The 40470-nt window shown below is 64.2% G+C and carries 31 protein-coding genes and 1 tRNA gene (1 of these 32 cut by a window edge); 10 read left to right on the top strand and 22 right to left on the bottom strand.

What is annotated here, in order from left to right:
• Nucleotides 1-470: 470 nt before the first annotated feature.
• Nucleotides 471-1151 carry a DNA/RNA non-specific endonuclease gene (locus AC1Q64_RS19725; RefSeq protein WP_233247328.1) on the top strand — a complete coding sequence of 227 codons (681 nt, stop codon included), beginning with the start codon at nt 471-473 and terminating at the stop codon, nt 1149-1151.
• Nucleotides 1152-2261: 1110 nt separating this feature from the next.
• Here AC1Q64_RS19725 and AC1Q64_RS19720 read toward each other — a convergent pair.
• The 5 genes from AC1Q64_RS19720 to tolB form a co-directional block, all read right to left on the bottom strand.
• Nucleotides 2262-2337, bottom strand: a tRNA-Lys gene (locus AC1Q64_RS19720).
• 42 nt (nt 2338-2379) lie between these two features.
• On the bottom strand, nt 2380-3207 hold the full coding sequence (locus tag AC1Q64_RS19715; protein WP_291436707.1) for a tRNA threonylcarbamoyladenosine dehydratase: 828 nt from the start codon (nt 3205-3207) through the stop codon (nt 2380-2382).
• Nucleotides 3207-3998: a tol-pal system protein YbgF gene (gene ybgF / locus AC1Q64_RS19710; protein WP_492252503.1), complete on the bottom strand. Its 792-nt coding sequence runs from the start codon at nt 3996-3998 to the stop codon at nt 3207-3209. The genes AC1Q64_RS19715 and ybgF overlap by 1 nt, the downstream gene beginning before the upstream one ends.
• The gene (pal, locus tag AC1Q64_RS19705; RefSeq protein WP_492252502.1) at nt 3998-4540 is read right to left on the bottom strand and encodes a peptidoglycan-associated lipoprotein Pal; all 543 of its coding nucleotides are present in this window, start codon (nt 4538-4540) and stop codon (nt 3998-4000) included. Before pal ends, ybgF begins: the two co-directional genes overlap by 1 nt.
• 44 nt (nt 4541-4584) lie before the next feature.
• Complete coding sequence (tolB, locus tag AC1Q64_RS19700; protein WP_291436701.1) at nt 4585-5904, bottom strand: Tol-Pal system beta propeller repeat protein TolB; 1320 nt, start codon at nt 5902-5904, stop codon at nt 4585-4587.
• A gap of 140 nt (nt 5905-6044) precedes the next feature.
• Between tolB and msbA the strand changes: the two genes are divergently transcribed.
• Nucleotides 6045-7847: a lipid A export permease/ATP-binding protein MsbA gene (msbA, locus tag AC1Q64_RS19695; RefSeq protein ID WP_492252501.1), complete on the top strand. Its 1803-nt coding sequence runs from the start codon at nt 6045-6047 to the stop codon at nt 7845-7847.
• 137 nt (nt 7848-7984) lie between these two features.
• Here the strand turns inward: msbA and AC1Q64_RS19690 are convergent, their stop codons facing one another.
• From AC1Q64_RS19690 to mltG, 6 genes are all read right to left on the bottom strand, one after another.
• Nucleotides 7985-8659: an ankyrin repeat domain-containing protein gene (locus tag AC1Q64_RS19690; protein WP_492252500.1), complete on the bottom strand. Its 675-nt coding sequence runs from the start codon at nt 8657-8659 to the stop codon at nt 7985-7987.
• Complete coding sequence (locus AC1Q64_RS19685; RefSeq protein ID WP_291436695.1) at nt 8656-9462, bottom strand: TatD family hydrolase; 807 nt, start codon at nt 9460-9462, stop codon at nt 8656-8658. The genes AC1Q64_RS19690 and AC1Q64_RS19685 overlap by 4 nt, the downstream gene beginning before the upstream one ends.
• Before the next feature lie 151 nt (nt 9463-9613).
• On the bottom strand, nt 9614-9973 hold the full coding sequence (locus tag AC1Q64_RS19680) for a PilZ domain-containing protein (protein ID WP_015013859.1): 360 nt from the start codon (nt 9971-9973) through the stop codon (nt 9614-9616).
• A gap of 15 nt (nt 9974-9988) precedes the next feature.
• Entirely contained in the window at nt 9989-10996 is a 1008-nt protein-coding gene (locus AC1Q64_RS19675) for a DNA polymerase III delta subunit-related protein (RefSeq protein WP_291436690.1), read from the bottom strand.
• On the bottom strand, nt 10993-11670 hold the full coding sequence (gene tmk / locus AC1Q64_RS19670) for a dTMP kinase (RefSeq protein WP_492252499.1): 678 nt from the start codon (nt 11668-11670) through the stop codon (nt 10993-10995). The genes AC1Q64_RS19675 and tmk overlap by 4 nt, the downstream gene beginning before the upstream one ends.
• 24 nt (nt 11671-11694) lie before the next feature.
• Nucleotides 11695-12681 (bottom strand): endolytic transglycosylase MltG, encoded by a 987-nt coding sequence (mltG, locus tag AC1Q64_RS19665; protein ID WP_492252498.1) that lies wholly within the window; start codon nt 12679-12681, stop codon nt 11695-11697.
• Between the two features lie 45 nt (nt 12682-12726).
• Here mltG and ygfZ point away from each other — a divergent pair, with 45 nt between their 5' ends.
• Nucleotides 12727-13644 (top strand): CAF17-like 4Fe-4S cluster assembly/insertion protein YgfZ, encoded by a 918-nt coding sequence (gene ygfZ, locus AC1Q64_RS19660; protein WP_291436686.1) that lies wholly within the window; start codon nt 12727-12729, stop codon nt 13642-13644.
• Nucleotides 13645-13707: 63 nt separating this feature from the next.
• On the opposite strand, the gene AC1Q64_RS19655 is transcribed toward ygfZ, so the two are convergent.
• The 3 genes from AC1Q64_RS19655 to AC1Q64_RS19645 form a co-directional block, all read right to left on the bottom strand.
• Entirely contained in the window at nt 13708-14565 is an 858-nt protein-coding gene (locus tag AC1Q64_RS19655) for a YbgC/FadM family acyl-CoA thioesterase (protein ID WP_492252497.1), read from the bottom strand.
• 8 nt (nt 14566-14573) lie between these two features.
• Nucleotides 14574-15536, bottom strand: a complete 963-nt coding sequence (locus AC1Q64_RS19650; protein WP_492252496.1) for an alpha/beta hydrolase — start codon at nt 15534-15536, stop codon at nt 14574-14576.
• 62 nt (nt 15537-15598) lie between these two features.
• Nucleotides 15599-16471, bottom strand: a complete 873-nt coding sequence (locus AC1Q64_RS19645) for a 2-keto-4-pentenoate hydratase (protein WP_492252495.1) — start codon at nt 16469-16471, stop codon at nt 15599-15601.
• A gap of 97 nt (nt 16472-16568) precedes the next feature.
• Between AC1Q64_RS19645 and gbd the strand changes: the two genes are divergently transcribed.
• Complete coding sequence (gbd, locus tag AC1Q64_RS19640; RefSeq protein WP_492252494.1) at nt 16569-17705, top strand: 4-hydroxybutyrate dehydrogenase; 1137 nt, start codon at nt 16569-16571, stop codon at nt 17703-17705.
• Nucleotides 17706-17952: 247 nt separating this feature from the next.
• Nucleotides 17953-20775: an EAL domain-containing protein gene (locus AC1Q64_RS19635; protein WP_492252493.1), complete on the top strand. Its 2823-nt coding sequence runs from the start codon at nt 17953-17955 to the stop codon at nt 20773-20775.
• Between the two features lie 50 nt (nt 20776-20825).
• On the opposite strand, the gene AC1Q64_RS19630 is transcribed toward AC1Q64_RS19635, so the two are convergent.
• From AC1Q64_RS19630 to AC1Q64_RS19615, 4 genes are all read right to left on the bottom strand, one after another.
• Complete coding sequence (locus AC1Q64_RS19630; RefSeq protein WP_492252492.1) at nt 20826-21998, bottom strand: patatin-like phospholipase family protein; 1173 nt, start codon at nt 21996-21998, stop codon at nt 20826-20828.
• 134 nt (nt 21999-22132) lie between these two features.
• Nucleotides 22133-23191: an acyltransferase family protein gene (locus tag AC1Q64_RS19625; protein WP_492252491.1), complete on the bottom strand. Its 1059-nt coding sequence runs from the start codon at nt 23189-23191 to the stop codon at nt 22133-22135.
• A 254-nt stretch (nt 23192-23445) separates the two neighbouring features.
• Complete coding sequence (locus AC1Q64_RS19620; RefSeq protein WP_291436677.1) at nt 23446-24273, bottom strand: HDOD domain-containing protein; 828 nt, start codon at nt 24271-24273, stop codon at nt 23446-23448.
• A gap of 87 nt (nt 24274-24360) precedes the next feature.
• Nucleotides 24361-26730: a Tex family protein gene (locus AC1Q64_RS19615; protein WP_492252490.1), complete on the bottom strand. Its 2370-nt coding sequence runs from the start codon at nt 26728-26730 to the stop codon at nt 24361-24363.
• A gap of 284 nt (nt 26731-27014) precedes the next feature.
• Between AC1Q64_RS19615 and AC1Q64_RS19610 the strand changes: the two genes are divergently transcribed.
• The 3 genes from AC1Q64_RS19610 (at nt 27015) to AC1Q64_RS19600 (ending at nt 29084) form a co-directional block, all read left to right on the top strand.
• Nucleotides 27015-27308: a DUF4148 domain-containing protein gene (locus tag AC1Q64_RS19610; RefSeq protein WP_108498094.1), complete on the top strand. Its 294-nt coding sequence runs from the start codon at nt 27015-27017 to the stop codon at nt 27306-27308.
• 238 nt (nt 27309-27546) lie between these two features.
• Entirely contained in the window at nt 27547-27951 is a 405-nt protein-coding gene (locus AC1Q64_RS19605) for a hypothetical protein (RefSeq protein ID WP_291438098.1), read from the top strand.
• 47 nt (nt 27952-27998) lie between these two features.
• Nucleotides 27999-29084: a DUF72 domain-containing protein gene (locus AC1Q64_RS19600; protein ID WP_492252489.1), complete on the top strand. Its 1086-nt coding sequence runs from the start codon at nt 27999-28001 to the stop codon at nt 29082-29084.
• A gap of 15 nt (nt 29085-29099) precedes the next feature.
• Here AC1Q64_RS19600 and AC1Q64_RS19595 read toward each other — a convergent pair whose 3' ends face one another.
• Entirely contained in the window at nt 29100-30125 is a 1026-nt protein-coding gene (locus AC1Q64_RS19595; RefSeq protein ID WP_492252488.1) for a GGDEF domain-containing protein, read from the bottom strand.
• 332 nt (nt 30126-30457) lie between these two features.
• Here AC1Q64_RS19595 and AC1Q64_RS19590 point away from each other — a divergent pair, with 332 nt between their 5' ends.
• Both AC1Q64_RS19590 and AC1Q64_RS19585 read left to right on the top strand, forming a co-directional pair.
• On the top strand, nt 30458-31369 hold the full coding sequence (locus AC1Q64_RS19590; RefSeq protein ID WP_492252487.1) for a diguanylate cyclase domain-containing protein: 912 nt from the start codon (nt 30458-30460) through the stop codon (nt 31367-31369).
• Between the two features lie 151 nt (nt 31370-31520).
• Nucleotides 31521-32195, top strand: a complete 675-nt coding sequence (locus tag AC1Q64_RS19585) for a BON domain-containing protein (protein WP_492252486.1) — start codon at nt 31521-31523, stop codon at nt 32193-32195.
• A gap of 79 nt (nt 32196-32274) precedes the next feature.
• Here the strand turns inward: AC1Q64_RS19585 and AC1Q64_RS19580 are convergent, their stop codons facing one another.
• The 3 genes from AC1Q64_RS19580 to AC1Q64_RS19570 all read right to left on the bottom strand — a co-directional run.
• Nucleotides 32275-32982 (bottom strand): Crp/Fnr family transcriptional regulator, encoded by a 708-nt coding sequence (locus tag AC1Q64_RS19580; protein ID WP_492252485.1) that lies wholly within the window; start codon nt 32980-32982, stop codon nt 32275-32277.
• Nucleotides 32983-33193: 211 nt separating this feature from the next.
• Nucleotides 33194-33868 (bottom strand): Crp/Fnr family transcriptional regulator, encoded by a 675-nt coding sequence (locus AC1Q64_RS19575; RefSeq protein ID WP_492252506.1) that lies wholly within the window; start codon nt 33866-33868, stop codon nt 33194-33196.
• A 226-nt stretch (nt 33869-34094) separates the two neighbouring features.
• A protein-coding gene (locus AC1Q64_RS19570; protein WP_492252505.1) for a glycoside hydrolase family 94 protein crosses the window boundary here: on the bottom strand, nt 34095-40470 show its 3' portion. The gene runs 2240 nt beyond the window's last position; 6376 of the gene's 8616 nt are visible here — the last part of the coding sequence; its start codon lies off the right edge, out of view — the gene reads right to left on this strand; its stop codon occupies nt 34095-34097.

Here is a 40470-nt window from a genome sequence, read left to right as displayed (position 1 = left end):
AGAGTTACCTGTCGAATCAGTGTGATGCATGAAGAAGCCCTCACCCTTTGGCGAATTCAGCGCCATGGAACTTGGCATACCAACTGCTTGGGTTGAATTGAAGCAGTTGCAAGACTTCCCATGGTGGTGGCACATCGCATTTGCGGGTGCTGGTGCCGTGGGGAGTGTTCACTGAACCGCAGGGGCGGGCAGGCAGATCGGGCTCCCTTTGGGGAGCCCTTTCTGTTTGTGCCCCCCACTCTGCAAGCAGCTGTAAATCCCTGCAGGATCTGAGCATTCGGGCCAGAAGCGAACCGTGAACGGTGCTCCAATCTGGCATCTTTTTTTTCCACTTGCTCGCCTCTTCTGTGAATCGTTTTTTCTCTTGTCCAGGCCGTGTGCGCCTGGCGGCTGTGCTGGCCCTGTCTCTTGCCGGCATTGCTCTCCCGAATCTTTCCTGGGCACGTTCTCAGCAGTTCGACAGTGCGGCGCTGCTCACGCCCGAACCCACCTCCTTTGCGCAATGCCCGCAGTTCTTTGCGAATGGAACTCCTCCGGCCATCACGCCCCGGCCACAGCTGCGCGAGCTTTGCTATGAAGCGTTTGCGATACTGCACTCCGGTACTACCAAGACACCGGTGTTCGTAGCCCAACGCTTGAACCGCAAGCTCATCGAGGATGCCGATGAGAAGCGTGCCAAGCGGTTCTTTGCGGATGCGCGCTTGCCCAGTGGCGAACGGGCGGAGCTGGAGGACTACAAGAACTCTGGCTACAGCCGTGGGCACATGGCACCTGCGGGAGATATGCCAACGCCAACGGCCATGGCCCAGAGCTTCAGTTTGGCGAATATGGTCCCCCAGAATGCTCAGCACAACGGTGGCGCCTGGAACAAGATTGAGCAGGACACGCGGCACTATGTAAAGCGGGCCAAGGGGGATGTGTTTGTGATCACAGGTCCCGTTTTCACCGAGAGCAGTCCGCGCGTTGGAGACAACGGCGTGCGCGTGCCGACCTATCTCTACAAGCTGGTGTACGACGCGACGACACAGCGGGCATGGGCGCATTGGCAGGCGAACCGTGAGCGTGAGGTAGCTGGGCCACCGATCAGCTATCAGGAACTGGTCAAACGCACGGGGATTGAGTTCTTAAACAAAGGTGGTCAGCAGCGCTAAGCCCAGGCGCGACTATGTAGTTTAACGCAGCCAGAAGCTCTCATGCCACAGATGACAGGCTGCGTCCACACATGTACACATGTCTTGAATCCGTGAGAAAACGTCATATCCTCGAGGGTCGCAATTCTTCGATATCGGCCCACGAAGGGGCAAGCTGCGCTCCATGAAAACCCCCGCTGCTTTCACTCCTGCTGATTTCGAGAGGTCCGTCCACAGCGTGTGCCCGAGTTCCACACCGAACTTTGATCGACGTGAGTGTCCAGACAGGTTAGTTGGCCGCATTTCACAGCTAACTGATCTGAGGGACTGGAGTTCGGTGGCACAGGCACTGCCGGAAAGGTGCAGCGAAGTCCAATGCATCCTGCTCGTCTTGGAGTCACCCCACATCGATGAATACGGGTCCAGGCAGCCGTACACGCCCTGACCCGCAAATGGGGTGACGGGGCGCCACATCCGCAAACGAGCCGGATTGCTCGTGCCTCCGTGTTGGAATAAGAACGAGACCCAGCTTTACTTGATCAACGCCATCCCCCTATCAATGCTCGCTCGGTCAGGCCACTCGCCTTTACAGGAGCAAAGTGTTCCGTGAGGCATGGGACAGCGGAGCGAGGGCGTACTTTCAGGAACGGCTCAAGCTGATTTACCGCCAAGGGGATCTTGTCGTGAACGCGTGCACAGTCGGGAAACCTGGGTCCTCATTGAGAGCGCTCGTCGAAGCCGCGATTGAAGAGGTGCTTCCCAATTCACTGCGCTCAAGGCGCGAGCACCCTTTCCGATGGATGAGCGATGAAGCAGTGCGTCGAACTTGGAAATGACACTCTGACCAGAGCAGGCTCCGCAAAGTCGGTGCAGAGTTGACCAAAAACTGTCCGTTAGACGCGTCTGGGGCTGAGTTACGGTGTTCTCGCACCAGACCGATTGCACAGTCAGTGCCCAAGTATCAAAGGGCCCCTGATAAGCCACTTGAACACCACTTCAGGCTCCGGGTGCGTTGGTTGCAACTTCCGCTCATCAACTTTGAAACTGTCACCAGACTGTCACCAGCCCCAAAATGGAAAAAAGCCCGCTATGTTTTAAATAGCAGGCTTTCTAATATCTACAATGTGTTGGTGGTAGGACGTACAAGATTCGAACTTGTGACCAACGGATTAAAAGTCCGCTGCTCTACCAACTGAGCTAACGTCCCGACCGGTTGCAGCCATCGCATTGATTGCTGCAAAGCCTTGGATTATAGCGTCTTTTTTTCAGCAAACCTGGAACTCGTTGCAAGTTTGTCGAGCACCCAGCCCGCTGCACATTGGCCGAAGGTAGCAGTCACAGCAACCACCGATCCATACCCGTGACAGTTCAACGAACCATCGCCATCGATATTGCAAGACGCGTCTGGCGGTGCCACGGCCTCCCGACTGAAAACGCAGGGGACCCCGATCTTCTTTCCTTCTCGCGGAGCTCCGTGGTGTTTGCGCATCTGATAGCGCAGTTGCGCTAGCAGAGGATCGTGGGTGGTCAGCGCAAGATCATCCACATCCACCTTGTGCGCATGCCGCTTTCCCCCTGCGGCACCCACGGTGATGTGCAGCACGCCATGGGCCTGCGCCCATACGGACAGTGCAGTTTTGGCCTTGATCTGGTCACAGGCATCAATGAGAGCGTCTATCGGCGTCTGCAGCAAGCCCGGCCAGTTTCCTGGCTCCACAAACTCTTCGACACAATGAACAATGCAACCCGGGTGGATTTGCGCGATGCGATCACGCATGGCCAAAACCTTTGCCTGTCCCACCGTATCGGTCAGCGCATGGATCTGGCGGTTGATGTTGGATTCGGCCACATGGTCCAAGTCGATCAGGGTAATTTGCGCGACGCCGCTGCGCGCGAGGGCCTCTGCAGCCCACGATCCGACACCACCAATACCAACCACAGCCACGTGAGCGGAACGAATTCTGGCGGCACCCTGCACTCCATAGAGCCGCTGGAGCCCACCAAAGCGGCGCTCCAGCACCAGCTCCGCGTCATCGTCTGGCGCAGCTTGCGAGGCCAAAGCCACATCACCCACCATTACTTGAGCCGCGAAAGTCGTTCTTTGGCGGCTACAGCTGCCTCAGACTGGGGATAAGCGCGTATCAAGTCTTCCAATGTCTTGCGCGCAGTACGCGTGTCCTTGAGCTCAATCTGGCAATTGGCGATGGACAGCGCTGCCTCGGGCGCACGAGCATGCGTGGGCGCATCAGTCAGCATTTGCTTGAAATTGCCAATTGCCTCCTTGTACTCACGGGTGGCGTACTGGGCATTTCCCAACCAAAAACGCGCAGAGGGCACGTAGCCGCTGCGTGGATACTGCCGCACGAAACCAGCGAAGGCGACACTCGCCTCAGGGAATTTGCCTGAGCGAAAAACCGCCAGGGCTGCTTCAAAATCACGCTTTTCGGCAGGGTCTGCCTGGAAATCGCGGCCATCCACATTGACCTTGATGGGCTCGAACTGTCGCAACCGCTCATCAACGCCCTGCGCGATGTCTTTCTGCCGACGCTGTAGCTCACCCACATCGCGCAACAGCTGTTCGTTCTGGCCATTGAGCTTGGCCTGCTCTGCGCGCAAGGTCTCTATCTGCGTCTGCAAATCCAGCAAGCTGCGACGCAACTGCGCGTTTTCTTCACCCAGTTTGCGCACCTCTTCTGCGGAGCGCTGTTGAGAGGACTGCAACCCATCAACACGCTGGCGCATTTCCAGGATAGCCCGTCGCGCCTCGCCATCTTCAAAGATGGCCGCATGGACTGAGGACAGCGACACCGCGAGCAACGCCGCTGTCGCGATTGCCTTCAGCGAGAAGGCCGGTGCAGCGGATTGCATCAACGGTACGACAGTTCAGCGCGACGGTTTTGAGCGCGTGCGTCTTCGGTGCTGCCTTGTGCTGCAGGCTTCTCCTTGCCAAAGCTCACGGCCTCGACCTGGCTGTCAGGCACTCCCAGCAAGCCGAGCGAACGGCGCACGGCTTCTGCACGCTTCTGGCCCAGTGCCAGGTTGTACTCGCGGCCACCTCGGTCATCGGTGTGGCCTTCGATCATGACCTTGCGGTTAGGAGCTGCTTTGATGAACCGCGAGTGCGCTTCGATCAGCGACTGGAACTCGGGCTTGATCACGTAGCTGTCGTAGTCGAAGTACACGACGCGCGCGACCCCTACGGGGCCTGCACCGTCACGGCCGGACTGGCCGAGGTCCACACCCGCCACGCCGCTTTGCGAGGTATTGCCGGAATTGGCACCGCTGTTGGCCCCACCCATGGTGGAGGTGGCGTTTTTGTCTTCCACCGGCACATCGTCCAGCTTCACGCCAGAGCTGCAGCCCGCCACGAGCGCGGCAACGGTGAGGGCAAGGGTAAAACGTTTGATCATCCAAATTTCTCCTGAAGGCTTGATAACTGAAAGTACTGATAAGTTCATTGCTTTTGGAACGGACCCCAGTCCGGTTCGCGGATGTCACCCGCCTGACCTGCGAGGCGTGCTTTGATCTTGCCGTCCAAAGTGGTGGTCATGAGGGCTTCACGGCCCTGTTGCTGGGTTGCGTACACAATGAGGCGACTGTTAGGTGCAAAGCTGGGGTTTTCGTCTGCCGTCGTGTCAGTCACGGCATTGACGGTACCGGTGGACAAATCCATGACATGAAGCTTGAAGGCACCGCCCACGCGGGAAATATAGGCCAGCCAGCGACCGTCTGGACTCACACTGGGAGAGATGTTGTAGGTGCCGGTGAAGGTCACGCGTTCCGCATTCCCCCCAGACGTACCCACCTTGTAGATTTGCGGCGCACCCCCACGGTCACTCACAAAGAAAATGCTGCGGCCGTCGCCCGAGAACACAGGCTCCGTGTCAATACCTGCGCTCTGCATCAACCTGCGAGGCTCACCGCCGTTGGCATCAATGGTGTACAGCTGCGATCCCCCATCGCGGCTCAGGGTGACGGCCAGCGTGCGGCCGTCTGGCGCCCAGGCTGGCGCACTGTTGGAGCCGCGGAAGTTCGCGATCAAGCGCCTGCGACCCGTGGCCACGTCATGCACATAAACAACCGGTTTGCGCGACTCGAACGACACATAGGCCAGTTGCCCTCCATTGGGCGACCATGCGGGCGAGATGATGGGTTCGGGGCTCGACAGCGCAGACTGCGCGTTCTCGCCGTCGGCATCCGCCACCCACAGGCTGTAGCGGGGTCCAGTTTTGGTCACATAGGCAATGCGCGTCGAGAAGATACCGCGCTCACCCGTGAGCTTTTCGTAGATGAAGTCGGCAATGCGGTGCGACACCAGGCGCAGGTCGCCCTGTGTGACCACAAAACTCTGTCCGCCCAGGTCTTGGCCCTTGACCACATCCCACAAACGAAAACGCACATCAAAACGTCCATCGGCCAAACGCGTAACGCTGCCAGTGGCCAGCGAATCCGCACTTTTCTGGCGCCACAGCGCGACGTCTGGCCGCGCGGTTTCGTCCAGCGCTGCTCCGGAGGCGTCAATGGCGCGAAACTGCCCGCTTCGCTCCAGGTCGGCCTGGACGATGGCCGCAATTTTTTGGGGCGATTGGGCCTCCCCCCGAAACGGAACGATGGCAATGGGCAACTGAGTAAGCCCGACGCCGGTGACTTCCACACGGAACTGCGCAAGGGCTGGAATGGAAGGTGATGCGATGAGTGCGGCCAGCAACTGGCGGCGCAAGGGAAGCAGCGGGGCTGCAGAAGATGGGTGTTGGGAGATTCGATCTGTGGTCATTGGCATCCAGCAGTGGCCGAACAAGTGCCGAAAGGGCAAACCCGAATGTTACACACAGCGGCGAGCCCCCTGTGACAAACTGTGCGCGGCTCACCCAGGTGGACGGGCCGCACATGGCACAAACGTAGAATCCGGGCGACATGCAAGCCACCGACACGGGCGCCACGCCCGCCACCGACCCTACTCCCCCAACTACCTTGATGGCGCGCCTGAAGCGGCTGTCGGTGTATTTTGGCGATCAACGAATGGCCTGGAGTCTGGCCATTGTCGCGACGCTGGTGGGCGCCATCACGGAGCCGTTGATCCCTGCTCTGTTGCAGCCGCTGCTGGACAAAGGGTTCACCCAGGGCACCCTGCAACTGTGGATGGTGCCCCTGGCGATTCTGGGGGTTTTCTTCGTGCGCGGCGTGGCCCAGTTTGTGGGCCAGTATGCACTGGCGCGTATCGCCAATGAAGGCATGCTGATACTGCGCCAGGCGCTGTTTGATCGCGTCCTGGCCGCAGAGATGGGCTTGTTTACGCGGCAGTCGGCCAGCGCACTCTCCAACACCGTGGTGTATGAGGTGCAGACCGGAGCCACGTTGCTGGTGCAGGCTCTGCTGGGCCTGTCACGTGACGGCTTCACGCTGGTCGCACTGCTGGTCTATTTGCTGTACCTCAACTGGCAGCTGACGCTGATCGTTGCCGTCGTCGTTCCAGGGGTGGCCTGGATCATGAAGACCCTGTCGCGGCGGCTGTACCACCTGACCAAGAGCAGCCAGCAGGCCACGGATGAGCTGGCTTATGTGGTCGAAGAAAACGTGCTCGCGCACCGCATGGTGCGCTTGCATGGGGCACAAGGGGGGCAGGCTCAGCGCTTTGCAGACCTGAGTCGCAGCCTGCGCCGCCTGGCCATCAAATCCACCATCGCCTCAGCGGCCATGACACCGCTGACCCAGTTGCTGGCGGCAGCCGCGCTGTCGGTGGTGATCTGCATTGCGTTATGGCAGAGCCGAGGTGCGGTCGATGTGAAAGACGTGACCGTGGGCGGGTTTGTGTCGTTCATCACTGCCATGCTGATGCTCATCGCGCCCATCCGGCGCCTGGCCGATGTGGCCAGCCCCGTCACGCGGGGCGTAGCCGCCTTGGAGCGCGGCCTGGGCCTGCTGGGCGACACGGGCGCAGAAACCGGTGGAACCTACCGCAAGGACCGCGTGCAGGGCGCGCTCACACTGAGCAATGTCGCCGTATCGTTCGGCCCCGACCATGCCCCCGCGCTGGACGGTGTGACCTTGCAGGTGGCTCCCGGCGAGATCGTGGCGCTGGTGGGGCCGTCTGGCGCCGGCAAGACCACGCTGGTCAACCTGCTGCCCCGTTTTGTCATGCCGTCGGCAGGCACCATCGCGGTCGATGGTCACGCGTTGCCAGACTGGGACCTGGCCTCCCTCCGGTCGCAATTTGCCATGGTGAGCCAGGATGTGGTGATGTTCAATGACACCATTGCCACCAATGTGGCGCTGGGCCAGACCGTGGACGAAACCCGTGTGCTGCAGTGCCTGGCTGCCGCCAACCTGGCCGAACATGTGGCGGGTCTCCCGAAGGGTATCCACACCATGGTGGGGCACAACGCCACGCAATTGTCGGGCGGTCAGCGCCAGCGGCTGGCCATTGCACGCGCCCTGTACAAGGACGCCCCCATCCTCATCCTCGACGAAGCCACATCGGCCCTCGACACCGAGTCGGAAAGACTCGTGCAGGAAGCCCTGCAGCGCCTGATGCAGGGTCGCACCACCCTGGTCATTGCGCACCGGCTGTCTACCATCGAGCATGCTGACCGGGTGGTGGTGATGGAGCGCGGACGGATCGCGGAGCAAGGCACCCACAGCGAGTTGATCGCGCAGGGCGGGCTCTATGCGCGCTTACAGTCACGCGCGGCGTCTGGCGCGGGGACCATCGCCGAGTAATCCACGTAAGGCCAGGGGCAGCCTCGCAGCCTCTGGCCTCACCACAGCCGCCGGGCCCTCACCCTCACCCTCACCCTCACCCTCACCCTCACCCTCACCCTCACCTTTCGCCAGCGCGCCTCTGCCGTCTGTCGCACCTACCACTTGCCCCGGTTGGGCTGGCGTCGCCGAATGGCGGCGGCAATCTTTTCTGCGGATTCAGTCCGGCTCACACGCAATGCGAAATCTGCTGCGGTCAACCCCAGCTGGTTCTTGAGCGTGGGGTCGGCCCCTTCGTCCAGCAGCAATTGCACGGCCTCGGTAGAGCCGTAATGCGCCGCCATCATCAGCGGCGTGGTGCCGTTGGGCGATGTTGCGTCGATGTAGGCGTGGTTTTCGAGCAGCAAGGAAATGATCACAGCATGCTGCGGCGAACCTGCCGACGCGGCGTAGTGCAGCGGGGTCCAGCCCGTCTTGTTGACATCGGCATCGCGCGCGATGAGCGCCTTGACGGCCTCCACGTTGCCCTTGATGGCAGCCATCATCAACGGGCTTTCGTCCTTGGCATTGCGGGCCTCCACATTCAGCCGACGGGATGCCAGCAACGCAGCAACGGCCTTGTTCGCGCCGTTTTGCAGGGCAATCATGAGTCCCACCTGCCCCTTGGGATCGCGCGTGTTGGGGTCAAAACCGCGACGCAGGAGTGTGTTGATGGCATCGCCATCGTCGCGAAGGACCGCCACAAAAAAATCTTCGTAGGCACCTGCCCAGGCACGGGCAGACACCATGCCCACTGCCACAGCCACCAGGGCGGAACGTCGTTGCAGGCTCATCCCACCACCCCCGGGAACAAGGTGTCGAAATTACGGCTGGTGGCCTCTGCCACCACCTCCAGCGCCAGGCCTTTGGTATCAGCCACTTGCCGGGCCACATGGGGCACATACGAGGGGTTGTTGGTCTTGCCACGGTAGGGCACTGGGGCCAGGTAGGGGCTGTCGGTCTCGATGAGCATGCGGTCCAGCGGAACAAAGGCCACCACGTCACGCAGCTCCTGGGCGCTCTTGAATGTGACGATGCCCGAGAAAGAGATGAAGTAGCCCAGGTCCAGTGCCGCTCGCGCGACCTGCATCGATTCGGTAAAGCAGTGGAACACGCCACCTGCACGGTTGCCCGGGCCGTCTTCACCCTCCTCACGCAGGATGGACAAGGTATCGTCCGATGCATTTCGCGTGTGGATGATGAGCGGCTTGCCACACGCACGCGCCGCGCGGATGTGGGTACGGAAACGGTCACGCTGCCACTCCAGGTCGGCAATGCTGCGCCCGCCCTTGCGGTCTTCCATGCCGTAATAGTCGAGCCCGGTCTCGCCAATGGCTACCACGCGGGGCAACGCAGCACGGTCCAGCAGATCCTGCACGCAGGGCTCGGTCACGCCCTCGTTGTCGGGGTGCACGCCCACCGTGCTCCAGAAGTTGTCATGGGCCAGGGCCAAGGCGTGCACGCCCTCGAACTCTTCCATGGTGGTGCAGATGCACAGGGCCCGGGTGACCTGCGCCTCGGCCATGGCCTGGCGGATGGCGGGCAGCTGGCTGACCAGCTCCGGGAAGTTGAGGTGACAGTGCGAATCAGTGAACATGCGGTTTCAAAACAATGGGGCCTGCGCCAGCGGATGAGAGCCCAAGGCGCTGTCACAAGACTGCTGCCCGGTACACCCTCGTTAGCGCACGCTCTAAACAAAAATGCCGACCAGCCAGCGCAGGTCGGCACAGGGGCGGCAGTGGCGCGGGTCAGATCGTCTGGGTAGGACGGTCGGAGCCCAGCGCAGTTCCCAGCAATTCCTCGATCTTGGCCTTGAGCTGGCGAGACTTTTCATCCTTGGGGAACTGGATACCCACCCCTTGCGTGCGGTTGCCCGCAGCACGCGCCGGGGTCACCCAGGCCACACGACCTGCCACCGGATAGCGCTGCGTGTCGTCGGGCAAGGTCAGCAGCACGTACACATCGTCGCCCAGCTTGTAGTCACGCTGGGTGGGCACAAAAATGCCCCCTTCGGCAAAAAAGGGAATATAGGCGGCGTAAAGCGCTGCCTTTTCCTTGATGGCCAGCTGCATGACGCTGGGGCGGGGCGCTGTGGATGGACTGCTCATGGGTGGGTGTGCGGCTTAGTGCTTGGAGTGTAGGGTGTTTCGCGCCTGGGCGACAAGCGCCTCCAGCATGAGACCGCCATTGAACGGGTGATCTGCCGTGCGCGCGGCCTTGGACAGCGCCCGCGACCAGCGCGTGAGCGCGCCCAGGGGCGGCGCCTTGGGCAAGTCAGCCTGCGCAAAGTAGCGGGGCGCAGCGCCCACGCTGGCGGCCAGCAGGTCGTGGCAGAGCTTTTGCAGCGCGTCGATCACCTGGGCCGGAGCCCAGTCGCCCAAGGCCGTCACGTCGCCCCGCGCCACGGCCTGTGGCAGGGCGCCCCAAGCCTGCGGACTGCGGCCCGACTGGGCCAGCGCCAGTGCATCCTCCGGCCGCCCACCCGCTGCGCGCAGGAAAGACGTGGCCGCGTCCCGGGCAATCCCCTGCGCCTGGAGCCAGGTGAGCATGTCGGGCTCCGCGGGCCAGACCATGGTGTGGCCAAGGCACCGGCTGCGGATGGTGGGCAACAGCTGGTGCGCGGCCTCACTGGCCAGCACAAAACGCACGTCACCCGGTGGCTCCTCCAGTGTCTTGAGCAGCGCGTTGGCCGTGATGTGGTTCATCTGCTCGGCCGGGTACACCAGCACCGCCTTGCCTTTGCCACGCGCAGAGGTACGCTGGGAGAACTCCACCGCATCACGCATGGCCTCCACGCGGATCTCGCGGCTGGGCTTGCGCTTCTTGTCGTCGATGTCGGCCTGGGCTTTTTCCGACAAGGGCCAGCCCAGCGCCATCATTTGCACCTCGGGCATCAGCACGCACAGGTCGGCATGGGTGCGCACGTCGATGGCATGGCAGCTGCCGCAGTGGCCGCAGGCGCCCTGCTCTGTCGGCGCATCGCACAACCATGCGCGGACCAGCTCCAGGCCCAGGGCGTACTGGCCCAGGCCCGATGGCCCCTGCAACAGCCACGCATGGCCTCGCTGAGCCAGCAGGCTGGTGCGCTGTGCAGCAATCCAGGGCGCCAACGCAACGGCAGATCCGCTCATTGCGGGCCTCCCTGTGTGGCCACCATGATGGCCAGCCAGCCCTTGCGCACAAACACACTGGTGAGCTGCTGCCATACGCGATGTCTGTCTTGTGCCGCGTCCAGACGTGCAAAACGCTGGGGCGCCGCAGCGGCGCGGTCGGCGTAGCCCTGGGCTACGCGGCGGAAGAACTCGACCGGCTGGGCCTCGAAGCGGTCGGGCACCCGTGCGCCTGCCAAGCGCTCGGCCGCCACCTCGGGGGCCAGGTCAAACCATACCGTCAGGTCGGGTTCACGCATCAAATCGACGGCAGGCGCTAATCCCGTCTGCGCCAGGCGCTCCAAAGTTGATAGCACACCCAGATCAAAGCCCCGCCCCGCGCCCTGGTAGGCAAAGGTGGCGTCGGTGAACCGGTCGCACAGCACCACTTCGCCCCGCGCCAGCGCGGGTTCAACGACATTGCGCAGGTGGTCGCGACGGGCTGCAAATATCAGCAAGGACTCGGTGAGCGCGTCCATCGGGTCGTTGAGGACCATCTCGCGCAGCTTCTCGGCCAGCGGGGTGCCGCCGGGCTCGCGGCTCACGGTGACAGTACGGCCCTGGGTGCGGAAGGCCGAGGCCAGGCCTTCGATGTGCGAGGACTTGCCTGCACCGTCGATGCCTTCAAACGTGATGAACAGACCGGGTCGTGACATGGGCGCCTTGGTTCAAGAAACTGTTTACTGCTGCCCGCGCTGGTAGCGGTTGACGGCGCGGTTGTGCTCCTCCAGCGAGGCACTGAAGTGGCTGGTGCCGTCGCCCTTGGCCACAAAGTAGAGCGCGCGCGTGGCCTGCGGCTGCACTGCGGCCAGCAGCGAGGCCTTGCCGGGCATGGCGATCGGCGTGGGTGGCAGGCCCGCGCGGGTGTAAGTGTTCCAGGGGGTGTCGGTCTGCAGATCCCGTTTGCGCAGATTGCCGTCAAACTTCTCGCCCAGGCCATAAATCACCGTGGGGTCGGTCTGCAGCAGCATGCCCACGCGCAGGCGATTGGCAAACACGCCTGCAATCTGGCCCCGATCGCTGGCCTTGCCGGTTTCCTTTTCGACAATGCTGGCCAGAGTCAGCGCCTCGTCCGCCGACTTGAGCGGGGTATCAGCAGCACGCTGGGCCCAGGCCGACTCCAGATGGCGGTCCATGGCGTGCATCGCCCGGCGCAGCAAGGCAATGTCGCTGGAGCCTTTGGCGTAGGTGTAAGTGTCCGGGAAGAACCGCCCCTCGGGCGCCACGCCGGGGCGGCCCAGCTGGGCCATCAGCGCTTCGTCGGTCAGAGCGGCGGCATCGTGCTTGATCTGCTCTTCCTTGGCCAGCGCCTGGCGCACCTGGCGCCAGTTCCAGCCCTCGACCAGGGTGAGTGCGCGCAAGGCCTCTTCGCCCCGGGCCAGCTTTTGCAGCAAGCTGATGGGCGTGGTGCCGGGCGGGATTTCGTAGTTGCCCGCCTTGATGGCGCGGTCTTGCCCCGAGACGCGGAACCAGGCGTAGAGCAGACGCGCGTCCGTCTTCACCCCGGCCGCCACCACATCGCGGGCCACGCCGCGCGGCGTGGTGCCGGGCTCGATGGCCAGCTCCAGCGGCTCGGGGCCCACGTCGAGCGGCTGGTGCAGCCACCAATACGCAGCGCCGCCCAGTGCGATCCCCACCAACACGATCAAAGCCAGTAAACGTCGCACAACCCTGCTACCAATATGTATGAATCAGGGCATCATAATTCAGCGATGACCTATCACTTGAATGGCATTGCCCCCCTGTCCCACCTCGGCGTGATTCGCGTGGAAGGCGAAGACGCCGCCAAGTTTCTGCACGGCCAGCTCACCCAGGATTTCGCCCTGCTCGGCATGGACCAGGCCCGCCTCGCGGCCTTCTTGTCGGCCAAGGGCCGCATGCAGTCCAGTTTCATCGGTTTCAAGCGCAGCGCCACCGAGGTGCTTCTGGTCTGCAGCCGCGACCTGCTGCCCGCCACGCTCAAGCGCTTGTCGATGTTTGTGCTGCGCGCCAAAGCCAAGCTGACGGATGCCACAGCGGACTTTGCTCTGTATGGCGTGGCCGGAGACGCTGTCAACTCTGTAGCTGCTGGCGCCCAACCCGCCTGGACCAAGGCCGATTTTGGCGCCGCGACCGCTGTGCACCTGTACCCCGCCGACGGCACCCCGCGCGCACTGTGGGTGGCCCCCGCCACAGAGCCCGCGCCCGCAGGCCCCGCGCTGGATGCCACGCTGTGGCTCTGGAGCGAAGTCAAGAGCGGCGTAGCCACGCTGACCACGCCCGTGTTCGAGGCCTTTGTGCCCCAGATGCTCAACTACGAATCGGTGGGCGGCGTGAACTTCAAGAAAGGCTGCTACCCCGGCCAGGAAGTGGTCGCGCGCAGCCAATTCCGGGGCACGCTCAAGCGCCGCGCCTACGTGGCCCATGCGGCGGTCGAAGTGGCCGTGGGCGCCGAGGTATTCAGCACCACCGACCTGGAGCAGCCCTGCGGCACCGTGGTGCAGGTGGCCCCGGCGCCTGGCGGCGGCTTCGACACCATCGTGTCTTTGCAGATCACGGCCGCGCAGGAAGGCAGCCTGCAGGTAGGTGCTGGACAGGGCGTGGCCCTGGCACTCCAGCCCCTGCCCTACCCGCTGCTGGACGATATTTGAGCCAAACCGGGCACAGGCGCTAGTCCAGCATGCCCGAGTAGCTCTCCTTTTAATAGCAAACCATCAAAGCTTGCGGGCCATGGCGATGTGCGCAATGCCCGCCTCTTCGTACGGCTCGCCCACCACCGTGAACCCCGCGCGGCGGTAAAAGCCCTCGGCGCTGCGCTGGGCGTGCAATTGCACTTCGGCATCGCCCCGGGCACGCGCCGCGTCCACCAGCGCATCCAGCAATTGGCGGCCCCACTGCGCACCGCGCACCGACCGGTCCACCGCCATGCGGCCGATGCGGCCCACTCCGGGTGCATGCTGCAGCAGGCGGCCCGCAGCCACCGGCATGCCCAGCCGGTTGTACAGCACAGCGTGGCGCGCCGAGATGTCGTGCCTATCGGCCTCGACCTCGGCCGGAATGCCCTGCTCATGCACAAACACATCGGTGCGTACGCGGCCTGCATCGCGACCCAAGGTGTTCCAATCGCCGGTGCGCACCTCGGCCATCTCAGCGCCCGCTTCAAAACCTTCAAAGATCGCGCGCAGTGTGGGTGGCACCGGGCGCGAGGTCTGCGTGGCTGGGTCGGCAAACACATAGACCAGCTCGGCAGAAATCAGCAGCCGGTCGCCACAAAAGATGCCCGCCGTGAACAGGCACGACGAGTTGCCGATGCGCGCGCACTTCAGGCCCACGTCCAGCGTGTCGTCGAGCCGCGCTGAGGCGTGGTACTCCACCGTCGCCTTCTTCACATACATCTCGCCGCCCAGTGCCAGCATGCTCGCCTCGTACGGCAGCGCCAGCGCGCGCCAGTACTCGGACATGGCGGTATCCACGTACATCAGGTAGTGCGCGTTGAACACGATCTTTTGCATGTCCACCTCGGCCCAGCGCACGCGCAGGCGGTGGAAACAACGGAAATCACTGCGTTGCATGGGTTCGTTTACTCCAGGTGAAAAGCGAAGCGCAGCGCGCGGGCTGCGTCGGCATGGGCCTTGCGCGCTTCGGGGATGGCGCGGCCCATCTTGATGAATTCGTGGGTCACGCCCCGGTAGATGTCCAGGTCCACGGGCACGCCCGCCAGGCGCAGCTTGTCGGCATAGTCAACGCCTTCGTCCACCAGCGGGTCGCATTCGGCCAGGCCGATCCACGCGGGCGCCACGCCCTCCACGTCCGGCGCCAGCAGCGGCGCAAAACGCCAGTCCTCGCGCTCCTCGCGGGTGGTCACGTAATGGCCAAAGAACCAGCTGATGGCGGGTTCCTCCAGCACCAGGCCACGTGCAAAGGTGGCGTGCGAAGGAGTGTCCTGGTGCGCAGCGCAGCCGGGGTAGATCAGCAGTTGCAGCGCCAGCGGCAGGCCCGCATCGCGCGCCAGGATGGCGTTGACGGCGGCCAGTGTGCCGCCTGCGCTGTCGCCACCCACGGCCAGGCGCTGCGGGTCTGCGCCCAGGCTCCCAGCGTTTGCCGCGAGCCACTGCAACGCATCCCAGGCATCGTTGCTGGCGGTGGGAAAGCGGTGCTCCGGCGCTAACCGGTAGTCCAGCGACACCACCATGCAGCCAGCGAGGCGCGCCAGCTCGCGGCACAGAATGTCGTGCGTGGCGATGTTGCCAATGGTGAAGCCGCCGCCGTGCGTGTACAGCAGCACGGGCAAGCCCTTGTCGGTGCTGGGCGCGTACAGCCGTGCGGGCAGCATGGCGCCGTCGCGGGCCGGGATCTGCAGGTCCTCCACCCGCGCCAGTGCGGCCTTGGGCACCTCCAGCACATCCGCGCCCGCCTGGTAAGCGATGCGTGCCTCCTGCGGCGTGCGCGTGTGCAGCGGTGGGTGCCCCGCGCGGGCCATGCGTTCGAGCACGCTGCGCATCTGGGGGGTGAGGCGGGTGTGGTGGATGTGCAGGTCGGTCAACGGTCGGGGTCTCGGCAAAAAAGACAACGGCCCGCAAGGCGGCAGGCCGATCAGGGGGTGGGTTACTTGAAGCTCAGTCGCACGGGTGCTGCGCCGGGCAAGCCGTCGTAGGTGGCCGTCACCGACAAACCAGCCTTGGGCGGCAGCAATGCAGAGAACGAGCCCAGGCTGATCAGATCGCCCGGTTGCATGGCCAGGCCCTCCTGGGCCAAAGCGCCTGCCAGCCATACCACGGCATTGAGCGGGTGGTCCAGGATGTCGCTGCCCTTGCCGCCGCCCAGGCGCACGCCAGCCCCATCAGTCAGCGATACATCCATGTCGGCCAGCGCCTTCAGCATGGCAAAACGCTCGCCCCGGTACGCCGGCACCGCAATCGGGGCACCCGCCACCCCCAGGCGCGCGCCCACGTTGATGGCGGTCACGCCCGCGCCGTTGAGCTTGGGCGGCGCCTGCACCATCAGGTCGGGCAGCTCGATAAAGGGAATGATCTGGTCCACGGCGTCCAGCACTTCCATGGGGGTCTTGGCCTGGTTGATGGCGGCGCTTTTCACGCGCACCAGCATGTCGGCCTCGTACAAGGGGCGGGCACCGAAGGCTGCATCCACCGTGGCGCCACTGGGCAGCACCATGCCCTCGTAGAGCTTGCCCCACACAGGCTTGTCGGTGTTGAAGCGCTTTTGCACGGCAGGGTTGGTCAGGCCCGCCTTGTAGCCAATCACCTTGCCCATGCGCTGGGCCAGCAAGGCGTTAACCTTGCCGCGTGTGCAGGCGCCGTCGGCGTCCGTCAGGTTCTCGGGGTTGGCGGCTGGCGTCTTGGCCACATAGTTGGCCACCAGGTCGGCGGCCTGCGCGTCGGTGAGGCACTGGGCCTGGGCGCTTGTTGTCACAGATGCGACGGCTACCAGGGTCGCCATCAGGGTTTGCTTCGTTTTCACGCGTGTCTCCTCCTTATAAAGTGAGCTCAGCACTCGTTCCAAGGGCTGGCGAGCTATCGTAATCGCTGGCACTCCCATTCACACACCCTGTTGCACCATGGCTTTCATCTACTACGTCACCCAGATCCAGTTTGAATTCGGCGCTGTCAAGCTGCTGAAGCAGGAATGCGAGCGTGTGGGCATCACGCGCCCGCTGATCGTGACCGACCCCGGCGTGAAGGCCGCAGGCGTGCTGCAAAAAGCGCTGGACGCCCTGCCCGGCATGACGGTGGCCGTGTTTGATCAGACCCCCTCCAACCCCACCGAAGCTGCCGTGCGCGCCGCCGTGGACATGTACAAGGCCCAGGGCTGCGACGGCCTGATCGCCGTGGGCGGGGGCTCGGCCATCGACTGCGCCAAGGGCATCGCGATTGCTGCCACGCACGAAGGGCCGCTGACGCACTACGCCACCATTGAAGGCGGCTCGCCGCGCATCACCGACCGCGCCGCGCCGCTGATCGCCGTGCCCACCACCAGCGGCACGGGCAGCGAGGTGGCGCGCGGCGCCATCATCATCGTGGACGACCACCGCAAGCTCGGTTTTCACTCATGGCATCTGGTGCCCAAGGCCGCGATCTGCGACCCGGAACTCACCCTCGGCCTGCCCCCCATGCTCACCGCCGCCACGGGCATGGACGCGATTGCGCACTGCATGGAAACCTTCATGTCCGCCGCGTTCAACCCCCCCGCCGACGGCATTGCCCTGGACGGCCTCACGCGCGGCTGGGCGCACATCGAGCAGGCCACCAAAACCGGCAGCGACCGCGACGCGCGCCTGCACATGATGAGCGCCAGCATGCAGGGCGCCATGGCCTTCCAGAAGGGCCTGGGTGCCGTGCACTCGCTCAGCCACAGCCTGGGCGGCGTGAACCCGCGCCTGCACCATGGCACCCTCAACGCCATGTTCTTGCCCGCCGTGATCCGCTTCAACGCGCGGGCGGAATCGGTGCAGAAGGAAAAGCGCCTGGAGCGCATGGCCCACGCCATGGCCGTGGCCTCGGCAGGCGACATCCCCGAAGCCATCCGCGACATGAACGCCCGCCTGGGCCTGCCCACGGGCTTGGCCGCCATGGGCGTGACCGAAAGCATGTTCGACGACATCATCAAGGGTGCGATGGCCGACCACTGCCACAAGACCAACCCCCGCGTGGCCACGCCCGAGGAATACCGCGACATGCTGATGCAGTCACTGTGACCCACCGCCAGCGCCGCCACCGCTTGCTACCGCACGAGGCTGTGGCGGCGCAGCCATGTGCGCCCTCGGAAGTCCTGTCGCGGACCCTCGGATTGCGGCGGAGCTTACAAAACGTCACACATTCGCCACAACCCGCAAGTTGGGCTGTGCAAAAACCGACTCACAACTTCTCACAAGATAGACTTCCCGCTGTCAACAATTAATTAACCATTCATTACCCTGGGGTTGTGGGGGAGGACCACCGTCAATGCGCACCGGAAATCTCACCACCTGGCTTCTGCGGGGCACCTACCCCCGGCTGTATGTGCCCATTGTGGCGATCATCCTGCTGGTCACCGGGGTGCGCTACCACTATCTGCTGGCCGCAGAAACCGACGAAGCACTGCGCCAAGGCTCCACCGAACTGCGGCGCGCCAGCGACCCTTTGCTGCTGCGCCTGGCCGCCGTGCCCACGCCAGATGCCGACATCGTGATCCGCGTCCTGACCGAGGGGCTGGCGCAAGCGGCTCCTGGCGTTGCGTCCATCAAATGGCAAGCCGCAGACCAGCCCACCATTGAGGTCACCGCCCCACCCTACCCCGCCGTCGCTCCGAAGTGGTTCGCCGACTGGCTGGACCTTTCCGCTCCCGTGCAGCAGTCTGGCCTGGCGCTGGCGGACGGCACATCGGGGCGGCTGACGGTCACGGCACACCCGCAGCCGCTGGTGGACCAGGTGTGGGCCACGGTGCTGGTGCAGGCGCGCATCTCGGCGCTCAACATCTTCACCATCCTGTTTCTGCTGACGTTGTTGCTGCGCGCCAATGCCCGCATGTTGCAGCGGTTGGCCCAGGCCACCGATGCGTTTCGCCAGGGCTACCTGAGCACCCGCATGGAGGTCACGGGCACGCTCGAATCCCGTGCCATGGCCGAGACCTTCAATGACATGGCGGGCAAGGTGCAGTCCCTGGTGTTGTCACTTCACGAAACGCAGCGCCAGCAAAGCGAGCAACTGCACTTCACCCGCCAGCTGATCGATGCCCTGCCCCTGCCGGTGTTTGTGCGCCATGCCGACGGCACCTACCTGGACGCCAACCGCGCATGGCAACGCCTGTTCCAGTCCCAGTCTGGTGCTGATGGCGCCGCAGGCGCCAGCCTGCCCGCCGAACTCGCGCCTGAGCGGTCTGCCCGCATTGCCAGCGCACACAACAACGAAATCCGCATCCACCCACCCCACCAGCCCCCGCTGGACATGGCCTACTACGAAGCGCCGTTCACCAGCACCAACGGTGAACTGGCCGGGACCATCGGCACGCTGGTGGACGTGACCGAGCGCAAGCGAGCCCAGGAGGCTCTGCGCAACGAAAAAGAGCGTGCCGAGGTCACCCTGGCCTCCATCGGCGACGGGGTCATCACCACCGACCTGGTTGGGAGCATAGAGACCATCAACGAGGCAGCACAGCTCATGACCGGATTCACGGCGGAACAGGCGCTGGGCCGGCAGCTGGACGACGTGTTTCGGCTTTATGAAGAGCCTGCCAGCCGCACCGCCAGCGTAGCCGCCGAACGCGACACGCTGCCGGGCATGTTGCAGCAAGCCACCTACGAGGTGCTGATCCACCGCTCGGGCGAGCGCTACGCGATCGAGTACACGGCGGCCGCCATCCGCGAAGGCAACGGCCACGCCGTGGGCTGCGTACTGGTGTTTCGAGACGTGACCGAAACGCGCGACCTCCGCCACCAGATCTCCTGGCACGCCCGCCACGATGCACTGACTGGGCTCTATAACCGCACTGCCCTGGCGGAGAAGCTCACCCACGCCCTGTTTGTGGCCCGCAACAAGCAGCTGCTGCTGGCGGTATGCATGCTGGACCTGGACCACTTCCAGGCGGTGAACGACACTTTCGGCCAGCGCGTGGGTGACCGCCTGCTCAAGGAGGTGGCCCGGCGCCTGGGTGCCTTCATCACCGCCCACGAAGCAGTGGCCCGTATGGGTGGAGACGAGTTTGTGCTGCTGCTGGGCGAACAGCCCGATGTGCCCGCCATCGAGGCACGCCTGGCCGTGCTGATACAGCAACTGGCCGCACCCTACGCGATTGACGACCGCATGGTGAACATCACCGTCAGCATTGGCGTGGCGGTGTTTCCGCAAGACGACGCCAACCCCGACACCCTTCTGCGCCACGCCGACCAAGCGATGTGCCAGGCCAAAAGCTTCGGGCGCAGCCAGCTGCACGTGTTTGACGTGCAGCGCGACCACGCTGTGCAGACTCAGCACACCCGCCAGACCCGGGTGGCCCGCGCCCTGCACGCGGGCGAGCTGGTGCTGCACTACCAGCCCAAGGTCAACCTGCGCACGGGCGAGATCATCGGGATGGAAGCCCTGCTGCGCTGGCAACACCCGCAGGAAGGGCTGCTGGGCCCCCAGCATGTGCTGCCCCTGGTGGAAGACACCGAACTCGTGGTCGAGCTAGGCGAATGGGTGCTGCGCCAGGCCCTGGCGCAGATGCGGCAATGGACCGATGCGGGCATGACCTGGGAGGTCAGCGTCAACATCGCGGCGGCCCACTTTCACCGCCCGAACTTCGTGCAACGTCTCAAGGACATCCTGCACACCTGCCCCGAGGTGTCCCCCATGCGGCTGGAGCTGGAGATTCTGGAATCGGCCGCGCTCGAAGACATGCAGTACATGCGCCGCATGATGCAAAGCTGCCAGGCCCTGGGCGTGCGTTTTGCACTGGACGACTTTGGCACCGGCTTTTCGTCCCTGTCCTACCTCAAGCGCCTGCCCGCCGAGACGATCAAGATTGACCAGTCGTTCGTGCGCGGCATTCTGGAAGATGGTGACGACCTCACGCTCGTCCAAGCCATCGTGGCATTGGCAGCTGCTTTCCACCGCCATGTGGTGGCTGAAGGGGTCGAAACCGCCGAGCACAGCGCCAAGCTGCTGGAGCTAGGCTGCGAACGCGCGCAGGGTTACGGCATTGCCCGGCCCATGCCTGCGGCCGATGTGCTGTCTTGGGCCCGGGACCACGCAGCACGCCATGCCGCCCGGGCTGTGCAGGAGGCTGCACGTCGCCCTGCCTCGGCCTGATATTCCTGCCGCCAGCGCAGGAGCGCCCACGGCACACGCGCTTTGAGGGTCTACAGCGGATGCACCGCCCCCATGTCGGGGCGTTCGAGCCATTGGCGCCACTCATCCACCAGCTGCTGACTGGCCCGCGTGGCCGCCAGCCACGCCTGGGCCCGGGCACGGCTGTCGATGCCATAGTGGGTAAAGTCGTTGCGGTCGGGTAGCTTGGCATTGGGCAATCGGCGCACCCAGTCGGGGTCGGGCGAGAGCACCACCATGTTGTCCAGCGCGGGCGTGGACTTGTGCCGCCACTTCAGCCCTTTGTCCAGCCAGCCTGGCACCACGCGGTGCTGAAAGTGGGGGTACAGCACGATGCCCCCAGAACCAGCGCACAGCCCGGTGCCCATAATTTTTGAGCCATTTTCGATTGAAGCGCTAGTGCCACATGCTTGAGACGCTATCAATTTAGAAGCACCTCCACTCTGCTGGCCATAGGCAAGATGCAAGTGGTAGTCGGTGATGCCGCCGTCCCAGTACGCCCCCCGGGGTGCTCCCGGGATGTTGTGCACCGCCTGCAACACAAACGGGATTGAACAACTGGCCTGCAGCGCCTGCATGAAGTTGTGCACGTTCAGGCCCACCTGCCGGGTACGGTAGTCAGTCGTGGCAAATGGCAATGCCGCACCCGACGAGGAAAACACCACCCGCTCCAGCCACGCTCCCAACGCCTTGCGGTGCACGGTGTTGGCCACAAACGCACCCAGATACCCCAGCGGCGTGCCCAGGGCATGCTCGCGCCCCAGCACATGGCGGCCCCGGGATGTGACGATGTGCAGATGGTAGCGGGGGTGGCTGAGCACTTCCTGCACTCGCCCGCCGTAGAAGGCCTCCAGGTTCTGGCCAAACCGCTCGCTCACATGCGCTGCCGTGGGGCGCTTTTTGCCGGGCGGCAACTCGTAGTCCTGGTGGATGTAGTCGTGCTCCAGCCGCTCAAATGCGGCCACCGAACCGTCGAGGCAGGCCGTGGCCATGCGCCAGGCACCAATCGATGCGCCCACCAGATGCACGGGCTGGCTGGACTGCGGCAGCCACTCGCCAAAAATGAAACGGTCCATTGGCCCCAGGATCAACCCCTTGGGCCCGCCAGCAGCCGCCGGGATCACGCCCACGTCGGCGGGCTGCAGGCCCTGTTGTTCCAGGTGTTGGCGGGCTCGGGGGCCAGCATGGATGCGCAGTGCTTTCATGGGGTGGATTGTCGCAAAGCCCGTGCACAACAGCAGTCAGGCAGGCTTCTGCAATTGCTTCGCCAAAACGCCAACCAGTTGCACACGTTTAGCCAAGTCCAGACATGAGAATCTGCCAACAGTACGCAAGGCAATTACATGCCAAACACCGCTTTTGCTCTGTTCCGTATGGGCTTCTCCAAATATTTATCACTCAGCAAAGCCAGTGCAGCAGCAAGCGCCAAAACCAACAAGATCAACCCCAACCGGGAACCAAGGCTCCAGGATAAAGGATCACCCCAACCGATTCTTGGAAAAATCACCCATGCCATTCCAAAAAAAATAACTGGGTGAATGAGGTAAAGACCGTAAGTGGCATCGCCCAAAAATTCAGCGGCTTTTGCGAATCTATTTTTTAGCCTCAGACCAGTAGCGATCCAGACAAGAAAAAAGCACACACAGAATCCGACAACACCCCTCACGCCAAGCAACTCGTCTCCGGCATTTACAGGATTAATTGCAGCAATTGCCAAAAATCCGAAGGCGACCAACGCCAACCCAATCCGATTGGGCAGCGAAGGAAACATTTCTTTCCTCCGTAAATATCCAATCAAGCACCCACCAAAAAAATATACAACAAAGGCTTGCGGCTGGTGAAGTTCAATATTGTTTCCCAGATAGCCACCTGGTGAACCGATGGTGCTGGTGACCCACCACACCTGCACAACAAGCAAAATAAAAAACACCACAAAAAACCAATTTTTTCTTAGAACACAAAATCCCAAGGCGGGAAATATCAAATAATATATTGCCTCAATGCCCAGAGACCACCCACCAACGAGCATCGAGCTAGCAGCAGGATCAAAAAAACCAAAAACAAAAAATCCATTTAGAAAAAACTTTTTTAACAACGCAATTGTTGCACCCTCTTTGATTATTTTCCATGGTAAGACCAGCAGCATCAGCAAAACATAAAGTGGAGCCAATCTAAAATAGCGCAACAGGAGAAATTTCTTAAAGCTAAAACTTCCTTCTTCGAGATATCCACCGTAGGTGTACATCAAGCTAGCACCGGAGAGCACAAAAAAAAGATAAACACCATAGCTGCCAAACGAATAAAAATATCCAAGATCCAACCACATCGACAGATGGTAGCCACCAACTGCCAATGCGCAGAGGCCACGAAGAAGGTCCCAGCCCAAAATTCTATTCATAGTTTTTGTTATCAAATTACAAGGACTGGAAGAAACCACTCAAATCATCGAGAAAATTCCACGACACTCAAGCAGCGAAAAATGCAACCCATTCACTTGCGTCGTTCGATATTCAGGAGAATGCGAATCTGGTGTTTATATAAAGCCAAAATAAGGGATGCAACGTTAAGCACGGCCACCCAGATTCCCAAGACAGGTGTTCAACGAAGTAACCAGAAAGGAATGCGAGCGGCCTGGACCTGAGCACCAAGAAATCAGACTACAAAATCCGCCGCCTCCGGCCGGGCGGTCCAGTCGATGGGGTCTTGCTGCAACACCATGTCGATGTCGAGCCCCAGAGCCAGCCCCACTTCTCCAGGGAAGGACACTGCCAACTCCTTTTCGCTCAGCTCCGCCTCGCGGGCACGGGCGCGCCAGGCGGCGAGATGGATGACACCCGCCAGGGGTTCGTAGACCTTGTTGTCAAAGGGTGCGTGCTGGTGCTGCAAGGCATCCACCACCACCTCCGGCAGTTGCCAGCGGCGCGCGCAGCCGGCCGTCACCTGGCCATAGCTGTAGCCAAATATGCGCTGCTCAATCTTGTCGCGGCGCAGGTCAAACGGCGCCACCAGGGTGTTGACCGACTGGGCCTTCTCGGGGTCGGCCAAGTGGATCACCAGCTCCCCCAGTGCATGCAGCAAGCCTGCCGTGTAGGCCGCGATCTGGTTGTGGTGGACGATGCCCGCCAGCGAGCGGGCGAGCTTGGCGGTATTGAGGCTGTAGCGCCAGAACTGCTGCATGTTCACCCCAGGCACCGAGCGGGACGTGGTGCCCAGCGGTGCCGAGCTGACCAACGTGCGCAGTTGCGCCGTGCCCAGGAGCGCCAGCGCCTCGGGGATGCCCGCGATCTGCCCGGGAAGCTGAAAGGTGGGGGAATTGGCCAACTCCAACAGGCGTGCAGCCAAGGCCGGGTCGGTGCCAAACAGCTGATTCAGCCGCCGCAGGCTGGGCTCGGTGTGGGCCAGCTCGCTCATCAACAGCGCCACAGCGCGTGGAAGGCTGGGCAGCGCCACAGGTTGGGCCAGCAGTGCGTTCAACTCCATGGGGTACGGCGCCGGTGGTTGGTTCAGGTGCTGACGATTATGGGCCCCTGCGCGGCCAAAACACCACCAGCGCCGGGGCGGGTTGCGTCAGCGGCCCTTGACCTGTTGCAACTTCGCAAACGCCGAGGCCATGGCCGACTGCTGAGCGGGCTCAGGCCCCCGACGCTGGGGCTGCGCGTAGCCCCGGCCAGCCCCCTCAAAGCGGTTGTCGCGCGGCGCACCGCGGTCACCGCCCTGGCGCGGCGGCGCAGCGTCCAGCTTCATCGACAGGCCAATGCGCTTGCGCTCCACATCCACTTCCATGACCTTGACCTTGACGATGTCGCCGGTCTTGACCACTTCGCGGGCGTCGTTCACAAACTTGTGCGCCAGCTGGCTCACGTGCACCAGGCCGTCCTGGTGTACCCCGAGGTCGATGAAGGCGCCAAACTGGGCCACGTTGCTCACGGTGCCTTCAAGGATCATGCCCTCCTTGAGGTCCTTGATGTCTTCCACACCGTCGTTGAAACGCGCCACCTTGAAGTCCGGGCGCGGGTCGCGGCCGGGCTTTTCCAGCTCGGCCAGGATGTCCTTGACGGTGATCACGCCAAACTTCTCGTTGGCGAACAGCTCGGGCTTGAGGGTCTTGAGCATGTCGGAGCGGCCCATGATCTCGGCCACCGGCTTGCCGGTCTTTGCCATGATCTGCTCGACCACGGGATAGGTCTCGGGGTGCACGCCGGTCATGTCCAGGGGGTTGTCGCCGCCCCGGATACGCAGAAAGCCCGCACTCTGCTCAAACGTCTTGGCGCCCAGTCCCGCCACATCCATGAGCTGCTTGCGACTCTTGAACGCGCCATTGGCCTCGCGCCAGCGCACCACGGCCTTGGCCACACTGCCCGACAAGCCCGACACGCGGCTGAGCAAAGGCACGCTGGCAGTATTCAGATCCACACCCACCGAGTTCACGCAGTCTTCCACCACCGTGCCCAGGGTTCGCGCCAGCTCGCTCTGGTTCACGTCATGCTGGTACTGGCCCACGCCGATGCTCTTGGGGTCGATCTTCACCAGCTCGGCCAAAGGGTCCTGCAGACGGCGTGCGATGGATGCCGCACCACGCAGGCTCACGTCCACATCGGGCATCTCTTGGCTGGCGTATTCGCTGGCGGAGTAAACCGAGGCGCCCGCCTCGCTCACCACCACCTTTTCAATGGCGCGGTCGGCTTTGGCGGCCATCTTGATGAGGTCGGCGGCCAGCTTGTCGGTCTCGCGGCTGGCCGTGCCGTTGCCAATGGCAATCAGGTTCACGCCATGTTTCTCTGCGAGCTTGGCCAGGGTGAACAGCGAGCCGTCCCAGTCGCGCTTGGGCTCGTGCGGGTACACCGTGGCGGTCTCCACCAGCTTGCCCGTGGCATCCACCACGGCTACCTTCACGCCGGTGCGGATGCCTGGGTCCAGGCCCATCACCACGCGCGGACCGGCGGGGGCTGCGAGCAGCAGGTCGCGCAGGTTGTCGGCAAACACCTTGATGGCCACCTTCTCGGCCTCATCGCGCAAGCGGGCGAACAGGTCGCGCTCGGTCGAGAGGCTGAGCTTCACGCGCCAGGTCCAGGCCACGCACTTGCGGATCAGGTCATCGGCCTTGCGGCCCTGGTGGCTCCAGCCCAGGTGCAGGGCGATCTTGCCTTCGGCGATGCTGGGCTTGCCGGGTTCGGGCTCCACCGGCAATACCAGCTTGGCTTCCAGAATTTCGAGTCCGCGCCCGCGAAACACAGCCAGCGCGCGGTGCGAGGGCACGCGGCCGATGGGTTCGTCGTAGTCGAAGTAGTCGCGGAACTTGGAGACCTCGGGGTCGTTCTCGTTCTTGCTGTCCACCTTCTTGCTGCGCAGCAGGCCTTCGGCCCACAGCCACTCCCGCAGGTTCTGCACCAGCGCCGTGTCTTCGGCCCAGCGCTCGGAGAGGATGTCGCGCACACCATCCAGCACAGCGGGCACGGTAGAGAAATCGGCACCGGGCTTGCCGTCATCCAGCACTTCGGGTGGCTTGGTGAACGCCGCAGCTTCGACGGCGGGGTCCAGTGTGGGATCGGCAAACAGCTTGTCGGCCAGCGGTTCGATGCCGAACTCGCGGGCGATCTGGCCCTTGGTGCGGCGCTTTTGCTTGAACGGCAGATAGATATCTTCCAGCTCCTGCTTCGTTGGGGCAGCAGCAATGGCGGCACGCAACGCGTCTGTCAGCTTGCCCTGCTCGTCAATGCTCTTGAGCACCGCAGCGCGGCGGTCGTCCAGCTCACGCAGATACGACAGGCGGGCCTCCAGCTCGCGCAGCTGGATATCGTCCAGCCCGCCCGTCACCTCCTTGCGGTAGCGCGCAATGAAGGGCACCGTGGCACCACCATCCAGCAGCTCCACCGCTGCGCGCACCTGTTGTTCACTGACTTTGATTTCTGCGGCCAACTGCCGAACGATCTGCTGCATGTGTGGGGCGGACTCTCTGAGACTCGGTCAAACAAAAAAGCGAAGCGCGCGAGTTTGCCACAGGCAGTTTGGCAGGCCCACAGCCATCCGACGACCCGCAGCACGATTGTTCCCAATACTGGAACAGTTAGTTCGCGACTGAGTGGTTTTTCTCTGAACACCATCGGCGTACAGTTCATCCCATCGATGAGCCGAACCCGCAAGGCGACTCACCGAACCCGGTTCAGGAATGGTTTTTGAACCGGCTTTTTTGAGACGCTTTTTAACTTTCAAGGATTTTCATCATGAACAAGACCGCCCGTTTCCTCTCCGTCGCCGCCGTTGCCGCCTTCGCCGCTTTTGGCGCCCATGCTGACGAAGCCGATGGCTCGCAATTCGCCCTCAAGTTCGACACGAACCGCACCCGCGCTGAAGTGGCTGCTGAAGCCGCTACCGTGGCACAAACACGCTCCATCGAGCCCGCAGGTTCGCGCGTGGTGACCTACAAGTCCACCGCTGACCGCGCTGCCGTGCGTGCCCAGGCTGCCGAAGCCGTGCGCACCGGCCAGATCCCTTCGGGCGAATTCAGCGCCATGTAATTTGGCAGACCAACTGCTTGGGTTGGTTTGAAGCAGTTGCGGGACTTCTCATGGTGGTGGCACTTTGCATTTGCGGGTGCTGCTGTCATGGGGAGTGTTAACTGAACCGCAGGGGCGGGCAGGCAAAAAGGGCTCCCTTTGGGAGCCCTTTTTGTTTGGGGCCACGCGGCTATACCAGCGGCTGCGTGCAAGGCGCTTTCAGCCCTTCATAAAATGAAGGACCATTCGCCACCGCTCCATGTCCCTCCCACCCTTCCCCATTCGTGCCGAATGCCCCCCGGGCACCTGTGTGTGCGACCGGGATGCACTGCTTCAGGCGCCAGGTGGCGACCTGCGCATCCTGATGCTCACGCGAGCCGAAGAAAAGAAGATGCTGGAGCGCCTGGAAAACCTGGGCAGCCTGGCCGACCTGCGCAGGATGCAGGAACGCATGGAGCAGCAGCTGGGCATCCGCCTGTCCATCACACAAAGCCCGCACGAGGTGCGCAGCCTGCGGGGCATTGCGATCCTCGTGCACGAACAGCCAGGCCTCTGCCGCAAGACACGGCAGGCCATTCCAGCTGCCATCAAGAAGAGCATGGACGCCCAACCCCAGATCACGTTTGACCTGCTGGACGAGAGCGGGCTGTTTGGCGGCTACTAGCGCCCCCCTGCCCTGCCGCACTGCTCCAAGCCGTTCCAACACAGCGCATGCAAGACGATCTTTTTGGCGACACGCTGCCCAAGCCCCCATCGGCGGATGTGGCGGCCACCGTACGATCTGTTCCCTCATCTACGCGAAACGCTGAGCCCGCCGCGCGGCGCACCCGGTCTGGCACGGTGGCACCCATTGTTCCGGACGATGCGTTGAAAGCCCTGGCCGCTGCTCTGCCCCCAAGGCTGCGCCTGGGTACCTCGTCGTGGACCTATCCCGGCTGGAAAGGACTGGTGTGGGAGGGCGAGCATTCCGACACACAGCTGTCCAAACAGGGGCTGGCCGTGTATGCCCAGCACCCGCTGATGCGCACGGTGAGTATCGACCGCAGCTTCTACCGGCCGCTGACGGTAAGCCAGTACGAGCGCTATGCGTCGCAAGTGCCCGACGACTTCCGGTTTGTGGTCAAGGCGCCCAGTGTGGTGACGGATGCGCTGGTGCGCAGCGAAGACGGCCGGGGCCGTGAGCCCAACCCGGCGTTTCTGAGCCCTGAGCTGGCCTGCAGCGAATGTGTGGAGCCCGCACTGCAGGGCCTGGGCCACAAGCTCGGTGCGCTGGTGTTCCAGCTCAGCCCCCTGCCGCTGACACAGCTTGACCGCCTGCCCACCTTGCTGGATCGCCTGCGCGCCATGCTACTCGCCCTGCCCCCTTTGGCACCGCTGGCACCCGACGGCGTGATTGCCGTAGAGGTGCGCGACCCCGAGTGGCTGACACCCGACTTTGCGGCCGTGCTGCGTGAAGCGGGCGCCACCTATTGCTTGGGGCTGCATGCCAAGATGCCCCCGCTCCAGGTCCAGTTGCCCATGCTGCGTGCGCTGTGGCCTGGCCCGCTGGTGTGCCGCTGGAACCTCAACCCTGTGCACGGCCCCTATGGCTACGAAGACGCTGAGCGGATGTACGAGCCCTACAACCAACTGCACCACCCGGATCTGGACACCCGTGCGGCGCTGGCAGCGGTGATCGCGGGCATCACGGGCCGAGGACAGAACGCCTTCTTAACCATCAGCAACCATGCTGAAGGCTGCGCGCCGCTCACGGTGCGAGGCTTGGCGGAAGAAATCGCTAAGCAGGCGACGGTGTAAAACCCGCCACCGGAACTACAACTCCAGCACCTGCTCAATGCGGTTGCGCCCGCCTTGCTTGGCGCGGTACATCGCGCGGTCTGCGCGCCGCACCAGTTCTTCGGCCAGTTGCTCACGCTGCGGCGCCATGGTGGCCACACCGAAGCTCACCGTCACGATGCCCCATGGAGCGCCCTCGTGCGGCAGCGCTAGCGCATGGATGGCCTGCTGAATGTGTTGGGCCATCTGCAGCGCTGCGGATGCATCGGCACCAGGCAGCAGCACCACAAACTCCTCACCACCAAAACGAGCCACCACGTCGCCATCACGGCGCCCACCGGTTTGGGCCAGGGTCAAGGCCAAGGACTTGAGGCAAGCGTCGCCCGCCAGATGGCCGTAGTGGTCATTGAAGTGCTTGAACACGTCCACGTCCAGCATGATCAAGGACACCGGAGAATGAGCCCGCTGAGCGCGCGCCCATTCGTGCGCCAGGGTCTGATCGAAGTGGCGGCGGTTGGCAATGCCCGTGAGGCCATCGGTGTTGCTGAGCAGTTGCAGCTGGTTGTTGGCCTGGGCCAGTGCATGGGTGCGTTCATCCACCAGCGCCTGCAGCTCCTGGTTGCGCTGCTGCAGACGGCTGACGGGGTACACCTCGCCGTCGCGCGCCAGTCCGTACGGGATGGAGATGCCGCTGTGCGCAATCTTCCAGTCTTCGGCCTCCTGCCGGAACACCAGCACCAGGCGCGCAGTCTCTCGGGCAAACAGCGGGTCGGAGTTGGGCAGGTGGATGTGAAAGAACGCCGTGACCGCCAGCACATCCACCCCCAGCTCCTGCGGGAAGAGGTCGAGCACCTCGATCTCGATGCGGCCGGGCACCTGCGCAAAATCGAGCAGTGTCACGTCCACCCACTCGTTGCGGGTCTTGATGAGCTTGTCGCTACTGCCGGCAAACCCGCTGAAATTCTCGCTGAACCGCTCCAGCAACCGTACATCGCGCCCGGCATACATCTCGATGTACTCGTCGAACAGCATGCGGATGAGCCGTTGGCGTTCTGGTGACATGCGACGGTTCCTTGGCGGGGACGGAAGGTGCGGGTACGACGGCCTGACAACGCTGTGCAAAAGCGCTGCGCCCTAGGCAGCCAGCGCCGCAGTCAAATGTAACACTTGCAACACTGCCTGGGCCACCGCCGCGTGCCACATTTATGTGCGGTGCCAGACAGTGCGCGCACCGCTCAGCACGCAAACTCGCACACTGTCAGCAATCACCCGCTCAGGCGCCCAGGCAGGACCGCCTGAGGCTTGATCTGGTTAGGACAGACACACCGGTGCGGCGCCGGTGTTGTGACCCACCCCGCCCTCGCGCCGCAAGGCGGAAACACCTGAAGAAGCGTATGGACAGCAAGCAAAGACCATGGGTGTGGGGCAAGGGCTTGGCGGCCCCGTGGCCGACCGCAGAACAAGTGCAGCGATGGAAGCTGTGGCTGCGCGCACTGCCAGCACAGTGGGCAGAGGGCTCCAACACACAGCGCGGCAGGGTGTGGGTGGCGTCCCCGTCACATGCCAAGCAACGCCCTGCGGAGCCCAGTGTGAGCACCTGCGTGGCGGCCATGCAGCAGATGCAGCAGGTGATAGCGCGTGAAGCCGCTGAACGCCGGGCCCTGGAGCGCACAGTGCAAGGCACCCAGGCGGCGCTGGCCCAGGCCCTGGCCGATCTGGACCGCGTGCGCAACGGCGAGCGCCAGGCGCGGCACCAGGCGCTGCACGACGAGTTGACCGACCTGCCCAACCGGCGCCATTTGCTGGAGCGCCTGGATGACCTGCTGGGCCAACGGCACCCCCTACAGCCCGGGCCGACGGTGCTGTTCATCGACCTGGACAACTTCAAGGCCGTGAACGATACACACGGCCACGGCGTGGGTGACGAGGTACTGCGCATCACAGCCGCCCGCCTGAGCGCTGCCGTGCGCCAGGGCGACCTGGTGGTGCGCCTGGGTGGCGATGAGTTTGCCTGCCTGCTGCTGGGCGTGTCGGACGCAGCGCCACTGCACCAGCTGTGCGCCAAGCTGCTGCATGCGGTGTGCTGCCCCATGAAGATAGCCCAACTGCAACTTCTGGTACGCCCCAGCATCGGGGTAGCCATCTGCCCCCAGCATGGCACGCAGGTGGACGCCCTGCTGGCCTGTGCCGACGCGGCCATGTATGCCGCCAAACGCGAGCGCTGCGGGTACGCGTTTGGGACAACGCTCAAGGCCATCAACGCCGTCAACACCAACAGCGCAGACCACTCCGAGCAGCCAGCCTGATCTGACACCTGTGGTCTGTCTTTCCGGCACGCAACAGATACTCACACACCGGTGGGTACGGTTACGAACAGACAGGCACAGCGCTGCAAGCGCACAGTGCAGACAACGGCCTCCGCCTGGGTGGCCGGGCTTTTCAAGGGACTGTTTCACCATGCGCCACCTGACATCCCACCCCACTCACCATGTGCTGCCCCGGAGCCTCTGCACGGTGCTGGTGGTGCTTACACTGCTGCCGCTGCTGGGCTGCAAGCGCAGCGACATGGTGACCCAGTGGGCGCCCGCCAGCCCCTCGCCAGTGGCTTACCTGGAAGACGGAGTGATCACCTCAAGGGTGCGGGCCGCGCTCATCCTCTCGCCAGTGGTCAACAGCTACAACATCAGCGTGGAATCGCACCAGGGCGTGGTGCTGCTCAGTGGCATGGCCGCAGACCCCACGCAGATTGACCTGGCCGTGTTTGTGGCGCAAACGGTACCCGGCGTGAATTCAGTGGACAGCTTCATGTTCTCGACCGGTGCAGCACCCGCGCTGGCGGTGCGCCAGGGCCACACCCCGGACCTGGCTGCGTTGCGCGCCAGGCAATTGCTGGATGCGCTACCCAGCCAGCTGTACCAGGAACCCCAGCCACCCCACCCCATTGCCGACGAGCCCTCGGACCCTGCTAGCGCGGTGTATGCCAGCGCCGAGCCTGTTCCCCTCGCACAGGAGCCCGACCCTGCTACCGACACCCCTGCCCAAGGCATGCCGCGCCTGAGCCGCTGGGTGCGCCTGGCCCACAGCGTACTGGGCATTGGCAGTATCCAGGACGAGCTGCAGATCAAGCGCTGACCCGTGCGGCGCGACAGGTCCCACCTGGCTTGTCGCAGCGCAAGGCCCTGACGGAGGCCAGGGCCCGCCACTCCACCCGTTATCGGCCGCCACGCGGCAACAACAGCCGCTGGTAGATCGCCTTGTCGGCCGCATAACAACTGCAGGCCTCAGCCTCCAAGGCCTTGCGGTTGAGCACCGTGAGTTCTCCCCGGTGGTAGGCGATAAGACCTGCATACTGAAAATGCCCTGCCGCCTCGGTCACGCCCACGCGGCGCACGCCCAGCATCAGGGCCATGAATTCCTGGGTGACGTGAAAACACTCTGAATGCGATCGGTCCTGCATCATCAACAGCCAGCGCGCCAGGCGCGGCGCAATCTGGTGGTAGCGCTGGCATGCCGCCGCCAGCGTCTGCTGGTGCAGGCGCGCCAGCAGGCAGGCCTGGAGCAAGGCCTCCAATTCGGGAATCGCGTTGATCTGCGTGCGCAACTGTTTGGCGCCAATGCGCCAGCTGGACCCAGCCCCCTGCACCAGGGCCCGCCACGGCGTGGCCGCCAGGCCCAGGATCAGTTCCGAGCCCAGCATGGCCTCTGCCCCCACCATGCCCACCTCCAGCGGAGGGTGGCTGTCCACATCAATGACCAGCGACAAAAAACCTTCGGTCGGAAAATGTGCATGCGCCAGCGGTCGGCCCCGGGTGCTCAGTTCGGCCGACAGCACCAGTTCGAAAGGCTCGCAGTGCTGCAGGAAACGCTCGCGCGCCGCGGTCGGCAGTTGTTGCAGAAGGGTATTGTTTTTGTGTTGCATCGCGGGGCCTCGGGCTGCTGTCCGCACTGCAAGGGAGAGCAGCGCCAGGACCCCTGCGCAATGCCTTGCCTTGCGCAAGGTGTAGCCCAGTGTGGGCGGCTTTGTACGGTATGACCGTCTGCCAGCGCACACAGGGTGCAGGCCATGTGCGCCCCCTTGCTCCGCAGAATCGGAGTTGGGCCAGTTCACACTGTCTGCCAGGTCGGCGTCCCTAGCTCGCCACGACCAATGGCAGCAGTCGGTCGTATTCCTTTTTGACCACCTCATAACACTCGCAAGTGCGGCGCTCCAGCCCCGGGCGGTCCAGCACGTTGATGTGCCCGCGCGCATAGCTGATGAGACCCGACCGCTGCAGCTTGAGTGCGGCCTCGGTCACCCCTTCGCGCCGCACGCCCAGCATGTTGGCAATCAACTCTTGCGTCATGATCAACTGGGTGCTGGGCAAGCGGTCCAGGCTCAGCAGCAGCCAGCGACACAGCTGCTGGTCCAGCGAGTGGTGGCGGTTGCACACGGCGGTCTGTGCCATCTGGGTTATGAGTGCCTGCGTGTAGCGCAGCAACAGATGCATGACCGGTCCTGCATGTTCAAACTCGGATTTGATGACGTCCGCACGCAGCTGAAACCCCGCCCCAGCACTTTGCACCACTGCCCGGCTGGGCGTGGTTCCACCACCCATGAAGATCGAGATGCCCACTAGGCCCTCGAAGCCCACCACCGCGATCTCCGCCGACGCGCCATCCTCCAGCACATACAGCAGCGACACGATGGCGCTGGTGGGGAAATACACGTGCGGCATGGTCGCTCCCGATTCGTACAGCACCTGTCCCAGCGCCAGTTCCACAGGTTCCAGCAATGGCAGCCAGCGCTGCAGGTCTGGCTCGGGCAAGGCTGCCAGCAGCTGGTTTTGAAGGGGGATATTGGAGCGTTTGATGGTGGCACCTTGGTGTATCGCGGTGCTGGGCCCCTGCGGCCCTGCCTGCCGCCTGGGCATGCCGCAAGTTTGTTGCAGCGCGCCGAACAAGGTCTGTACGGTATCGTACATACACACAATTACCAAATGCTGGATGTCAAGGTGCACCAAGGCCCCACAAAAGATGCACTCTGCGCATGCCTTAACCAAGCAACGGAATCACAAAACACTGGCCATCGGGCCCGTCACCCCAGCGTAGCCGCTCGCCCACCTGCAACCATCGCGCGTCCGGTGGGACGTTCGACGGCAAGACCGCTGAGGCTCCTGCGGCAACGCGCACCAGCACAAACCGCAGCGTGCGTCCTGAACGCACCAGCGTCAGCTCTGAACCGGGCCAGTGTGGCGGCAGACAAGGCGTGAAGAACAGCTCTTGCGCTCGCATCTGCAGCCCCACGATGGACTCCACCGCTGCTCGGTGCAGCCAGCCTGCTGCTCCGGTGTACCAGCTCCAGCCGCCGCGCCCCACATAGGGCGGCTGGCTGTAGATGTCGGCCGCCATCACATAGGGCTCGACGGCATACACCGGCCCGCAGACGGGGTGCTGGGCGCGGTGCGCCGGACTCAGGTAGGTGAAGTAACGGTAAGGCACATCGAACGCACCGGGGTGCTCAGGCTTCTGCAGCGCCAGTTCTGCAGCGGCCATCAGCGCCCATACGCCGCCATGGGCATACTGCCCGCCGTTCTCGCGCACGCCGGGCGGGTAGGCCTGGATGTAGCCCGCGCTAGGTGATGCATGGCGCAGCGGGGGCGCCAGCAGCTGGATCAAGCCTGCTGCGGGGTTGACCAGATGCGCCTCGATCGCGTCCATGGCCTGGCGTTGCCGCGCAGGCTTTGCTGAGCGCGAGAGCACCGCCCAGGCCTGCGCGATCAGGTCAATGCGGCCCTCGTCCCGCGTGTGGCTGCCCAGAGCCGTGCCGTCATCAAAAAAGGCACGCTGGTACCAGTCGCCGTCCCATGCCTGGTTTTCCAATGCTGTGCGCCAGCCGGTCAATGCGGTGTCCCAGCGCTGCACGCGTTCCCCATCGCCTTGATCGCGGGCGATCGGGATCCAGTCAGCAACGATGGCACACAAGAACCACGCCAGCCACACCGATTCGCCGCGGCCACCATCGCCCACACGGTTCATGCCGTCGTTCCAATCACCGCCACCCATCAGCGGCAGGCCGTGCGTGCCAGTGCGCAGGCTGCGGTCGATGGTGCGGGCGGCATGCTCGTACACGCTGGCCATGGTGGCGCTGGCGCTGGGGGCCTCGTAGATGTCTTCCGCCCCTTCGGGAATCGCCGAGCCCTCAAGGAACGCCACCTGTTCCTCCAGCAGACTGTGGTCCGCAGTGCGTTCCAGATAGTGGGCGCAGGCAAAGGGCAGCCATAACAGGTCGTCCGAGAAATGCGTGCGCACTCCCGCACCGCCCGGCGTGTGCCACCAATGCTGCACGTCGCCCGCTGCAAACTGGCGCGATGCGCACAGCACAATCTGCGCACGCAAGGCGCCCGGCTGCGCCCAGGCCAGCGCCATGGCATCCTGCAACTGGTCACGGTAGCCCGTGGCACCGCCGGCCTGGTAAAAGCCCGCTTTGGCAAACAGGCGTGAAGACACCGTCTGGTACAGCAGCCAGCGGTTGACCAGCACGTCGAACAGCGGGTCGGGCGTGGTCACCTGCGTCGCGCCCAGCAACAGATTCCATTGGTCGAGGGTCGCCTTCTCACGCATGCGGGCCGCCACGGCCATGGCCTCGGCACCCAGCGTGCGTGCGGCAGCCTCGGTGGGGGCGTAACCCATCAGGTACACGCGCTCAAACGCCGCCCCGGCCCGCAAAGTCACCAAACGCGACAACGCTGCACAAGGGTCCAGCCCAAAACCGCTGCGCTGCCCCAGCTGCAGGGGCACCACCAGATCACCCTGCGCATCGAAAAACTCGCGGCGGTCGCAGGTCCAGTCCAGGCTGTCGTTGACACGGTCGTCCGTACCCGGCCCGGCCGAGGCCTCGCAGAAAAAGGCTGTACCCCCGCCAAAGCCCGCAGCCGCCTCGTTCTGTGTGCACAGCAGGCCCAGCAAGCGGCCATCGGGCAGTGGTGCAAAACACGGGGCGGTGGACAGCGTGGCGCGATCGCCGCGCTTTTCGCCCATCATCCACTCCACCATGCCGACCAGGCGCAAGTGCTCGCGCCGATTGCCCAGGTTGCGCACCTGCACAAACACCTGCTTGATGGCGGTGACGGGGTCCACACACCAGCGCACCTCCACCTCCAGTGCGCCTCTGCGGTGGCGGATGAGGGTGGTGCCCTGGGCGTGCTCCACGCGGTACACCGCGTCGGCTGCACCCCAGGCCGAGGGCGTCAGGCTCCACACCTCACGCGTGCGGCGATCCTGCAGCAGCAACCATTCGGCGGGCGGGTCGGCCACCGGGTCGTTCGACCAGGCGGTGAGCTGGTTCAGGCGGCTGTTGAGCGCCCAGGTGTTGCCTGCGCCGCTTTCCGACACCATGGCCCCCAGTTGGGCATTGGCCAGCACATTGACCCAGGGTTTGGCGGGCCGCAGCGCAGCCGACACCTCAAAACCAAAGGTACCGGTGACCGGTTCAAAGACGCCCACTGGCGCGGGCACCTGGGTGCTGCCCTGGTGCGTGGGTACTTCATCGGTGGCGCCGCCGCGCCAGGGACTGGCCATGGACACGCCATGGGCCACCACCCAGGCTTTCACCTGGTGCATGAGGGCATGGCCATCGGCCTGCAGGGTGATGCGGGCCAGGCTCGCCAATGTGCCCAGCTGCGCAGCCGACAGCTCATCCAGCCGCAGCACCCGCAGGCTGGTCACAGCAGGGCCTGTGTGGGTGGCCAGGTCGGCATCATGGTGCTCCCGCAGCAGTGTCAGCTCGCGCTGCAAGGGCATGTGGTACGAATGGGATTCGCTGCTGAGCACCACCAGGTCGCAGGCCACGCCGCCATGCGCCCATTCGCGCAATGCCTGAGCCAGCGTGCGCAGCAGGCCCATGCCCTGGGGCGATCCAGCCATCACCAGCACGATGGGCCGGTCGCCTGACAGTCCCAGTTGCCACAGCGTGCGCCGGTCGCACACGGGGTGTGCGGTCTGGGCTTCGGTCAGCACGCCCAGGTAGGTGGTGTGAACCTTGGGCAGGGTCAGCACAAGGGCCGTGGTCAGCGCCTGCAGCGCAGGCAGGTAGTCGCGGTGCGGGCGGTGCGACGCCCACTGGATGCTGGCCAATGTGGCCGACATGGCCGACGCCCGCTCCACGTAGGTGGGCTGGCGGTATTTGTCGATGATGGCCAGCAGCGTGGCCGGATCTTGTGATGCCGCCGTGGCAAACGTGACGCAGGCCTGAGCGCCCGGCGCAATGCGCAGCATCACGCCCAGCGCTGCCACGGGGTCCAGGCCCGTGTCCAGCGATGCAGGCACTTCGGGCACGCGGCTGAGTAAAGCCAGGGGCTGGCCGGGCGTGTGGTTACGCCCCAGCCAGAGCTGCCGGTCAGTCTGGCAGCGCAGGCCCAGCACCTGACCTTGTGTGTCGGCCACAAAGTGCGCAGCCTGCAGGGTGGTCTCGGTCTGCAGGCGGGGCGTTCTGATGAACCGCAGCGCCTGCTGCGCGGGCAGCCAGTCGGCAGCGATGAAAAGATTGGAGAACGCGGGGTGTGCCTCGTCGGCCGCATGGGTGGCCAGTGTGATGTCCAGGGCCGAGATCAGCTCCAGCTCGATCACCTCGTCACCCAGGTTGCTTACCATCACCTTGCGCAGTTCGATGTCGTCTTCCGGGCTCACCCACACGGTGGTGTGCACGCGCAGCCCTGGCCACAGCGCGTCAAAACACACGCGGTCTGTATGAAAGATGCTGCCGTACACCGCCCGCGCATCGGGCGCGGGGTGGCTGGTGACGGAAGCGGGCACGCTGGAGCCCATCTGTCGCACATACTGAAAACTGCCGTGCGCATCCCGCAGCGCGTCGTCGCGCCAGCGGGAAATGCCGGTCTGATGCCAGCGGCTCCACCCTGCCCCGTTGGCGCGCAGCGTGACGCTGTAGCGACCATTGCCCAGCAGGTGCGTGGGCTCCAGCGCCTGGGAGCCAGGGGTGACGTGGCGCACATGGTCTGGCGTCTTTTGCTGGCGCGCATGCAGCGGCAGACGCGGCGGTGTCGCCTGCAAGGTGGGGAGCTCGCGCGGGGCGCGCTCCTGCAGCAGCGGCAGCACGGCCTCGATGCGGGCGTGCGCCGTACCCCAGCGCTGGGCCACCCCACCCAGCAGCACGTTGGCCAGCGCCACGATGGTCATGCCCTGGTGGTGGGCCATGTAGGTGCTGACCAGGGTGAGCCGCTCCCCGTGGGTCTGACGTTCGGGAGTGAAGTCCAGCGCCTCGTAAAAACCGTAGCGCCCGCGCGCCGACAGTGCAGCCAGCGCGCGGAAGTTGGCGCAGGCTGCGCGGGCATCCACCTGCGTGGCCAGCGCCGTGGCATAGGGGGCAATCACCAGCTCGCCCACGGGCGTGCGGCGCAAGGCCAGACGGGGCACGCCCTGCGGCGCGTACTGGTACGCCAGGGTGTGGTCGCGCCCGGCATAGGCACATTCGGAAATGCCCCAAGGCATGTCTTTGCCCAGGCCCTGTACCAGCGCCGCCTGCTCACGCAGGGCCGACCGCCCTGCCTCGCCCAGTGCGCTGTGATACGGCTCCGCCATGACCAGAGAGGGCATGAGGTACTCGAACATCGAGCCCGACCACGAGCGCAGCACCGCGTGGTGGCCGCTGGCAAAAAACGGTCGCCCAAGGGCTGCCCAGTGCTTCACGGGCAGGTCGCCCTTGGCCACGGCCAGCAGGCTGGTGGTGCGGGACTCGGACGCAAGCAGGTCGTAGAAAGAGGTGTCCAGCTGCTGCTCGTCCACCCGGTAGCCAATGTGCAGAAGGTGCCGCCGGGGGTGGTACAGAAACCGAAAGTCAGCCTGCCAGGCCAGTGCATCCAGCGCCTCGGCCAGGGTCGTGAGGCGGCGCGTGGCCTCGGATGCGCCGCCGCTGTGTGCAGCTTGCTGGTCACGGTCCACCGACTGCAGCGTGGCCAGGTGGTCAGCCAGCAGCCACAGCAGTTCGTCATGCGCCGTGGGCGGGCTGTGCACGATGGCCGGGTGGCGTGGCTGGGCCATGCTGCGCAGCTCGTCCTGGGCCTGCGCCAGCAGCGCGCGAAACGCCGTGGCCTCGGGCAGGTGCGCGGGGTCGGGTGGGCGCATGCCCAACAGGCGGCTCAGCGCGGATGGGTGGTGCAACCCGCGCATGCCGGGGTGATGGATCCCCAGCCGGGGCTGCAGTCGCGCCAGCGAGGTGCGGATGGCCTGCTCGCCCGCCTGAGACGACAGTGGCTGCACCGCCAGCGCGCTGCAGGCCTGTGCCACAGCTACCAGGTGGGCGCAGAGGTTGCCACTGTCCACCGTGGACACATAACGTGGGTGCAGGGGCTGCAGGGTTTCGGTGTCGTACCAGTTCAGGAAGTGGCCCCGGTGCCGCTCCATCGCTTGCAGGGTCACCAGGGTGGCTTCAAGCCGGTCAAGCAGCTCCAGCGTGCCGATCCAGCCGAACTGGCGCGCACAACTGGCGCTCAGCAGGTACAGCCCGATGTTCGTGGGCGATGTGCGGTGCGCCACCATTTCATACGGGGCGGTCTGCAGGTTGTCGGGCGGCAGGTGGTGGTTGTGGGAATCCACGCAGCGCTCGAACAAACGCCAGGTGTCACGCGCCACGCCGTGCAGCAGGTCCTGGTCTTGTGCCGACAGCGTTGGGCTGCCATGGCCGGGCGGGACGCGGTTGGCCAGCCACACCAGCCATGGCGACAGCGCCCACAGAGCCAGCAGCGGCCCCACCAAGGCCCAGGGCGCCGAGGTTCCCCCGGTCCACAGTGCAATGCCGCAGCCCACCGCCAGCAAGGGCGCCGCCCTGTGCCTGCGCAGCGTGGCGCCCAGGCCTGTGATCAGGTTGTTCTGTGCGGCCTCGGCCGTGGTCCATTCCAGCAGGTGCCAGCGGCTCACGGCCTGCCGGTGCACGGTGCGCACCACGGCATCGCCCAGCAGCAGGGCCTGCTGCGGCAGCACGGCCAGGTGCCACACACCGCTGGCCAGGGCGCGCAACAGGTCGCCCGATGCTTCGTGCACAAAACGCATGCCGACCAGCCCAAACCGGCTGGGCACCCAGCCTGCCAGTGCCCCCATCAAGGGCGCAGCCACATAGGCTGCCACCACCAGCGCTAGCGTGCTGGCCAGCGGCAGGCCCAGCCCCGCGATGGCCAGCACCACCAGTACCAACGATGCAGGTGCCACCAACGAGCGGCGCAGGTTGTCGAACAGCTTCCAGCGGTTGACAGGCGATAGGCTCCAGCGGTGGGCCTGGGCCAGAAAGGGCCACAGCTGCCAGTCGCCCCGCGTCCAGCGATGCAGGCGGGCAGCGGCGGTGTCACTGTGTTCGGGCTCCGCCTCCACCAAAGCCACATCGCTCACCACGGCGCAGCGTGCCAGCGCACCTTCGAGGAGG

The organism is Acidovorax sp. GW835-FHT14G06 (genome assembly GCF_058793595.1).
Note: the sequence above shows the minus strand (reverse complement) of the source record. Positions and strands in the feature narration are given on the sequence as shown.

Coding starts and splice junctions, on each gene's coding strand:
- pal (WP_492252502.1), bottom strand. CDS start 4,540: ATGATCAAACGTTTTACCCTTGCCCTCACCGTTGCCGCGCTCGTGGCG.
- ygfZ (WP_291436686.1), top strand. CDS start 12,727: ATGACCTATCACTTGAATGGCATTGCCCCCCTGTCCCACCTCGGCGTG.
- AC1Q64_RS19610 (WP_108498094.1), top strand. CDS start 27,015: ATGAACAAGACCGCCCGTTTCCTCTCCGTCGCCGCCGTTGCCGCCTTC.
- msbA (WP_492252501.1), top strand. CDS start 6,045: ATGCAAGCCACCGACACGGGCGCCACGCCCGCCACCGACCCTACTCCC.
- AC1Q64_RS19605 (WP_291438098.1), top strand. CDS start 27,547: ATGTCCCTCCCACCCTTCCCCATTCGTGCCGAATGCCCCCCGGGCACC.
- ybgF (WP_492252503.1), bottom strand. CDS start 3,998: ATGCAATCCGCTGCACCGGCCTTCTCGCTGAAGGCAATCGCGACAGCG.
- tolB (WP_291436701.1), bottom strand. CDS start 5,904: ATGACCACAGATCGAATCTCCCAACACCCATCTTCTGCAGCCCCGCTG.
- AC1Q64_RS19635 (WP_492252493.1), top strand. CDS start 17,953: ATGCGCACCGGAAATCTCACCACCTGGCTTCTGCGGGGCACCTACCCC.
- AC1Q64_RS19625 (WP_492252491.1), bottom strand. CDS start 23,191: ATGAATAGAATTTTGGGCTGGGACCTTCTTCGTGGCCTCTGCGCATTG.
- gbd (WP_492252494.1), top strand. CDS start 16,569: ATGGCTTTCATCTACTACGTCACCCAGATCCAGTTTGAATTCGGCGCT.
- AC1Q64_RS19655 (WP_492252497.1), bottom strand. CDS start 14,565: ATGCAACGCAGTGATTTCCGTTGTTTCCACCGCCTGCGCGTGCGCTGG.
- AC1Q64_RS19590 (WP_492252487.1), top strand. CDS start 30,458: ATGGACAGCAAGCAAAGACCATGGGTGTGGGGCAAGGGCTTGGCGGCC.
- AC1Q64_RS19595 (WP_492252488.1), bottom strand. CDS start 30,125: ATGTCACCAGAACGCCAACGGCTCATCCGCATGCTGTTCGACGAGTAC.
- AC1Q64_RS19690 (WP_492252500.1), bottom strand. CDS start 8,659: ATGAGCCTGCAACGACGTTCCGCCCTGGTGGCTGTGGCAGTGGGCATG.
- AC1Q64_RS19585 (WP_492252486.1), top strand. CDS start 31,521: ATGCGCCACCTGACATCCCACCCCACTCACCATGTGCTGCCCCGGAGC.
- AC1Q64_RS19620 (WP_291436677.1), bottom strand. CDS start 24,273: ATGGAGTTGAACGCACTGCTGGCCCAACCTGTGGCGCTGCCCAGCCTT.
- AC1Q64_RS19680 (WP_015013859.1), bottom strand. CDS start 9,973: ATGAGCAGTCCATCCACAGCGCCCCGCCCCAGCGTCATGCAGCTGGCC.
- AC1Q64_RS19630 (WP_492252492.1), bottom strand. CDS start 21,998: ATGAAAGCACTGCGCATCCATGCTGGCCCCCGAGCCCGCCAACACCTG.
- AC1Q64_RS19715 (WP_291436707.1), bottom strand. CDS start 3,207: ATGGTGGGTGATGTGGCTTTGGCCTCGCAAGCTGCGCCAGACGATGAC.
- AC1Q64_RS19675 (WP_291436690.1), bottom strand. CDS start 10,996: ATGAGCGGATCTGCCGTTGCGTTGGCGCCCTGGATTGCTGCACAGCGC.
- AC1Q64_RS19580 (WP_492252485.1), bottom strand. CDS start 32,982: ATGCAACACAAAAACAATACCCTTCTGCAACAACTGCCGACCGCGGCG.
- tmk (WP_492252499.1), bottom strand. CDS start 11,670: ATGTCACGACCCGGTCTGTTCATCACGTTTGAAGGCATCGACGGTGCA.
- AC1Q64_RS19685 (WP_291436695.1), bottom strand. CDS start 9,462: ATGTTCACTGATTCGCACTGTCACCTCAACTTCCCGGAGCTGGTCAGC.
- AC1Q64_RS19615 (WP_492252490.1), bottom strand. CDS start 26,730: ATGCAGCAGATCGTTCGGCAGTTGGCCGCAGAAATCAAAGTCAGTGAA.
- AC1Q64_RS19600 (WP_492252489.1), top strand. CDS start 27,999: ATGCAAGACGATCTTTTTGGCGACACGCTGCCCAAGCCCCCATCGGCG.